Source organism: Labrenzia sp. THAF187b (assembly GCF_009363375.1).
Taxonomy (GTDB): Bacteria; Pseudomonadota; Alphaproteobacteria; order Rhizobiales; family Stappiaceae; genus Roseibium; species Roseibium algicola.
Map to the genome: position 1 here is coordinate 6,026,799 of NZ_CP045344.1, position 43,160 is coordinate 6,069,958.

The 43,160-nt window shown below is 59.2% G+C and carries 35 protein-coding genes (1 of these 35 only partly in view); 23 read left to right on the forward strand and 12 right to left on the reverse strand.

Features of this window, described 5'->3' with window-relative positions; translation table 11 throughout:
• On the reverse strand, nucleotides 1–1,128 hold the 5' portion of the coding sequence (locus FIV03_RS27640) for a malate synthase G (protein ID WP_152511733.1). 1,035 nt of this gene lie to the left of the window's left edge; only the first 1,128 of its 2,163 coding nucleotides appear in the window; it begins with the start codon at nucleotides 1,126–1,128; its stop codon lies off the left edge, out of view.
• A gap of 229 nt (nucleotides 1,129–1,357) precedes the next feature.
• Between FIV03_RS27640 and FIV03_RS27645 the strand changes: the two genes are divergently transcribed.
• The 3 genes from FIV03_RS27645 to FIV03_RS27655 all read left to right on the forward strand — a co-directional run bounded on the left by FIV03_RS27645 (nucleotide 1,358) and on the right by FIV03_RS27655 (nucleotide 7,007).
• Nucleotides 1,358–2,269: a DMT family transporter gene (locus FIV03_RS27645; RefSeq protein ID WP_173013965.1), complete on the forward strand. Its 912-nt coding sequence runs from the start codon at nucleotides 1,358–1,360 to the stop codon at nucleotides 2,267–2,269.
• Between the two features lie 139 nt (nucleotides 2,270–2,408).
• On the forward strand, nucleotides 2,409–3,917 hold the full coding sequence (locus FIV03_RS27650) for a hypothetical protein (RefSeq protein ID WP_152511734.1): 1,509 nt from the start codon (nucleotides 2,409–2,411) through the stop codon (nucleotides 3,915–3,917).
• 96 nt (nucleotides 3,918–4,013) lie between these two features.
• Nucleotides 4,014–7,007 (forward strand): cation:proton antiporter, encoded by a 2,994-nt coding sequence (locus FIV03_RS27655; protein ID WP_152511735.1) that lies wholly within the window; start codon nucleotides 4,014–4,016, stop codon nucleotides 7,005–7,007.
• A gap of 60 nt (nucleotides 7,008–7,067) precedes the next feature.
• On the opposite strand, the gene FIV03_RS27660 is transcribed toward FIV03_RS27655, so the two are convergent.
• From FIV03_RS27660 to FIV03_RS27670, 3 genes are all read right to left on the reverse strand, one after another.
• Complete coding sequence (locus FIV03_RS27660; RefSeq protein WP_152511736.1) at nucleotides 7,068–7,874, reverse strand: mechanosensitive ion channel domain-containing protein; 807 nt, start codon at nucleotides 7,872–7,874, stop codon at nucleotides 7,068–7,070.
• A 96-nt stretch (nucleotides 7,875–7,970) separates the two neighbouring features.
• Nucleotides 7,971–9,518, reverse strand: a complete 1,548-nt coding sequence (locus FIV03_RS27665) for an ankyrin repeat domain-containing protein (protein WP_152511737.1) — start codon at nucleotides 9,516–9,518, stop codon at nucleotides 7,971–7,973.
• A 170-nt stretch (nucleotides 9,519–9,688) separates the two neighbouring features.
• The gene (locus FIV03_RS27670; RefSeq protein ID WP_152511738.1) at nucleotides 9,689–10,099 is read right to left on the reverse strand and encodes a helix-turn-helix domain-containing protein; all 411 of its coding nucleotides are present in this window, start codon (nucleotides 10,097–10,099) and stop codon (nucleotides 9,689–9,691) included.
• 135 nt (nucleotides 10,100–10,234) lie between these two features.
• On the opposite strand from FIV03_RS27670, the gene FIV03_RS27675 reads away from it, so the two are divergent.
• Nucleotides 10,235–10,801, forward strand: a complete 567-nt coding sequence (locus FIV03_RS27675; RefSeq protein ID WP_075283303.1) for an NADPH-dependent FMN reductase — start codon at nucleotides 10,235–10,237, stop codon at nucleotides 10,799–10,801.
• 67 nt (nucleotides 10,802–10,868) lie between these two features.
• Here the strand turns inward: FIV03_RS27675 and FIV03_RS27680 are convergent, their stop codons facing one another.
• From FIV03_RS27680 to FIV03_RS27690, 3 genes are all read right to left on the reverse strand, one after another.
• Complete coding sequence (locus FIV03_RS27680) at nucleotides 10,869–11,732, reverse strand: NAD(P)-dependent oxidoreductase (RefSeq protein WP_062490086.1); 864 nt, start codon at nucleotides 11,730–11,732, stop codon at nucleotides 10,869–10,871.
• 73 nt (nucleotides 11,733–11,805) lie between these two features.
• On the reverse strand, nucleotides 11,806–12,549 hold the full coding sequence (locus FIV03_RS27685) for a crotonase/enoyl-CoA hydratase family protein (protein ID WP_173013966.1): 744 nt from the start codon (nucleotides 12,547–12,549) through the stop codon (nucleotides 11,806–11,808).
• Nucleotides 12,550–12,570: 21 nt separating this feature from the next.
• Complete coding sequence (locus tag FIV03_RS27690) at nucleotides 12,571–14,352, reverse strand: acyl-CoA dehydrogenase (RefSeq protein WP_152511740.1); 1,782 nt, start codon at nucleotides 14,350–14,352, stop codon at nucleotides 12,571–12,573.
• A gap of 314 nt (nucleotides 14,353–14,666) precedes the next feature.
• Here FIV03_RS27690 and FIV03_RS27695 point away from each other — a divergent pair, with 314 nt between their 5' ends.
• The 15 genes from FIV03_RS27695 (at nucleotide 14,667) to FIV03_RS27760 (ending at nucleotide 30,467) form a co-directional block, all read left to right on the forward strand.
• Nucleotides 14,667–15,662: an L-threonylcarbamoyladenylate synthase gene (locus FIV03_RS27695; RefSeq protein WP_152511741.1), complete on the forward strand. Its 996-nt coding sequence runs from the start codon at nucleotides 14,667–14,669 to the stop codon at nucleotides 15,660–15,662.
• 773 nt (nucleotides 15,663–16,435) lie between these two features.
• Nucleotides 16,436–17,365, forward strand: a complete 930-nt coding sequence (locus tag FIV03_RS27700) for a histone deacetylase family protein (RefSeq protein WP_173013967.1) — start codon at nucleotides 16,436–16,438, stop codon at nucleotides 17,363–17,365.
• A gap of 139 nt (nucleotides 17,366–17,504) precedes the next feature.
• Nucleotides 17,505–17,753 carry an exodeoxyribonuclease VII small subunit gene (locus FIV03_RS27705; RefSeq protein WP_006933521.1) on the forward strand — a complete coding sequence of 83 codons (249 nt, stop codon included), beginning with the start codon at nucleotides 17,505–17,507 and terminating at the stop codon, nucleotides 17,751–17,753.
• A 494-nt stretch (nucleotides 17,754–18,247) separates the two neighbouring features.
• Nucleotides 18,248–19,375 (forward strand): hypothetical protein, encoded by a 1,128-nt coding sequence (locus FIV03_RS27710; RefSeq protein WP_152511742.1) that lies wholly within the window; start codon nucleotides 18,248–18,250, stop codon nucleotides 19,373–19,375.
• Nucleotides 19,376–19,721: 346 nt separating this feature from the next.
• Nucleotides 19,722–21,683 carry a 1-deoxy-D-xylulose-5-phosphate synthase gene (gene dxs, locus FIV03_RS27715; RefSeq protein WP_152511743.1) on the forward strand — a complete coding sequence of 654 codons (1,962 nt, stop codon included), beginning with the start codon at nucleotides 19,722–19,724 and terminating at the stop codon, nucleotides 21,681–21,683.
• A 225-nt stretch (nucleotides 21,684–21,908) separates the two neighbouring features.
• Nucleotides 21,909–23,312, forward strand: coding sequence for an MFS transporter (locus FIV03_RS27720; RefSeq protein WP_209009809.1), 1,404 nt, complete (start codon nucleotides 21,909–21,911; stop codon nucleotides 23,310–23,312).
• 146 nt (nucleotides 23,313–23,458) lie between these two features.
• Nucleotides 23,459–23,797: a hypothetical protein gene (locus FIV03_RS27725; RefSeq protein ID WP_152511745.1), complete on the forward strand. Its 339-nt coding sequence runs from the start codon at nucleotides 23,459–23,461 to the stop codon at nucleotides 23,795–23,797.
• A 38-nt stretch (nucleotides 23,798–23,835) separates the two neighbouring features.
• Nucleotides 23,836–24,354: a copper chaperone PCu(A)C gene (locus FIV03_RS27730; protein WP_152511746.1), complete on the forward strand. Its 519-nt coding sequence runs from the start codon at nucleotides 23,836–23,838 to the stop codon at nucleotides 24,352–24,354.
• Nucleotides 24,355–24,477: 123 nt separating this feature from the next.
• Nucleotides 24,478–25,104, forward strand: coding sequence for an SCO family protein (locus FIV03_RS27735; RefSeq protein WP_075283310.1), 627 nt, complete (start codon nucleotides 24,478–24,480; stop codon nucleotides 25,102–25,104).
• Between the two features lie 27 nt (nucleotides 25,105–25,131).
• Nucleotides 25,132–25,266 carry a hypothetical protein gene (locus FIV03_RS31955; protein WP_006933515.1) on the forward strand — a complete coding sequence of 45 codons (135 nt, stop codon included), beginning with the start codon at nucleotides 25,132–25,134 and terminating at the stop codon, nucleotides 25,264–25,266.
• A 7-nt stretch (nucleotides 25,267–25,273) separates the two neighbouring features.
• Nucleotides 25,274–26,014, forward strand: a complete 741-nt coding sequence (locus FIV03_RS27740; protein WP_152511747.1) for a TlyA family RNA methyltransferase — start codon at nucleotides 25,274–25,276, stop codon at nucleotides 26,012–26,014.
• A gap of 127 nt (nucleotides 26,015–26,141) precedes the next feature.
• Nucleotides 26,142–27,374 (forward strand): TRAM domain-containing protein, encoded by a 1,233-nt coding sequence (locus tag FIV03_RS27745; protein WP_152511748.1) that lies wholly within the window; start codon nucleotides 26,142–26,144, stop codon nucleotides 27,372–27,374.
• A 14-nt stretch (nucleotides 27,375–27,388) separates the two neighbouring features.
• Nucleotides 27,389–28,498, forward strand: coding sequence for a class I SAM-dependent methyltransferase (locus FIV03_RS27750; RefSeq protein ID WP_152511749.1), 1,110 nt, complete (start codon nucleotides 27,389–27,391; stop codon nucleotides 28,496–28,498).
• A 71-nt stretch (nucleotides 28,499–28,569) separates the two neighbouring features.
• Nucleotides 28,570–29,889, forward strand: coding sequence for a 3,4-dihydroxy-2-butanone-4-phosphate synthase (ribB, locus tag FIV03_RS27755; protein WP_031269683.1), 1,320 nt, complete (start codon nucleotides 28,570–28,572; stop codon nucleotides 29,887–29,889).
• A gap of 23 nt (nucleotides 29,890–29,912) precedes the next feature.
• Nucleotides 29,913–30,467, forward strand: coding sequence for a hypothetical protein (locus FIV03_RS27760; RefSeq protein ID WP_023001869.1), 555 nt, complete (start codon nucleotides 29,913–29,915; stop codon nucleotides 30,465–30,467).
• A gap of 133 nt (nucleotides 30,468–30,600) precedes the next feature.
• On the opposite strand, the gene yghX is transcribed toward FIV03_RS27760, so the two are convergent.
• Entirely contained in the window at nucleotides 30,601–31,488 is an 888-nt protein-coding gene (gene yghX / locus FIV03_RS27765) for a YghX family hydrolase (RefSeq protein WP_152512103.1), read from the reverse strand.
• Between the two features lie 140 nt (nucleotides 31,489–31,628).
• On the reverse strand, nucleotides 31,629–32,714 hold the full coding sequence (gene aroC, locus FIV03_RS27770) for a chorismate synthase (protein ID WP_152511750.1): 1,086 nt from the start codon (nucleotides 32,712–32,714) through the stop codon (nucleotides 31,629–31,631).
• Nucleotides 32,715–33,025: 311 nt separating this feature from the next.
• On the opposite strand from aroC, the gene FIV03_RS27775 reads away from it, so the two are divergent.
• Nucleotides 33,026–35,299 carry a bifunctional diguanylate cyclase/phosphodiesterase gene (locus FIV03_RS27775; protein WP_152511751.1) on the forward strand — a complete coding sequence of 758 codons (2,274 nt, stop codon included), beginning with the start codon at nucleotides 33,026–33,028 and terminating at the stop codon, nucleotides 35,297–35,299.
• On the opposite strand, the gene FIV03_RS27780 is transcribed toward FIV03_RS27775, so the two are convergent.
• Complete coding sequence (locus FIV03_RS27780; RefSeq protein WP_209009810.1) at nucleotides 35,290–36,474, reverse strand: DUF3095 domain-containing protein; 1,185 nt, start codon at nucleotides 36,472–36,474, stop codon at nucleotides 35,290–35,292. The genes FIV03_RS27775 and FIV03_RS27780 overlap by 10 nt on opposite strands.
• 213 nt (nucleotides 36,475–36,687) lie before the next feature.
• On the opposite strand from FIV03_RS27780, the gene FIV03_RS27785 reads away from it, so the two are divergent.
• Nucleotides 36,688–37,341: a hypothetical protein gene (locus FIV03_RS27785; protein WP_152511752.1), complete on the forward strand. Its 654-nt coding sequence runs from the start codon at nucleotides 36,688–36,690 to the stop codon at nucleotides 37,339–37,341.
• Nucleotides 37,342–37,493: 152 nt separating this feature from the next.
• Here the strand turns inward: FIV03_RS27785 and FIV03_RS27790 are convergent, their stop codons facing one another.
• Both FIV03_RS27790 and fabI read right to left on the reverse strand, forming a co-directional pair.
• Entirely contained in the window at nucleotides 37,494–38,138 is a 645-nt protein-coding gene (locus tag FIV03_RS27790) for a histidine phosphatase family protein (RefSeq protein ID WP_152511753.1), read from the reverse strand.
• Nucleotides 38,139–38,224: 86 nt separating this feature from the next.
• Nucleotides 38,225–39,043 carry an enoyl-ACP reductase FabI gene (gene fabI, locus FIV03_RS27795; protein ID WP_023001876.1) on the reverse strand — a complete coding sequence of 273 codons (819 nt, stop codon included), beginning with the start codon at nucleotides 39,041–39,043 and terminating at the stop codon, nucleotides 38,225–38,227.
• Between the two features lie 169 nt (nucleotides 39,044–39,212).
• Between fabI and FIV03_RS27800 the strand changes: the two genes are divergently transcribed.
• Both FIV03_RS27800 and FIV03_RS27805 read left to right on the forward strand, forming a co-directional pair.
• Complete coding sequence (locus tag FIV03_RS27800) at nucleotides 39,213–40,625, forward strand: FAD-binding oxidoreductase (protein WP_152511754.1); 1,413 nt, start codon at nucleotides 39,213–39,215, stop codon at nucleotides 40,623–40,625.
• A 307-nt stretch (nucleotides 40,626–40,932) separates the two neighbouring features.
• Nucleotides 40,933–42,213, forward strand: a complete 1,281-nt coding sequence (locus FIV03_RS27805; protein WP_152511755.1) for a hypothetical protein — start codon at nucleotides 40,933–40,935, stop codon at nucleotides 42,211–42,213.
• The last annotated feature ends 947 nt before the right edge of the window (nucleotides 42,214–43,160 follow it).

Here is a 43,160-nt window from a genome sequence, read left to right on the forward strand (position 1 = left end):
CCCGTTCGGGCCAATGTCGTGCAGCGCGATCAGGGAAGTGATCATGCCGTCGAGGAGGCCTTCCGGCACTTCGTTGCCGTCCTTGTCGAGTACGGCATCATTGGTCATCAGATGGCCGACGTTGCGCACCAGCAGAAGCGAGCGTCCGTGCAGCGACAGTGCGGAGCCGTCGGGAGCGGTGTAATTGCGATCGCCATTCATGCGGCGGGTAACAGTTTCGCCGCCTTTCACGAAGGTTTCTTCCAGGTCGCCCTTCATCAGGCCAAGCCAGTTGGTGTAGACGACGACCTTGTCTTCCGCGTCAACCGCGGCAACGGAATCCTCGCAGTCCATGATCGTGGACATGGCCGATTCCAGGATCACGTCGGCGATGTGGGCGGCATCGGCCTTGCCGATCGGATGCTGCGCATCAATGTCGATTTCAAGGTGCAGACCGTTTCTGACCAGCAGGACCTTGTAGGGAGCCGCGTTGTCCCCGGAATAGCCGGCAAACTGCGAACTGTCGGCAAGGCTCGTGGAGCCCGTTTTGGTGGAAAGAACCAGAGCTTCGCCTTCAATGGCAAAACCGGTCACGTCGGACCAGCTTCCATCAGCCAGCGGAGCAGCTTCATCCAGGACCTTGCGTGCATAGGCGATCACCTCGGCACCGCGTGCCGGATCAAATCCCTTGCCTGCCGGCAGAGAGCCCATCGCATCGGTGCCGTAAAGCGCATCGTAAAGAGAGCCCCAGCGGGCGTTGGCGGCATTCAACGCATAGCGCGCGTTCATCACCGGAACGACAAGCTGCGGGCCCGCGACAGAGCCGATTTCCGGATCGATATTGGCGGTACCAACGGCAAAGTCCGCACCTTCCGGCACCAGGTAACCGATTTCCGTCAGGAAGGTCTTGTAGCCGTCCATGTCCGGAGTACCGGGGTTGGCCTTGTGCCAGATATCGATCTTTTCCTGCAGGCTGTCGCGCTTTGCCAGCAGTGCCCGGTTCTTCGGTGCAAGATCGTGGATCAGGCTGGACAGGCTTTTCCAGAAATGGTCCTGATCGACGCCGGTATCCGGAAGGGCCTTTTCATTGACGAAGTCATAAAGAACCCTGGCAACTTGCAATCCATGGGCATCGACGCGGCCTGTCATCTGTCAGCTCCCCTAAACGAACTTGAATGTCTGATATTAGCCCGTGTTTTGGGGTCTTAACACGCAATCGTCAATTGCCGGGTCGATTGGATGACTTTTTCCATTTTGGAAAAGATCCAGATCATTATCTCCAACAGTATAAGTCGGTATACAAAAAGATAGCCCTTTGCCTGCGCCCGCCAATCCGTTACCGATGGGTTTCCACTCCATCTTCCACGCAACGGTTTTCATGTTTTCGCTGGTTAAACGTGTAGGCGACCTGACCTACGGCAACGCCCTGTTGATGCTGGCCCTGACCACGCTGTTCTGGGGCGGCAACACCGTCGCCGGCCGCCTTGCGGTGGGGGAAGTGTCTCCGATGGTGGTGGTGTTCCTGCGTTGGGTGATCGTTGCAGGCATCCTGGTCCCGCTGCAATGGCGGCACATACGTGCGGAGTGGCCGCTGATGCGGCCCTATTCGTTCCGCATGGTGCTGATGGCCGTCTTCGGGTTCATCGGGTTCAACACCCTGTTCTACATCGCTGCGACGGAAACCACGGCCGTCAACCTTGGCATTATCCAGGGATCCGTTCCGATTCTTGTTCTGATCGGTTCCATGATTGCCTTCGGCAGCAGGATCCGAGCCCTGCAGGTGATCGGCATTCTGCTGACGCTTGCCGGGGTGACGCTGATTGCCGCCCAGGGCAGCCTGGACGTGCTGCTGGCGCTTGCCGTCAATCCGGGCGATGGCGTCATGCTGATCGCCTGTGTGCTCTATTCCGGCTATACGCTTGCCCTGCGTGACCGGCCGCAGGTCTCACCACTGGCTTTCTTTGCGGTTCTGTCCGGCATTGCGGCCATCACATCACTGCCCGGACTTGCATACGACATCGCTGCCGGCACCGTTCAGTGGCCGTCCCTCCAGGGCTGGCTCGTGGTCCTTTATATCGCGCTGTTTCCCTCCTGCCTCGCGCAGATCTTCTTCATGCGAGGTGTCGAACTGATCGGACCGGCGCGCGCAGGGGTCTTTATCAACCTCGTGCCGATCTTTGCCGCCATACTGGCGGTCTCCATCCTCGGAGAACCGTTCAAATGGTACCACGGCACCGCTCTGGCGCTGGTAATCGGCGGCATCTGGCTATCGGAGCGCAAGGTAGGTTAAGCGGATCGGCACAGTGCCGACCCAGTTGCAACCGGGTCGCAGCCCATTATCCTTGCTGCCGTTTTGAGTTTTTTGGATACACCTTTTCTATCTGACCGGGATTTCAGGCGTGTTGCGCAGTTTCAAAGGTTCTCTCCGCGTGTTTGCCCTCGTGGCAGCCACCTTGTGTGTTGTCTCGAGCGCCGACGCCGGACTGTTGTCGCGGCTTGCGCGGGAAGCAGGCGATGCGGCGGGGTCCGCAGGCAAGCATATCGACACGCCCAAGCATCTTCTCGATGAAGGCGCCTCCCTTGCAAAGCGGTTGCCCAAGGTCACAGGTGCTGCATCCCTTGCCCTGATGCCGGCACCCGGCAACGCCTGGCAGCTTGTCACGCCTGACGGGAAAAGCCTTCAGCTCTCCTCCCTGCACGACTTGCCGAATGCCCTGGATGATGCCGCCAGACAAGCCCACCGGCCACTTGCGGGCGATCTCCCGGGCAAGGCTCCTGTGCCCGACACCCTGCAACTTGCGCTTCGGGAAACCGATTTTTTCAAGCTTCGGGACCAGCTGGATAGCCTGCCCCCCAAAGCCCGGCCGGTGATGGTGAGGCCAAATGGCAAGACCTACACCCTGAAACCGATCCGCGCTTCAAATGGCACACGGCTTGCGGTTGCGCTTTCTCCAGACGTCCTGATCAATCCGGCAACCGCAAGGGCGCTCGACGGAAACATCAGGTTCCTGTCCCGGCCGGTTAAACGCGCGGATCTCAAGATGGCGCGGTTCAACAGCTCCGGGGCAGCCAATGCGTCAGGTCCCGGAGACATGATTGCCGACCTGAATGCCGACATTCTGGCCTCCAGCCTGGCGACATACAAAAACAGGACGCTGGTTGTCACCGGCCGCATCACCCCGCACCCGCAAACCGGTCGGCCTCAGCTCAGCGTGCGTGACGGCAAGTCCTTGCGGGAAATCGACCTCGACGCATTTCAGAAGGCGGCTGAAAGCCAGCGGGTCAACCTGATGCTTGTGGAAAGCAAGTCTCTGGTTCAGCCCGGCAAAAGCTGGTTTTCAAGAACAGCGCTCGAAAAGCGCTTCGAGGCCGCGCAGTCGGCAATGACCCAGGCGGATCTGCTCAAGGCACTTTCGCCTCCGAACAGCACGACACTGATCCACGCTGCCGATGAACGAAACTTCCGCCTTGTTACCGCCGCCCGTTTCAGCCCGGCAGCGAACCCCGTAACGACGTCCCCTCAGGTGTCTGCGTCTGCCGGAGACGATTATACGCTCGCAGGCTGGTTGCTGGACGCAAGCTTGCGCACAAGTGTCAGGACCATTCACCGCAATGGCGAGGACCCCGAGCACACGGAAGAAGTCGAAAGCCGCTGGATACCCTGGATATCAAATTTCGACCTGATCCTGCTCGCGGTCCTTTCCGTCGTGACGCTGTTCATGAGCTGGTATCTCTGGCGCTGGTGGAACAGGTTCTGGCGTTTCGTGCTGGGCAAGCGTGCTGCCGCCGATGCTCCCTCTTTGCCGCTCAAGCTCGTGAAGATCGTCTTCTTCCTGCCGTTTGCACTGATCATGCTGGTTCCGGCGATGATCTGGCTCTTTGTCGGCGACTGGGTGAGATTTCTTACATGGCCATTCCGAAAAGCATTCGGACGTTAACGCATTTGCGCGTAATCCTGTGCCCTATTGCCCGTGGCGGCAATAATTTTGGAAGGCCAATTTGAAATTGCCGCAATCGCGGTGCACCATAACGACATGGAAACTCCATTAATTACAGGCGCTTTCGCGCTGCTCCTGATTACGATTTCCCTGCTGCAGCCCCTTGCCAGACGGCTTGGGCTGGCGCCCAGCGTTTTGCTGGCAACGGTCGGCACCATGATCGGCATTCTGGCGATCTATCTGCGCTACACTGCCGAAACGAATGCCTTCAACGCTATTGCGGACGTCTTCATCAATCCCCCTCTGGATTCGGAGATGATCCTCTACATTTTTCTGCCAATCCTTCTGTTTCAAACCGCACTCACTCTGGAAGTTCGACGGATCGTCGAGGACATTGCCCCGATCCTGCTGATGGCGGTTGTCGCCGTCTTCGTCGCAACAGCCTTTATCGGCTTTGCCCTCTATCCGCTGGCAACGCTGTTTTCGCTCACCGACATCACGCTGATCGCCTGCCTGCTGCTGGGCTCGATTGTCGCCACGACGGACCCGGTTGCCGTTGTCGCCATCTTCCGGGACATTGGCGCGCCTGCGCGGCTCGGCCGCATCGTGGAAGGCGAGAGCCTGCTGAACGATGCTGCCGCCATCGTGATCTTCGTCATCCTGCTGCACATGCTGGCCGGTCACGAGACCATGACCGTAGGCGAAGCCGCCATTGCCTTCTGCCGATCTTTCGCCGGCGGCATCATCGTGGGGGCGCTGCTTGGCCGGATTGCGGTTTCCCTTCTGCCCATCATGCGCGACATTCCGCTGGCACAGGTGACCCTGAGCCTGGCACTGCCCTATGGCACCTATGTGCTCAGCGACCAGTTCGTTGACGTGTCCGCCGTTGTTGCCGTCGTCTGTGCGGGCACGGTGTTCAACCTTTACGGCCCGGCCCGCATTCAGCCGGCCAGTTGGCAGTTTCTCCATGCGGTCTGGGAGCAGATCTCCTTCTGGGCTGCTTCGCTCATCTTCCTCCTGTCAGCCATCCTGATCCCGCGTTTCGTGGAAGGCTTCACGCCAGTCGACATCCTGTTGCTGTTCGTCGTCATCGTCGCCGCATTGGCCGCCCGTGCGGTCGTCATCTTCGGACTGCTGCCGGTGCTCAGCGTGTTCCGGATGGGACAGGCGGTCAACGACCGCTACAAGACGGTGATCCTGTGGGGCGGCATGCGCGGCGCCGTCACGCTGACGCTGGCGCTCAGCGTGTCCGAGCATGCGATGCTCTCGGACGAAGTGTCGGTCTTCGTCACCAAACTGGCGACGGGCTTCGTCCTGTTCACGCTGCTGGTTTACGGCACCAGTCTGAAGCCACTGATCCGGCTGCTCGGCCTCGACAAGCTGAATGCCCGCGACGAGGCCTTGCGAACACAGTTCCTGGCCCTGGCTTTGTCAGACGTCCGGCACGAGCTGGAAACCGCCGCCCGCAACTATCACATTGCACCGCGCGTCACGGACGATGTGCTGAAAGACTACGAGAGCCGTGCGGAAGCCGCAGCTGCGGAAACCAACAAGCTGGAAGAACTGAAGGACTGGGACCGCGTGCGCATTGGCCTGATTGCGCTGGCCGACCGGGAACAGCAGCTCGTGCTGGAGCATTTCCATGAAAAGACCATCTCCGGACGGTCTGTTTCGCGGTTCCTGGCCCTGACCGGACGTACCGGCGACCTGACACGAAGCGACGGCCGGTCCGGCTACAATCAGGCTGCCCGTCAGCCGTTGAAATTCGGCCTCGGCTTCCGCCTCGCCCAGACGCTGCAGCGGCGGCTCAGGATTGCCCGGCCGCTGGCCATCCGGCTTGCCGACCGGTTCGAATTCCTGCTGGTTTACCGGATCCTTGCCGACGAGCTGGTCGATTTCAACAACAAGCGGATACGCCCCCTGCTCGGTGACCGTGTTGCCGACATTCTGCAGGACACCCTGGCGATCCGGCAGGACGAGACCCTTGCAGCCATCGATGCCCTGCGCCTGCAGTATCCGGATTACGCCGACGCCCTGGAAGGACAGTTCCTGCGCAAGGCCGGCGTCCGGCTGGAAGAAACCGCCTATGACGAAGCCAAGGAGCAGATGCTGATCGGCACCGAGCTGCATCGCGACCTTCTGCGGGATGTCGAACGGACCCGAAAAGCCTGTCACACGCGGCCTAAACTCGATCTTGGCCTGAAGACCCGCGAACTCGTCAGCGCGCATCCGCTGTTTGCGGACCTCACCCGCAAGCAGCAAAAGGCCATTCGCCGGATGATGCGGCCGCAGTTCGCCACACCGGGCGAGAAACTGATCCGCAAGGGCGACCGCGGTGATGCTGCCTATTTCATTGCGTCCGGCGCTGTGGAAGTGCGTGCACCCAGCCACAACATCCGTCTTGGCCGTGGTGACGTGTTTGGTGAAATCGCGCTGATGACCGGCGGCCGCCGCAGCGCGGATGTCGTCGCACTCGGTTATTGCCAGTTGCTCAGCCTCCGGGCGCAGGACTTCAAGGCGCTGCTGGCCGAAAACGAGGACTTGCGCAACCACGTCGCCATGCTGACCAAACGGCGTCAGCTTATGAACCTGGACGATGGTGAAACGGAAATGGAAGATCCTGTCTTTCCCATTTTCACCGAGATCAGAACCAGCAACCAGACCGGTGAGGAGCTGTCCCCGGAGACCGTTCTTGCGGAGCCTGATGCAGGAGAAACAGAAACCGAAATTCTCACCTTCGATGAGGCGGACGCGCAGAATGACCCGTCGCTGATGGAGAAGTTGAGCGCGGCGGATACCGTCACTGCAACGCCTGAAGAGCCGTCTCTGTCGGAGAAGGACAACGGCAGCCACGACGAAGAAGGCAAAGAATTACAGGAAGCCGCCAAGAGCGACGCCGGCTCTGCCGATGCGGAACCGGAAAAGGGTGGCGCTGAAGACGCGCAGCCACGCTCGAAAGGCCTTGAAGCTTCTGCTGCGGACGCATCAGCACCGGACCAGGGCAAGACGGAACCAACTGAAAAGGCCGCCGCCACGAGCGAGCCTGAGGAAATTCGAAAGCCTAAGACCAAGACCCGCGAGACGGCATAGGCCCCTGATTGGAATACAATCGCCGCAGCGGACGTTCCCCTGCGGCGATGGTACGCCGTATTATCCGGCTTTCTGAATTTCGACCGAATGCGGATAGGGAATGGAGATGCCACCGGCATCAAACGCTTCCTTGACCGACTTCAGCATGTGGAACTTCAGTTCCCAGTAGTTTGCGGCATCACACCACAGCCTGACGCCAAGATCGACCGAACTGTCTCCCAGATTGGTCAACCGGACCCAGGGCTCCGGATCATTGTGAACGCGCTCGTCCGCGTTGGCGACATCGAGAATGATCTGCACCGCCTTGTCGATATCGTCGCCATAGTCGATGCCGAAGGTCAGATCGAGACGCCGGGTGGAATGCGCCGAGAAATTGGTGATGACCGTGCCCCAGGCCTTGCCGTTCGGCATGATGATCTGAACGTTGTCCGGTGTCACAAGCTCGGTGACGAAGATGTTGAGATCCTTCACCGTTCCGGACGTTCCGCCGATATCGACATATTGGCCCATTTTGTAGGGCCGGAAGATGATCAGCATCACGCCTGCGGCGATGTCGCTCAATGTTCCCTGCAACGCCAGGCCGATGGCCAGTGTACCGGCGCCCAGCACGGCAACGAGACTGGTGGCCTGAATGCCGAAGAGCTGCAGAACCGCGATAACCGTGATGAGCAGGATCAGCCAGCGAACGATGGATGCGGCAAAGCTGCCGATCGTGTCGTCGATGCGCGGGTGAGCCACGATCCTGCTCTTGACGATGCTCGACAGGAAGCCGGCCAGAAACCAGCCGATCACCAGAACGATGATGGCTTTCACTGCGTTGATGATCAGTGGCGTATAGACGCTCACCTGGTCGATTGCGCTTTCCATGAAGTCCCTCCGTTCCCATGCAATCACTTGAATACGTGGAAGTACTATCAGCAGATTTAGGCACTGGCCAGCAATGCACCCTGAGATTGCTGTAACTTACCGGAATATTGCCGGGGAGCTGGCTTCATCGGCTGAACCGGCAAGCCAATCCTCGAGAAACTGTGCCATTTCCTCGTTGCCGCATCCACTGATGCAGCGCGGATCAAGCAAGCTGCCGGCCTCAAGCAGCAGGCGTGCACAGGCGATGTGATCGGCTTCACGGCGTTTCGGGGCAAATTCCGAACCGTGGACGACAGTGTCGAGAGCATCGCCACCAAAGCGGTTCTTGCGGGTAAGATCCGGTCCAAGCGAGAGGAAATAGGCCATTTCATCCGCAAGGCCGTTCCAGCCCGCCACCTGCAAAGGCGGCAGTCCCATGTCGTCGGGCTCATTCGGGTCCAGTCCGGCCGCAATCAGCGCCTTCATGTGTTCCAGCTTGCCTGGCATGAAGGCGAGCCGGGTCAGCAGGCTTTTGTCTTCCTTGCTCAGACGCGCAGTATCGAAACTACCAGGATTTGCCTTTCCCTCGGCGCAGGCGGCCAGAACCTGTTCGTTCCGGTCCAGCGTGTGCGCATGACCTTTCTCCGCCAGGTATTTGGCGACCGGCAGATTGCCGTAAATCAACGCCATGGCGTATCCGGTATGGCCGTCCCAAACCGCGTCCGGATCGGCGCCATGGGCAAGCAACAGCTCGACAACCTTCACCGAGCCACCGCGCCGGGCTGCCTGATGTAGGGAGGGAATCGTGTTCATGGGCTGGCCGCTCGGATGATCCGGCACGGTGATGTTCGGATCGGCTCCGGCTTCCAGGAGCAGACGGACCTTTGTTTCATCATCGAAATCGAGTGCACGCGGCAAGGCATTGGTCCCATCCGGCTGCGCACCATGCTTCAGAAGCAGTTCGAGTGCACGCGGATGCTCAAGCTCGGTGGCATGGTAGAGGCTTTCGTTATCGTTGGGACTGGCTCCCTGTTCCAGCAACCAACGGCCAAGGTCGAAATTATCCGCGTGACACAAAGCGCCGTAGAGCGCGGACAGCATGTGTTTGTCGCCCGGCCTTTCCGGGTAACCGTCATTCACATCCGCGCCGTTGGCGACCAGCAGTTCGGCAATGGCAATCATGTCTGCCGCCCGTTCCGGACGCCGATGTATTTCCTTGGAAAAAGCCAGATGCAGGATCGGCGAGCGTACACCCACCAGGCGCGTGGCGGCTGCAGGGTCCGCTGCCACCACCCCGCGAACGGCGTCGAGGTCGCAAAGGGCAACCTGAAGGCCGAAATTGTCGTCCTTCAGCGTCGGGTCATCGGCAAGCAGTTTTTCCGTAACCCAATGCTGGCCGAAATAGAGCGCCTGTTTCAAACGCTCTGCCCGCTCATCCCTGCTCAGGGATGCTGCTTCGAGGGTGAATTTCAGCTTCGGCCAGCTGTCATGACCGGCTTCACGGGCAATGACATGAAGAAAATCCGCGTGGCAGAGGGGCTTTGAGGGGTCTACGTGGGCAGAAACGCGTTCAGTGGCTTCCGCCTCGCCTTTCAGAAAGGCTTTTCTGAGACGGCGTGCGAATTTCTTGAAGTCGTCGAGGGAAGTTGCAAGTCCTGCGGACATGGCTTTTCTCCTGTGTCAAAAGCCCGGGCGATCCGCTGGTGTCGGGCGCAGGTGAAAAACCGGCATATGGCGTCAGAAGTCAGGGTGCTTTCGCTTTCCGCGGATCCGGCAGCCGCCCTCGTCGGCGACGCCAAATTGCATGAGGACACAACGGATTGCAACCCCGGAGGTCAGTCCGAACCGTTCTCCCTCTCGAACCGTTCTCGAGCCGAGGAGACAGCGGCTTCGTTCTCGATCGCCCAGTTGGTGAGCGCTTTCAGTGGCACCAGAAGCGTCCGGCCGAGCGGCGTCAGCGAATAGTCGACACGCGGGGGAATGCTGGGGGTCACGACGCGGTTGACCGGGCCGTCCTTTTCAAGTTCCCGCAAGGTCGCTGTCAGGGATTTCTGGGTCACGCCGCCAATCGACCGCTTGAGATCGGAAAACCGGCGCGGTTCATATTCAAGATGGGCAACCACCAGGCTGCACCATCTGCTGCCGACAGTTTGCAGCAGTCGTCGGACCGGCACGCAGCGCGGATCCTCGTGGTGCGGCAACTGTTCACGCGGCAGCTCTTCGACGGGTTTTGCCAGTGGTTTCATCAAGGATACCTCGGTTTCCAAAAAGTGCCGTCTTGCGGCCGGCTCAGTCTTACATCATTTCATACCGGTATCCAACGTATACCGAGGTATCGTCTGGATACTCCTCCCAAGCTTTTGTTTCTCAAGGAATTCATCATGTCGCTGAAACTGAAGATCATCTCCGGGTCGACCCGGCCTGGCCGCGTCGGGCCGACGATCGCGAAATGGGCAGCCAGTGCCGCCGAAGCGCATGGCGGCTTCGAGGTGGAAAGCATCGATCTCGCCGACATCAACCTGCCGCTTCTGGACGAGCCGGCGCATCCGGCTGCCCAGCAATACACCCACGACCATACCAAGCGCTGGAGCAGCATTGTCGCCGACGCAGACGCGTTCCTGTTCCTGACCCCGGAATACGACTATTTCGCGCCGGCATCGCTGGTGAATGCCGTGCAGGTGCTTTACCGCGAATGGAACTACAAGCCGGCCGGCATCATCAGCTACGGCGGCATTTCCGGTGGCCTGCGCGCGTCGCAGACGCTGCGCGAACTGCTTGGCAACGTCAACGTAATGGCTCTGCCGCAGGTGGTTCCGGTTCCCTTCTTCCCGGAATTCATCAACGACGAAAGCGTCTTCACGCCGAACGACAAGATGAGCGAAGGCACCACCCAGCTTCTGGGCGAGCTGACCAAGTGGGCAACCGCCCTGAAAACCATGCGCGGTTAAAAGACAAGGCCGCCGGATGTCTATCCGGCGGCCCCTAGATCTTCTGAACAGTCTGGAAGACCAGGTTCTACTTCTTGACCGGCCCCAGGTCGCATGGCGCCTTGCTCTCGTCAGGTACGAAGAAATCGGGTGCCAGTGCCAGGCTCGGGTCCACCCGATACTTGTCGAAATCGGTGACACCGCGACTGGCCAGGAACGTGTCGTCAATGACGAACTGTCCGGTAAATTCCTTCGACGGTGTGGTGAAGATCTCGTAGGCCGCATCGGCCAGAATGTCCGGCGTCCGGCTCTGCTGCATCATCTTGTCACCGCCGATGATGTTCTTGATCGCCGCAGTCGCGATGGTCGTGCGTGGCCATAGCGCGTTGACCGCAATTCCCTTGGAGCGCAGCTCGCCTGCCAGCCCCAGCACCACCAGGCTCATTCCGTATTTGGCGATCGAATAGGGCGTGAAGGGCGCGAACCATTTCTCCTGCATGTCCAGAGGGGGCGACAGCATCAGGATATGCGGGTTGTCGGACTGTTTAAGATGTTCGATGGCATGCTTGGAACAGGCAAGCGTTCCACGGGTGTTGATCTGGTGCATCAGATCGAACCGCTTCATGTCGGTCTGCTGCAGCGGGGTCAGTTGAATGGCACTGGCGTTGTTGACCAGAATGTCGAGCCCACCGAAATGCGCCGCGGTCTTGTCCATCGCTTCCTTGACCGCTTCGTCGTCACGCACGTCGAGCAGCACAGGCAATGCCTTGCCTCCTGCCGCCTCGATTTCCTCGGCCGCGGAATAGATCGTGCCTTCCAGTTTGGGATGTGGCTCGGCTGTTTTGGCGGCGACGGCAACGTTGGCTCCGTCACGCGCGGCCCGCAGCGCAATTGCCTTGCCGATCCCGCGCGACGCGCCAGTGATGAAAAGTGTCTTGCCCTTCAGGGACATGGTGGTTCCTCCGTAAGCCGCTCTCCGGCGACAACCTTGCGGTCTGAAATTTTCTCATCCGAGCAAACGTGGCTCAGGCCTTCTTTTTCGTCATGAAAGCCTGGAAGGCAGCTATCGTTTCCGGCGCACTCAGCCGGCTGGCGAAGATCCTGATTTCTTCCTCTACGCGCTCGGACAGCCGAGCTGTGTCGCCGCGCAGAAGCTTTCTGGAAAGCGCCATTGCTTCGGGTGGCTTAGCGGCGATTTCCTTCGCGCAGGCAAGTGCCGCCGCGTCGACGTCACCTTCGACAACCTCGTTTACCAGTCCGGCCTGTGCCGCCTTTTCGGCCGAAAAGGCGTTGCCGAGGCAGAGCAGCTCAAAGGCCCGGGCCGGCCCCATGATCTGAGGTCCGAGCAGGCTGGACCCTGCCTCCGGAACAAGCCCAAGATCGACGAAGGGGGAACGGATGAGGGCGCGCGGGCTGGCAAACACCATGTCGCAATGCATCAGCAAGGTTGTACCGACACCGATGGCAATACCGTCTATCGAGGCAACCAACGGCTTTTCGTTGCGAACCAGAGCCCTCAGGAACCGGACGACCGGTGTTTCACCAAGCCCGGTCTTGCCAGCGTATTGCAGGAAGTCGCCAATATCGTTGCCGGCGGTAAAAACTTCCGGCAGGCCGCAAATCAGATGGCAGCGAATATCCGCATCCGTGTTGCCTGTTTCCAGAGCTTCGGCGAGATCACTGTACATCTGCCCGGTCAGGGCATTCTTCTTTTCCGGCCGGTCCAGACGCAGGGTCTGGACACCGTCTTCAAGGGACTTGCGGATCATCATCTACTCCGATCAGGCGGTTCAGGACGCCAGGGCTTCGGCGTCGAACGCCTGAATTGCTTCGGCGGACAGAAGAATATCCGACTTCAAACCGGCGGTTTCCCCCATTGTGGTTTCACAGAAACTGCGGGCAAGCAGCGTACGTTCTGACAGCCGCTGTGCCGGTTCACCTGTCGAGGCAAGCGCCCCCTTGGCAAGCAAGGCGCCGCCCAGGGTCAGTCCGGCCAGCCGCAGATAGGGCGTCGCCCCGGCCAGGGCATCGCCGATCCTGCCGTCCGCCTGCGCGCTCAGCATGAAGCTCGTTGCTTCCTCAAGATCCCGGATACTGGCCGAGAGCCGATCCGCGGTGGCACCGAATTCAGGGCGGTTGGAGGCAGCAACCTCGTCGGCCACGGTCTGCAGCTCCGCGATGAAGCCCTTGATGTGTTCACCGCCGGACAGCGGCAGCTTGCGCATGACCAGGTCGATGGACTGGATACCATTGGTGCCTTCATAAATCGGGGCGATGCGCGCGTCGCGCAGATGTTGTGCGGCGCCGGTTTCCTCGATGAAGCCCATGCCGCCGTGTATCTGAATACCCAGCGAAGCGACCTCGACGCCGAAGTCGGTCGGCAGCGCCTTGGCGATCGGCGTCAGCAGACTTGCACGCTCGTTCCAGAAGGTCTTGCCGGCTTCGTCTTCGGCAATCTTCGACATGTCGATGGCGTGGGCGCAGGCGTAACAGATGGCGCGGGCAACCTGCGTGCGCGCCTTCATGCCAAGCAGCATGCGTTTGATATCCGGGTGGCGGGCAATCGGGCTCATGCCTTCGCCGGTCTCGCCGGGAGCCCTGCCCTGCTTGCGCTCCAGCGCGTAGGCAAGCGCATGCTGATAGGCACGCTCGGCCACACCAAGCCCCTGAATACCGACTGCAAGGCGAGCGTTGTTCATCATCGTGAACATGCAGGCCAGACCGCGATTTTCCTCACCGACCAGCCAGCCGATGGCACCGCCCTCGTCGCCATAGACCATGGTGCAGGTGGGCGAACCGTGAATGCCCATCTTGTGTTCGACACCGGCCACCTTCACGTCGTTGCGCTCACCCAAGGAACCGTCGTCGTTGACCAGGAACTTCGGTACAAGGAACAGCGAAATGCCCTTGGTGCCTGCTGGCGCATCCGGCAGGCGCGCCAGCACCATGTGGACGATGTTGTCGGTAAGATCGTGGTCGCCGTAGGTAATGAAAATCTTCTGGCCGAAGATGCGGTAGGTGCCGTCGTCCCGACGCTCGGCCTTTGCCTTGAGCGCGTTCAGATCCGAACCGGCCTGCGGCTCGGTCAGGTTCATGGTGCCCATCCACTCGCCGGATACCAGCTTCTCCAGGTACTTGGCCTTGAGCTCTTCCGAAGCGTGTTTTTCCATCGCCTCGATAGCACCGATGGTCAGCGTGGGCCCAATGGCGAACGCCATTGAACCGGAGTTCCACATTTCCAGCGCCGCCGCCGACATCATCACCGGCAGGCCCTGGCCGCCGGACTCCGGATCGGCAGTCAGGCTGTTCCAGCCGCCCTCGATCCATGCATGATATGCCTCGCGCCACCCTGGAGGAGTAGACACCTTGCCATCGGCAAGCGGTGTGCCGTGCTTGTCGGCAACAGCATTGAGAGGGGCGATTTCCTCGGCGGCGAACCGGCCCGCCTCTGTCAGGATGGCATCGACAAGATCGTCGCCGAGTTCGGCATGACGGGCACTCTTTTGCAGGTCGGACAGACCGCAGACATGTTTCAGAGTGAAGGCAATCTCATCGACGGGTGCGCGATACATTCAGGTCCTCCCAAAACCAATTGGCTTTCGATTCTTGCCGCCGGATGGCGGTTTTCGCTGTTCCGAGCTTGACGGCGGCAAGGCTACTCCGCAAAAGGCGCTATCGACAGCGGTTTGAAAGGACAATAGACCCGTTGACGTTAACGTCAACCCGTATCGCAGCGGCAGGTCATCGTCTTTTTGGTCAATTGCGGAAATGACATGTCCGGTCGGCTCGAGCCCTTCCGGAACTCATTGTACCGCCATTGTCGAAACCGAAATCTTCGCACATCCGGGCAGCTCTCGACTGCCGGATACGCAAGCGAGTGAGGCACATGCGGACTTGGACGCTCGACATCGCGGCACCTGGCTGGAAGGCAGCGCCTGAAGCAGATGCTGTGTGCGCTGCCCTGATGGCGGGTGACCTTGTGGCGGTGCCGACCGAAACCGTTTACGGCCTTGCCGCCGACGCCACCAACGGCACGGCCTGTGCAAAGATTTTTGCCGCCAAGGGCAGGCCCCAGTTCAATCCGCTCATCTCCCACGTCCAGACGCTGGATGCTGCTCTGGAGCATGGTGTTTTCGACGAACGTGCACTTGCACTGGCTGAAGCCTTCTGGCCCGGCCCCTTGACGCTGGTCGTGCCCAAACGCCCGGATTCCCCGATTTCCGATCTGGCCACTGCCGGACTTCAGACTGTTGCACTTCGGGCTCCGGTCGGTCCGGTGATGCGATTTCTGGCGGAAAAGACCGGCAGGCCCCTCGCCGCGCCAAGCGCAAACCGTTCGGGCAAGATCAGTCCGACACGGGCAGAAGACGTCGTTGCCGATCTCGGCCCTTCGCTCAGCTTCGTCATTGACGCGGGCGCTTGTGCCGTCGGCATAGAATCCACCATCGTCGGCCTTGTTGACGAAACTCCGCGCCTGTTGCGGCCAGGCGGCCTTGCCCGCGAGGACATCGAACGCGTACTTGGCCAATCGCTGCAAGGCGCGAGCCCCGACATGCGGCCGGACGCTCCGGCGGCCCCCGGCATGTTAACATCTCACTATGCCCCCGACGCTGCGATGATACTGAACGCCAGCGAGGTGAACGCCGCAGACGGACTGCTCTCATTCGGGGCTGATCGTTTGCCAGGGGCTGAAAGTGCACAGGCTGAATTCAACCTGAGCCCGGCAGGTGACCTTGCCGAAGCTGCCGCAAATCTGTTTCGCGCCATGCGATTTCTGGACGCTAGGGGTGTCCGCGTCATCAAGGTGCAGTTTATCCCCAGCTTTGGATTGGGCGAAGCGATCAACGATCGGCTACGCCGCGCGGCGGCACCACGCGACTGACCCCGACCAACGCTTGCGATGGAATGAGCCGGCTAAATTTATCCGGCAATGATTTGGCGCATTCTTTGGCACCAAAACAAAAGGCCTTAAAAAACAGCAACTCGGAAGCAGGCGCTAAAATTCAAGCTGAATCCGGACCGCCTTAAGTTAACCGAAGAGAGACGCAAGTTTCCGCTTTAACGGACAAGCAACCGTCGCCCTCGCAACTCGATTTTGGTTAAGCAAACCATACAATATCTATCGAGATACGACCCTCTACTGCAAACTTATCAACACCATGCCCCAAATGGATTACGGTAAAAAGCTCGCATTCCCTTACTGGAATCACGTAGTTTAAGAATCAGATTTGAGATGCAGCGGACCTCCCCTCGGGCATTGCGGTGCTCGCACCTCGGTAAGGGCCGGCAAAGAGCCGGCCCCTTTTTTTGACCTTCCCTTTCCATGACCCAAGTCCGACCAGCCGAAGCGGAAGCCGGTACACCAGGACGCGTGCGACACTGGCCCAGTCTGCTGCCTCATGTAGGTCACCTGCCTCAAACGCGCTCGATGCGCCTCCCTCGATGCGGGACAAGCCGAGGTGGAACCGGTATCGGGGTCCGAGTTGGGTCTGATCTGACTTGCTCAATGCCCCGCCCGAACTCCCGGCTTTCCTTTCCGCGGCTCACCAATTTTGCCGCAGTCGTTATTCCAATGCGGGAATTGACAGCCTGTCCGGCAACCGTTCTGATGCAGAGCCGACAAAAGATAACAATCGACCTTCCGGAAACGCCCCCTTGTCTACCTTGCTTCTGCATCATTCGTCCTATCTCGACCACCTGACACCCGTGGGGCATCCGGAGCGACCGGACCGGATCCGGGCGATCGACAGGATCCTGGAGCACGAAAAATTCCAGTCCGTGGAACGCGACCTCGCTCCCATGGGAACCGTTGAGGACATCGCCCGCGCCCACCCGATGAGCTACGTCGACCAGATCCACCGGCTGGCGCCGGCGGAAGGAACAGCCCGGGTTGATGCGGACACCACCATGTCGCCCGGCACCTGGGAAGCAGCGCTTCGCGGCGTTGGCGGTGCATGCCGTGCGGTCGACGAGGTCTTGACGAAAAAGGTCAACAACGCCTTTTCCGCTTCTCGCCCACCGGGCCACCACGCTGAAAAAGACCGCGCCATGGGCTTCTGCTTTTTCAACAACGCAGCGGTTGCCGCGCGTTATGCGCAGGCAAAGTTCGGACTGGAGCGGGTGGCCATCGTCGATTTCGACGTTCACCACGGCAACGGCACGCAGGACATTTTCTGGGACGACCCCACGGTAATATATTGCTCCACCCACCAGATGCCGCTCTATCCGGGTTCGGGAGCCGCCTCGGAGACCGGAGAAGCCAACACGATCGTGAATGCACCTCTGGCCCCGGGAGAGGATGGAACCGGCTTCAAGGAAGCGTTCGAAGTCCTGCTGCTGCCTCGCCTCAATCACTTCGCGCCGGAGCTGGTCATCATTTCCGCAGGTTTCGATGCGCACATGCGCGACCCGCTTGGGGGCCTTAATCTGGTCGAGGCCGACTTTGCCTGGGCAACACGCGCGCTGATGGACGTTGCCGACGCCCACAGCAACGGTCACCTGATCTCCGTCCTTGAAGGCGGATACGATCTCGAGGGCCTGGCGCGATCGGTCGCAGCCCATGTCATGACGCTGATGACGGGTTAAGCGATCCCGCTTCGGCGCAGCAAGACCGAAAAGCACGGGGATGACCGTCTGAAGGCCCAAATGAAACCTTGACCTTCAGCCCTCAGACCGCAAGTTTCCCTCAAGACCAGATGCCATCCAGACAAACGGGATCCGACCGATGACCGATGCTGCCAACGATATTGCCGGCCTTTCCTTTGAAGAAGCGCTGAAGCAGTTGGAAACCATTGTGCGGGAACTCGAGCAGGGTAACGTACCGCTGGAGCGAAGCATCGACATGTACGAGCGTGGTGATGCGCTGCGCAAACATTGCGACACGCTCCTGAAATCGGCGGAAGCCAAGGTCGAGAAGATCCAACTGGGTCAAAATGGCGAAGCCAGCGGCACCGAAGCACTCGACCCGCAGTAATCCGACAAGATCATTTTCCAGTCCGACCAGACGCCATTCCGTCAGATCGCGGACAGCCCCCCCCTTATACGTGGCCTGATCGGTCGACAGGGGCTTTTAGCTTACTTCAAACTTCATCGTCTTGACCGGCTTGCAGCTGGTCAACTGCCATCCGCATTGTCGCCGGCATTGCGAGCGCGTCACCCCGTTGATGTGTCGACCACCCTTATCGAGACGACGGCGTCAACCGCGGCCAAGCTGCCAGCACCAGCCAGCATTCACCTTCATTCATTTTGAAGTAAGTTCGAGTTCCATCCCGCTCCCGACACAACAATTCCCTCACTATTCAACGACTACGCAATCATCCGTACCCTAGGTTACTATCTCCGGTTTTATTGCTATTTACTCGATAAGTTGATAAAATCATTGTCAAAATAGAATCCTGACAATGTAATCACTAATAGACGCAGCAGAGCATGCCGGCACTCAGCCATCGCGACCACGTAGAACTACTTATGCGGATGCTCAAGCGTCCGTTGCAATCTGAAGGTTGGCACCCGGTACTGAACTTCATCGACGACAAACTGAACTGCAGAACCTTTCTTGCCGAATACGATGGAGACGGCACACCGTTAAGGTCCCTGGGCGGCGAAAACCAGGCCAGAGAGCTCGCGACCCTTTTCAGCCGTATTGAAACGGTGAACGGCAACTCCGCATTTCAGTTCCTGCTCACCGAAGCCTCCCAGCTCTACCCCTATTCGAAGACATCCCTGGCGAACCATCGTCAGACGGCATCCGACCCCGCTACCGGATCGCAGGAAACTTCGCACCCAGATGCGAATATGGCAGGCAACTGGCTGGAAAATGCTCCCGGGCTGGTTACGCCAGTCAGGCGCACTGCACACTCTTCCGTCCTGTTTGGCTGCCTTTTCAGAGGATACAGCACCGAAAGGATTGACGCGGACCGGGCCAGCGCGACCTTTCACACCCTTGTCAGTGCGCTGCTGCCCGCACTCGATCTGCATTTCCAACTGGAAAAACAACGGCTCGAAAACCAGTTCCAGGAATTGATGCTTTTGGAACAGGAGGGCGCTGCGGTTCTTGTCGACGCTAACCGGGTGATACTTGCCGAAACGTCAGAGGGGCTGGAAAGGTTGAACGAACTGGATATCGCCGTCCGTCGGCAGCGGCACCTGGCGATCAACAGCAGACGCCTTGAGATTGCCCTTCAAGAACAACTGGCGACTTTCGAAGACGGTGGCATCGCAGACCCGACAAGCGTCCTTTTTTGTCCCGCACCGGAGAGCGGACTTGTCTGCCGGGTGTCGCTGGAGACCGTTTCGTGCCCGGGCCTGCCGCCGGACGCCTGCGCACAACCTTTGTTTTTGATCCGCACGACAACATCAAAAGACCCTCCGGAAGAGGTCGAAATTTGCCTTCAGGACCACTACGAGCTTTCACATTCCGAAGCACGCCTGGCCTGGCATCTGACCATGACAGGCGCACTGAGCACTACGATCCAGGATCTCGGCATCACGCAGAACACTGCAAAAACACACCTGCGACGGATCTACGAAAAGACCGGAGCGCACACACAACTTCAACTCGCACGGCTCGTCCACCGGATCGCCCGCCTGTTTTGAAAGTATTCAGGAACGCAGAATTTTGTGTTGAAGCCACTTGCTATCATTATTGTTTCAGCAACCGAAATGCGGCCAACGCACAAAAAAATGGAGCCGTGGACTACGACTCCCAGTTGATCACTGTGCACGTGGCCCCATCGACCACCCTCAATCCCTAGGCCAGTTCCAAATGCTTTGCATCACCCAAAGGGGTGATTGCGCGTATTTTCACTAAAAATTGCACGGTTTCTGCCAAACACCGTCTTAAGTCTTTTGAGGCAAAGGCGGGGTAAATTTTCGACCGAAATCATGAGGCCAATTTGGCGCATACCCCCTGCCCGATTTGCGCCCTATATCCGGTTGGTGTATGCCTGCCCGCCATGTTTCAAATCGTGGAGCTATCTCCAGAGTGACTTCCAAGCCCGATACCCCGCTTCTTGACAAGGTTAAGTCCCCGGCCGATCTGCGCCTGCTCGATGAAAGCGAACTCAAGCAGCTCGCCGAAGAGTTGCGTGCGGAAACGATTGACGCCGTGTCGATTACTGGCGGACACCTGGGCGCCGGGCTCGGTGTCGTGGAACTTACGGTCGCGCTGCACTACGTGTTCAACACGCCGGAAGACAAGCTCATCTGGGACGTCGGCCACCAGTGCTATCCGCACAAGATCCTGACGGAACGCCGCGACCGCATTCGCACGCTTCGCCAGGGTGATGGCCTGTCCGGCTTCACGAAACGCGCCGAAAGCGACTTTGACCCGTTTGGTGCAGCCCATTCCTCCACGTCGATCTCGGCAGGCCTCGGCATGGCCGCCGGACGGGATCTGAAGGGCGGAAACAATAACGTCATAGCGGTGATCGGTGACGGCGCCATGTCCGCCGGCATGGCCTACGAAGCGATGAACAACGCCGGCCATCTCGGCTCGCGCCTTATCGTCATCCTGAACGACAACGACATGTCCATTGCGCCGCCGGTCGGCGCCATGTCCGCCTATCTGGCCAGGCTCGTTTCAGGGCCGACTTACCAGACCTTGCGCGATGCGGCCAAGAACCTGGTGAAGAACCTGCCCAAACCCGTGTTCGAAAAGGCGGCCCGGGCTGAAGAATATGCCCGCGGGTTCTGGACAGGCGGCACGCTGTTCGAGGAACTCGGCTTCTATTATGTCGGCCCGGTGGACGGTCATAACCTGGAACACCTGCTGCCTGTTCTGAAGAACGTCCGCGACACCCACCATGGCCCGATCCTGATCCATGCGGTCACGCAGAAGGGCAAGGGTTATGCTCCTGCCGAAGGGGCCAAGGACAAGTATCACGGCGTCGCCAAGTTTGATGTCGTCACAGGCAAGCAGTCCAAGCCGAAGGCCAATGCGCCCAGCTACACCAACGTCTTTGCGACATCCTTGATCAAGGAAGCGGAAACGGACGACAAGGTGGTCGCGATTACAGCCGCCATGCCGGACGGCACAGGCCTTGATCTGTTCGGCGAAGCCTATCCGAAACGCACCTTCGACGTCGGTATCGCCGAACAACATGCGGTTACCTTTGCCGCGGGTCTTGCGACCGAAGGCTTCAAGCCCTTCTGTGCGATTTACTCCACGTTCCTGCAGCGAGCCTATGATCAGGTTGTGCACGATGTGGCGATCCAGGGTCTGCCGGTACGTTTCCCGATAGACCGTGCGGGCCTCGTTGGTGCGGATGGCCCGACCCATGCAGGCGCTTTCGACACCGCTTTCCTGACCTGCCTTCCCGGTTTTGTGGTCATGGCGGCTTCGGACGAAGTGGAGCTGCGCCACATGGTGGCAACTGCCGTTGCCTATGACGAAGGCCCGATCTCCTTCCGATATCCGCGCGGCGAAGGTGTCGGTCTGGAGATGCCGGAACGCGGCAGCGTGCTTGACATCGGCAAGGGTGTCATCCGCAGGGAGGGCACCAAGGTTGCCCTTCTCAACTTCGGTGGCCGCATGAGCGAATGCCTCAAGGCGGCGGACGAACTGGATGCGGCCGGTCTTTCGACCACAGTCGCAGATGCCCGCTTCGCAAAGCCGCTCGACATGGACATGATCCGCCGTCTTGCCCGCGAGCATGAAGTTCTCGTGATGATCGAAGAAGGCTCCGCCGGTGGTTTCGGCAGCCATGTGCTGACCCGACTTGCCGAGGAAGGCTTGCTGGACAACGGACTGAAAGTGCGTGCCCTTGCCTTGCCGGATGCCTATCTCGACCACGACAAGCCGGACCTGATGTATGCCCGGGCAGGCCTCACCTGCGACGGCATACTGAAGACCGTCTTCACAGCGCTCGGAACGGCCTCCGTCAGCGCGCCGCAACGCGCCTGACCGGTCTTCAGGTCACCGGCTCCAGCACGCGGCATACTGTAATGGACAAAGTCGATTGGGGAGCGGGTTTCAAACCTGATTGACACAGGCCGCCATACCTGAAAAGGCTGGTCGAAAGAAACAGACGCGTCGGATCAATCCGGCGCTTTTGTTTTATTTCTGGAGCACGATACCGGCCGCGACGCTTCTGTTGGAGCTGCGGCGATCCATCGTCAGGATGCAGCCATGGCTCAGACCCTTCTTTCCGTGTCCGCTCTCTTGTTGTCCGTTGCCCTGCTCATATTCGGGCACGGTCTGCAGACGACACTGCTGCCGCTGGCCGCCGAACGGTTTTACTTCACCGACTTCGAAATCGGTCTGGTCTCTTCGGCCTATTTCTTCGGCATGGTGCTTGGCTGTCTCGGCGCACCTCTGGTGATCATGCGGGCCGGGCACATTCGCGCCTTTGCCGCACTTGTTTCGCTAATGTCGGCCGCCGCCATCCTGCATCCCGTGCTTATCGACCCCTATGCCTGGATGATCATCCGCATGATCTCCGGCTTCAGTCTTGCCGGCTTCTACATGATCGTCGAAAGCTGGCTCAACGAAAGCGCGTCCAACGAGAACCGCGGCACGGTGATGTCGTTTTACATCGTCATCCTGTTCGGTGCCCTGATGCTGGGCCAGATCTCGATCGCGTCGATGAATATTGCCGATTTCATCCCGTTCGCGATTGCCTCGGTGATGGTGTCCCTTGCGGTGATGCCCGTTTCGCTGACCACCTCGACCCAGCCTGCACCGATCACGCTGGTGCGGTTCCAGCCCGTCAAGCTCTACAAGAACTCCCCTGCCGCCTTCATCGGCGTGCTGTTTATCGGCAGTTCGCAAGGAGCCCTGCTGACGCTGTCTTCGCTCTACGGATCCCAGATCGGCCTCTCGACCAAGGAAGCCGCCTTTTATGCGGCGGCCATCGTCGGCGGCGGGCTTATCGCACAGTGGCCCGTTGGGCGTTTGTCCGACCGCATTGACCGGCGTCTTGTGATCGCAGGGCTGGGGATCGCAACCGCTGCCGTTTCGGCTGCTATCGTGTTCTTCTCACCGAAGGACTTCACGATTGCCATACTGAGCGCCGTGGCCGTGGGCATGGTCGTCCAACCGCTTTATGCAATCGCGGTTGCGCACGCCTTCGACCACGCGGCAGCTGAAGATTTTGTCGCCACGTCGTCCGGCATGCTGCTGTCGTTCGGTATCGGATCGATCATCGGGCCACTGGCCGCCTCCATGATCATGAGCAACACCGGCCCATCCGGGCTCTACATCATGATCATTGGGGCGAATATCCTGATGGTGATCTTCATCCTTGCCCGCGTCCTGACCCGTCAGGCACCGACAGCAGAAGAAAAGACCGACTTCGAATACGCTTCCACGGCACAGGTCGGTTCGGTTATCTCCGCTGAACCGCTGGATGCAGCAGCAGAAGAATACGTCATCGCGCCTGAAGATTTCCCCGCCTACGAAGACGACATCTACAATTTCGAATCGTCATCCGATGCAGAGGCAGAGGCAGAGGAAAACAACGCGTCCGCTGAAGGCGCCGCAACGGATGAAGCGCCGGATGCGACTGCAGACAAGACAACTCCAAAGAGCTGACACCGTCACGCGGCGGGTGACAGGCATCAGCCCATGCACCTGCGCGGTTTCGCCCCTCGACACGGCATTCCAACCGGCTTATAGCCGCTAGCATGAATGCGCGCGTCACAAAGCTGCAACAGCTAAGGCAGGAGCGTCACCCTTTGGTGGCGCTGGCAACCCTTGCCTTTGCAATGCGGCTTGTTCTGCTGGTTCTCGCCAGCGCGCTGACGCCGGACGCAGCTGTTGCCGCGGGCCTTACCAGTCTCTGCCAGCCCTCCGGGCAGGAACAAAACCTGCCTGGACCGCATAACCCGCTGACCTGCCAATGCGGCCCGGTCTGCGCTCATGGCTGTGCTATCGCGCCCTGCCTTGCAGGTGCTTTCGCCCCTTTGAACCTGTCGCCCGAAATTTCCGCCACTGAACGCGTTCCGGCAGGGCAACAGGCTGTGCTGGCCGTTCCTTATAGAGCTACTGCCATCAGGGCTCCTCCTTCCTTGATCTGAAAGAAAATCCAACTTCTCAGACCTCAAGGAATAGCATTATGAAACTCTGGAAATCCGTTGCGGCAGCAGCCGCCCTTTCGCTTGTCTCCCTGTCCGCCCTTGCCAGTGACTACAAGGTTGGTGAACTGACCCTGACCCAACCCTGGACCCGCGCGACCCCGCCCAAAGCAAAGGCCGGTGGCGGTTTCGTCGAGATCGTCAACAACGGTACCGACGCAGACCGCCTTGTCGCGGTCAGTTCCGATGTTGCCGCGAAGGTGGAAATCCACGAGATGGCAGTCACCGACGGCGTGATGAAAATGCGAAAGATGGAAAATGGCATCGACATCCCGGCTGGCGAAACGGTTGCGCTTCAACCGGGCGGCTTCCACATCATGTTCATGGGCCTGAACCAATCCTTCGAAGAAGGCACCAGCATTCCGGTTGTCCTGACCTTTGAAAAGGCCGGGGACGTTGCCATTGAACTTCCTGTTGCCAAGATGGGCGCCAAGGCACCTGATGGCGAAGCTGCGCATGGTGCGATGGACCACCGCAAGATGGATCACGGCAAGAACTAAGCCCCGTCAGCGGGCGTTGCCTCGGCGAAGACGCAACGCCAGCAATTTCTTTTCCAAGCGCCAGAGCCGCCAGCCCGTCTCGAAGCCGGCACTGAAGGCTCTGGCCAAAGCAGGACGAAACCGATGTCTGGTTTGAAACTTTTCCGGTACGTGGCCTGGGCTGCTGTTGCCGTGCTCGCTGTCGTGTCCGGTGTTCTGGTCTATCAGCAGACTGCCGGCAACAAGGGCACCGGTGCCTTGATCGAGCCGCTTGCGGCCATTGGCGGCCCGTTCGAACTTGTCAGCGGCACCGGCGAAACGGTGACCGACGAGACCTTCTCCACCAAGCCGACAGTGATGTTCTTCGGCTTCACCTTCTGTCCGGACGTCTGCCCGACCACGCTTTCCGAACTTCAGGGCTGGATGGCCGAACTCGGACCGGATGCGGACAAGCTCAACTATGCTTTCGTCACTGTGGATCCGGAACGCGATACGCCCGAAGTCATGCGTGACTATGTCTGGGCATTCGACAAGCGTATCGTTCCGCTGACCGGTTCGCGGGAACAGATCGATGCGATGCTGAAGGCCTATCGGGTCTATTCCAAGAAGGTGCCACTTGACGATGGCGACTATACGATGGACCATTCCGCTGCCGTCTACCTGATGAGTGCCGACAATAAGTTCGTCGGTACCATTGCCTATGGCGAGGCCGAGGAAAATGCCCTGAAGAAGCTGCGCAGGCTGATCGACAACGCACCTGCCTCTTCCTGAGGCGATAGCTGGAGCAAGCCGAACATAATGCGCATGCCGCTGTTCATGGGACTGACCGCCGGCGCGACGGGCCTCGTCGCGCTTTCGGCGTTTCTGTGGCTGTATGCCGGTGAACGGGTTTATGCCGACCGCCTGATCTCGGCAATCGCCGGCTGCTTCTGAAGACCGCATGTCCAAACAACGCCTCGACCAGCATCTCGTCGATACGGGTGTCTTTCCAAGCCGCGCACGGGCGCGTGACGCAATCCTGCGCGGAACGGTGAGCGTCGATGGTCATCTATGCACCAAACCGGCGCAGAAGACTTCGGCGGACGCCAGCATCACGGTTGAAGATCCCGCTTCCGGTTATGTCAGCCGGGCCGCGCTGAAGCTGATCGAAGGCCTCGACCGGTTCACGGTCGACCCCACAGGCCGGATCTGCCTCGATATTGGCGCGTCCACAGGCGGATTTACCCAGGTTCTGCTGGAACGTGGGGCCACCAAGGTTCACGCCATCGATGTCGGGCATGGTCAGTTGCACGACAGTCTGAAGTCAGACCCGAAGGTGGCCGCGCGCGACGGCCTCAACGCCCGGGATCTGACCTCACAGAACCTTGGAGGAGACGCCCCGGCTCTGCTTGTCTCGGATGTCAGCTTCATCTCGCTAAAGCTTGCCCTTCCTCCCGCTCTTGCGCTGGCGGCACCGGGTGCTGAAGGTGTCTTTCTGGTGAAGCCGCAATTCGAGGCGGGCAAGGACAATATCGGCAAAGGCGGTCTGGTCGATCCGGAAATTGCCGAAGAGACCGCAAAATCCCTGCAGATGTGGTTGAACACCATTCCCGCCTGGCAGGCAGGCGACCTCGTCCCCTCGCCGGTCAAGGGTGGTGACGGCAATGCGGAATGGCTGCTCTACGGAAAGAAAGCCGGTTGAGGGCTGTCGCCTCTCATCTCCTTCGACGTCTGGTGAAAGCGCAAAAGCCTGTTTCCATCAAGGGAGCGGGAAGCACGTCCCATGATCAAGACTTGCCCAAACCCCTAGTTGGCGTTATCGCTCGCCCATGAGCGAGAGAGAGATTGAAATCACCACGCTCGGTCACCGCGGCGACGGCGTTGCCGAAACGGAGACCGGGCCGATCTACGTGGCCGGGGCGCTGCCCGGGGAAATCGTCCGGGCGAACGTCGTGGACGGACGCGCCCAAAAGCCCGTGATCGAAAAGCCGTCGCCGGACCGGATCGAACCCGTGTGCCGTCATTACTCCGCCTGCGGCGGCTGTTCCGTACAGCACCTTGCGGAAGAGCCATACCTTGTCTGGAAAAGCGGGCTGGTCGAAAAGGCCTTGCGCGACCGTGGCATCGAGACCGAAGTTTCCGGGACGATAGCTGCGACCATGGGAGGGCGACGCCGGGCTGTACTGACGGCCACCCGTGCCGGACGCCACACCTTGCTCGGTTACCATGAAAAGGCCAGCCACAGGCTGGTCGATATCGCCGAATGCCCGGTGCTCGACCCGGTCATCGTTGAAGCGCTGCCCGGCCTCAAGTCCCTTGCCTCGGAAGTGCTTCCGAAAAAGGGTGAACTGCGGATGACCGTTCTGGTAACGACCACCGGTCTGGATGTGGCTCTCGACAAGGCCGACAAGGGATACGAGCGCAAGATCCCGGCCCTGTCGCAAAAGGTCGTCGATCAGAACCTTGCCCGGCTTTCGGTCAACGGCGAAGTCATTCTGGAGCTCCGCCCGCCGCTGCTCGACATGGGCGGCATCGGCATTGTTGCCGCGCCCGGCAGTTTTGCCCAGGCGACACTGGCGGCGGAACATGCGCTTTCCAAGCTGGTAATTGACGGTGTCGGCAAGGCCAGGACAATTGCAGATCTCTTTTCCGGTGTCGGCACATTCGCGCTCAGGCTCGGCCGACAGGCAAATGTGCATGCGGTTGAAGGCGATGCTGCGGCACTGGCCGCCTTTGACAAGGCCCTGCGCAAACCCCAAGGCCTGAAGAAGGTGACCTTTGAACGGCGAGACCTGTCACGCAGGCCGCTGGTGAAGGAAGAGCTGGAGCCTTACGACGCCGTGGTTTTCGACCCGCCGCGCGCAGGCGCTCAAGCCCAGGCAGAGCAACTGGCGCTATCCAGGGTCAAGACGATTGTTGCCGTCTCCTGCAATCCGGCGACGCTTGCCCGGGATCTGCGGATCCTGCTCGACGGCGGTTATGTGCTGCAAAGCGTCACACCGGTGGACCAGTTCCACTATTCGCCCCATATTGAAGCAGTGGCGGTGTTGACCAGACCTTGATCAGGGAGTGAGCCATGAGCGCGGCGGATGAGGAATTCGGACCTGTCAAAGGAACCCGCAGCCTGCCGCCGTTCCTGAGCCTTGCCCGGCGAACGCGCTATGCGCTTTACCAGGGCAGCCGGGTCGCGCTCTACACCCTTCATTCCGAAGCCATGCGGCGGATGAACCGGGATCTCCAGAAACAGCTTCCGGAAACGCCGAAGGTTGTGCCGACCGGCCCGGTGCCGAGCCAGCGGCGCATGCTGTCGGACATCGTCAAGCTGTTTGCGGATGATCTGAAGTCCGTCGAGGACGGGATTTATCCGCTGCCTTCCGATGGCACCATGACGCCGGGCGAGCTGATCTCGACCAGTCGCGCCTTCTTCAAGGACGTGCCGGAGGTGGCACGCCGTCGTGCAAGCGGTGCGCATCAGGAGGTCAATTCCACCGAGGGATTTGCCGCTGCACTGCCGCGCTATTACCGGCAGAACTTTCATTTTCAGACCGACGGCTGGCTGTCGGAGGAAAGTGCCAGGCTCTATGACTTCCAGGTGGATGTGCTTTTTTCAGGTGCGACTGCCGCCATGCGTCGACGGGCCCTGGTACCCTTCGCCAGGATCTTGCGCCGCAAGGACCAACGCCACGTTTCGTATCTGGATATCGCCTGCGGCACCGGCGGTCTCTTGCGGCCCGCCCTGGCCGCATTTCCGCGCCTAAAGGGCACGGGGCTCGATCTGTCGGAACCCTATCTGAACGTTGCCCGTGAGCGCCTGCCGTCACGCCGTGCCAGTTATATCTGCGGCCTGGCCGAAACCCTGCCGTTTGCGGACAATTCTCTCGACGTCGTTTCCTGCGTTTTCCTGTTCCATGAACTGCCGCCGAAAATCCGGCGTCAGGTCGTCTCGGAGGTCGCACGTGTTCTGAAACCCGGCGGCTCCTTCCTTTTCGTCGACAGCCTGCAAACCGGAGACGTGCCGGAATATGACGGTCTTCTGTCGGTCTTTCCGCAGCTTTTCCACGAGCCCTATTTTACCTCTTACCTCAACGAAGACCTGACGGGTATCGCCAAGACGGCAGGGCTCGAAGAGAGCTGGATGGCGCCTGCCTTTGTCTCGCGCGTCGCGGAGTTTATCAAAAGCGACTGATCTTTCAGTATTACTGAAAAATCTCATTCCTTCTCTTGAGACTGAAAACAATCAGGCGTATATCGATCGCCATGAGATTGGATCTATGGCTCTTGCAGACAGGGGAAAGCCGCAGCGCCTTTGCGCGCCGCGCCAACCTGTCGCCTGCCTCCGTAACCGCCCTATGCAACGACCCCAATGTCTGGGTCTCGCGGGATATGGCCCGCAAGATCGCCATTGCCACCAATGGCGCCGTAACCCCCAACGACTTTCTCGGACTGTCTACAACCAAGGAGCATCCCGTGTCCCAGGCCCGTGTCGCAGAAGCAATCCGCGCATTCGAACGTGGAGAAATGGTGGTCGTGACTGACGATGACGACCGCGAGAACGAAGGCGATCTGATTGTTGCCGCCGCCAAGGTCACGCCTGAACAGATGGCCTTCATGGTGCGTCACACCTCCGGCATCATCTGTGCACCGATGACGGTTGCCCATGCGCGGCGCCTGCGCCTTGACCCAATGGTTGCCGAAAATGATGCTCCGCTTGCGACCGCCTTCACCATTTCCGTGGACTACCGCCAGGGACTGACCACCGGCATATCGGCCGAAGAGCGCTGCTCCACCGTACGTGCACTTGCAAACCCCAATGTCGGCGCTGACGACTTCGTCCGCCCCGGGCACATCTTCCCGCTGGTGGCCAAGGAAGGCGGCGTCATGATCCGCTCCGGCCACACGGAAGCTGCCGTCGACCTGTGCCGTCTCGCCGGACTGGAGCAGGTTGGCGTCATCAGTGAGCTGGTGAACGACGACGGCACCGTGAAACGCGGCCAGCAGGTTGCCGAGTTTGCAGCCGAACACGACCTGAAGATGGTTTCCGTATCCGACCTGATCGCCTGGCGCCAGCGTACCGAGAAACTGGTGGAACGCGTCAACGAACAGCCCGTCGACACGGTTTTCGGTCCGGCCTATGCCACCACCTATTCGACCCCGTATGACCCGATGCACCATCTGGCCATCGTCTACGGCGACATTCTGGACGGCCGCAGCGTGCCGGTGCGCCTGCAACTGGAATCCGTGCTTGATGATGTCTTCGGAGACGTCCAGCCACTCGACCAGATCATGAAACACTTTGCGGATCGCGGCCGGGGTGTCATCGTCTATCTCCGCGAAGGGTCGGTGGGCGTTGCCCGTCAGTCCAAGCGGCCGAGATCCGACTTTGAAGCCGCTGATTCCGAGGAACACAGCTCCGCACAAGCTAGACAGGAACAATGGCGTGAGGTCGGGCTTGGTGCACAGATCCTGAAGGACCTGGGCGTCAGTTCAATTCGCCTGCTGGCTTCCCGTGAGCGTCATTACGTTGGGCTGGAAGGCTTCGACATCAAGATTGACGAAACAGAGATCCTCGACACCTGAGGATCCTTCGGAAGGGGCCTTTCATGGCGGCGAAGAAAGAGGCAGTCAAACAAGAGGAAAACGTGAAGCCGACACCGGTGCCCTTCACCGTCGGCTTTAACCGCAGTCAGAGCGAAAGCATTGTCTACGGCAGCCTCATCCTCGGCATTCTGTTCGCCGTGATCGGGATTGTCGGCAATCTTCCCTTGCTGGCCCTCGCCGCCCTCGCCCCGCTCGCAATTGCCTTCTGGCACTATCCGATGATCGAAAAAGGCAAGCCACAGCTCGGCGCCAACGAAGACGGGCTTTATGTGGAACGCATCGGTTTCATCGACTGGGCCGCAATCCGGATGACGGACGTCAAACGGACGTCCGTCCGCAACATCGAGCTGGTCCGGCTGGACGTCCTCCTGACCCGTTCACTGGATGACGCCGTCACCAAGGCACAGACCTTTCCGGTCTGGAAGAAGTTCATGATGCGCAACTGGAAGCGCACGCCGCGCGAGCATGGCCGGGAGCTGATTGCGATCAACCTGCACACGCTAGCAGCCGACCCGGAAGAAATCCTGAGCCGCATCCGCGCCTTCAAGTTTGTCTGAGATTTCGCGGCCCCGGCAAGAAGCCGGGCCGGAATTTATTGGAAGACGACCAAACCAAGCCTGCTCATCGTGATCATCCCGGCCGGGCAAAGCCGGAACCGGGATGAGGTGCGACGAGCAGAACCAGGCAACCCTACATCAGGTTTTCCTTGAAGAAGTCGACGGTTCTCTGCTCTGCGAGCTTTGCAGCCTCTTCGTCGTAGCGCGGTGTCGTGTCGTTATGGAAGCCGTGGTTCACGCCCGGATACATATGCGCCACGTAGGTCTTGCCGTTGGCCTTCAGAGCTTCCTCATAGGCCGGCCAGCCCGCATTGATGCGTTCGTCCAGCTCGGCATATTGCAGCATCAGGGGCGCTTCGATCTTGGAGACATCCGCAGGATCCGGCTGACGTCCATAGAAAGGCACGCCCGCGGCAAGCTCCGGATAGGCGACCGCAATTGCATTGACCACACCGCCGCCGTAGCAGAAACCAACCGCCCCAACCTTGCCGGTGCTGTCGTCACTGATGAGGAGATACTCGAAGCCGGCGAAGAAATCGTTCATCAGCTTGGTGCCATCGACCGTACGCTGCAATTCGCGGCCCTGATCGTCACTGCCCGGATAACCGCCGACCGATGTCAGTCCGTCCGGCGCCAGCGCCATGAATCCGGCCTTGCCGAGGCGGCGCGCGACATCCTCGATATAAGGATTGAGACCGCGGTTCTCATGCACGACCAGCACCGCCGGCAGCTTGCCGGTCGCACCTGCGGGCTTCACCAGATAACCGTTGACCTCGCCATGGCCGTTTGGTGACGGGTAAGTGATGCGTTCGGTGACGATCCCCGCATCATCGGGAGCAACCTGTTGTGCCAGCGCATAATTGGGCGACAGCTGATCCAGCAGCATGGCCGCCGTCAGTCCACCAACCGCGAATTTTGCTGCCCCGTTCATGAACTCGCGCTTGGTAATCTTTCCATGCGCGTAGAAATCATAAAGATCCAGAAGCTCCTGAGGAAAATCCTTTGCCGTCATACGGCGCACAGGCGTCATTTCATTCATGTCATTACTCCCTGAAATGCATGAGACGTCATGCTGGAGATAAAACTAGAGAGATGACGGGCAAGGTCCATGGCCCTTGCCTTCCGGAATTGTAACGAGTTGTAACGCTGCGAAGTTGCCCGTCAGCCGATCTGGCCGCGATGACGCAGGAAATGGTCCGCCAGAACGCAAGCCATCATCGCTTCGCCGACCGGCACCGCGCGGATGCCGACGCAAGGGTCATGCCGGCCCTTCGTCATGACGTTGACCTCTTCACCCTTGCTGGTGATGGACTTGCGCTCGGTGAGGATCGATGACGTCGGCTTGACCGCGAACCGGACAACCAGGGGATCGCCGTTGGAGATCCCGCCCAGAACACCGCCGGAATTGTTGCTCAGGAAGACGGGCCGGCCGACGTCATCAAGGCGGATCTCGTCTGCATTGTCTTCACCGGTCAGGCTTGCGGCATCGAACCCGTTGCCGACCTCAACCCCCTTGACCGCATTGATCGACATCATCGCAGCAGCAAGATCCGTGTCCAGCTTGCCGTAGATCGGCGCGCCCCAACCGGCGGGGACACCTTCTGCAACGACTTCGATGACGGCACCGACAGAAGACCCGGCCTTGCGGATGCCGTCCAGATAGTCCACCCAGAATGCGGCGGCCTTTGCGTCCGGAGAAAAGAAGGCGTTGTTGTCGACTTCCGCCCAGTCCCAGTTGGCCCGGTCGATCTTGTGCGGTCCAACCTGCACCAAAGCGCCGCGAACGGTTACGCCCTGCAACACCTTGCGTGCGACGGCCCCGGCGGCAACGCGCATGGCGGTTTCGCGCGCCGAGGAACGTCCACCGCCGCGATAGTCGCGGATGCCGTATTTGGCGTCATAGGTGAAATCGGCATGGCCGGGACGGAACCGGTCCTTGATCTCCGAATAGTCCTTGGAGCGCTGGTCGGTGTTTTCGACAAACAGCGAAATCGGCGTCCCGGTCGTTTTCTGGATACCGTCCTCGTCAACCATGACGCCGGACAGGATCTTCACCTCATCCGGCTCGCGCCGCTGCGTGGTGAAGCGGGACTGGCCCGGCTTGCGCTTGTTCATGAAGCCCTGAATATCGGTCTCCGTCAGGGGAATGAGCGGCGGGCAGCCGTCCACCACGCAACCAATAGCGGGACCGTGGCTTTCGCCCCAGGTGGTGACCCGGAAAAGATGACCAAAACTGTTATGCGACATGAACGGTGACCGAGGCTTGCAATTGAACTGTCAGGCGCCGAGCGATACGCCATCGCGCCCGCAAGCTCAAGCCCGCAGCCGGGTATACAGGTATTTTTGGCAAGTCCATTCGTCCACCACCCTTGTCAAAATTAAAGACAAGTAGATTTCGAATGGAAGCTGGCGTCCTTGGCACGAGTTTCACGATGTCTTGAATTAACGACCTAGGAAATCGCGCGAACCGTTCGCAAAATTCGACCCTTGATTTGCTAATCCTTAAACCTCTACCGTTATTACACGTTGGGATCTAATAAACACCAAGAGGCAAAACGTTGCGGATCAGGGGCTGGCTGACTGGACTGATCGTATTTCTGCTGGCACCCAGCCTGCTCTTTGCCTCACTCTGGTTTCATAATAAATTCGAGAAAGTCAACTCGATCGACCACAGCCTGGCCGGGCTGCACCTGATCGAGGCACTCGGGCCGCTGATGCAGGAGAAAGCGCTCACCGGCAAGATCAGGGAGACGCCGGCCCAACTGCGCGAACGCCTGGAAACTCTCGGGGGAAATGAGCTTTCCGCCGACCTCGTTCAGCCGCTCGACACCTTCCTGAACGAAGGCAACATTCCGCTCGCGCTTCGGCAGGCCCGTATCCTCGCCTCGATGATCTCCCAGGTCACCAGGCTGAGTTCGACTTCATCCTTCGAGACCGCAAAACTTCCGCATCTGATCACCGACACCATGCCGACCGTCGTGATCGAATCCGCGATCATGGCAAGCAATGCGAAAAGCATTTCCAGCCGGGGCGAGATCAATGTCTGGGACAAGATGCTGATCCCCGTGCAGGGAGGCCAGTACAAGATTGCCGCCGACGGGGCATCGCGGGACACGGTTGATTACTTTAACGACCTGACCGGTGAGAAAGCAGATCTGCTGCGAAAACAGGCAAGAGCCTTCCGGACAACGAACGTCGCCTTCCAGACCGCAGGTTCGAAACTGCTCTCTTCTACGATCACCGCCTCAAAGGGTGCGGATGTCATTGCCCTGCCCGTGGTGGAGATGCAGCCGGCCCTGGTCGGCGCCGCATTCGACCTTTGGCAGTCCACCGTCGATTATCTCCTGATGGACCTGCAGAGACAGCGATCCGAGACACTGTTTGCCGTTACACTTGCCGGACTTGTCGGCGGACTGGTCATTGTTGCAGCTTTTGCAATCGCCATTGCTCTGTCGCGCGCACTTGCCGACAGGACGCAGCAGGAATTCGAAAATCTCGGATTTCACGATCCCCTGACCGGACTGCCGAACCGCCGCGCCCTTCTGAATACGATACGCAACCTGCCACCGGCAGAGCCGGGAACGCGCACGGGTGCAATCCTGATCGACCTGCGCCAGTTCAAGAAGGTGAACGACCGGTTCGGGGACCACAACGGCGATTCACTTCTGCGCCAGGTGGCCGAACAGCTGACCCAGCACGCGGAACCGGAAGACTTCCTGTGCCGGACAGGCGGAACGGAGTTCCTGTTTCTACGTCCGCGCCTCAAGAAGGCGGCGCAGTTCGAGCAACTGGCGTTCACACTTCTCCAGGAAATTGCGACCGACCGGATCATCGGCAACAACAGGTCGGCCATCGAGGCGAATGCGGGCATCTTCATCAGCAGTCCGGGCGAGCAGGTCTTCGATCATCTGCTGACCGATGCGGCTCTGGCCCTGAGAGCGGCCAAGCAAAAGGGGCCGCGCAAGTTCGATCGCTTCACCCCGGCAATGCGCGCTGCCTTCGAGGAAAACGACGAGATTGCCAAAGAGCTGCAGAATGCGCTCAAGAACGGCAATATCGTTGCCTGGTTCCAACCGCAGGTGAATATTCACACGGGCGAAGTTGTCGGCGCGGAAGCCCTCGCCCGGTGGATTGATGACGACGAGATCCGGTATCCAGGCGCTTTCCTGCCTGCCGCAATGGAAGTCGGTTATCTCGAGGAGATCGAAGAGGCCGTGCGCAGCCGGGCGCTGAAGTTTGCCGCCAGCCTGAGCGGCAAGACAAGGCCAGCCATACATCTGGGCCTGAACGTCACCGCCAGTCTCCTGACAAGCGCCAAGGCGGTGGATGCGCTCCACAGGCAGGTGCTTGACCTGGGACTTCAGCCTGCAGACGTCAGCCTGGAAATCCTGGAAGCGGTGATGATCGACGAAATCACGGCCGCCCCCATCAAGCAGAATATCGCCCGCCTGTCGGAACTTGGGTTCTTCATCGAACTGGACGACTTTGGAACCGGCCATTCAAGCATTTCGAGCTTGCGCGATCTGAAGGTTGACCGGGTCAAGATCGACAGGAGCTTCATTTCCGGCGTCGATGCCGACCCCGCCCTGCAGAAATTCACCAGTGCGCTGATCAATCTTGCCAAGAGCCTCGACATCAGCGTCCTTGCCGAAGGTGTGGAAACCGAAGGCGAGCGTGACTGGCTGAAACGCCACGGGTGCGACGTCATCCAGGGGTTCCTCATATCAAAGGCCGTTCCCGACAGCGACCTTGCGATGATGATCCTGAAACAGAATTTTGCACACCCGATGCCCGCCCTGGAACGGCACAGCCCGCTGCGCAGTCAGGCCTGACCGACCGCCTTCGGCACAATGTTCGCCTGCCGTTTCTTGAATTCGGCAGCTGCCAGAGAAAACCCGCCGTCAGCCCCGTCGACGAAATGGATATGCCGGCTTTTGCCGATATCCTCGACAAAGCAGGTCATCAGAGCGGACGTGGACACATGCAGCCCGAACACCAGATCCCCGGCGGCGTAACCAGCCTTCAGATAGTCTTCGACACCTGCAAACTGCTCCGGTGTCAGATCCAGCACGAGCTGCAGGCTGTCGCCGACCTTGCGATGGTCAGTGTTGAGGCCAAGTTCGGGAAAGTATCGTTTCGGATCAAAAGGGCCGATGCGCCAGCCCGTGTGATAGCTGATGACGAAGACCATCGCCTCCAGCAACGCCTTTGCCCATCCGCGGAAGTCTTTTCCCGGTGAGCCCAGGCGCACCTCATGACGCGTACCGGTTGGTGGAAAGCGAAAACGAAGACGCGTCTTGTCCGCCAGTCTCATCCGGCTGTCATCCCTCGAGGGATCATAGCCGAGTTTATCGGCCAGCCCCCGCAGGACATCCTGCATTGGAATACGTCCGGTCGGCTTGACGATCAGAGACACGATGTGTCCGTTTCGTGAAGGAAGCGGTTCCCATCTGCAGGAAAGCCCGTCGAGCGGCGGTAACGCGGCATCGGGGAGAGAAATCTCAAACGGCCGCGCTTTTTCCGGATCTTTCAGAATATTGTCCGCAACGGCCAGGCCATCCCCAAGGATCATGGCCAGATGATTGCCCGGGCTGAGCTGGTACTTGCGCACGCGGACGTCGCCCCCAAGATCCCGCAGATGAGCGACCGGAATCGCAGCGGCGCGCAGCTCCAGCTCCATGACCTGGCGCGCCAGACCGACAACACCGGCCAGCGCGTCGCTGGCTGCCTCGACATCGTGTTCGGACACGACCAGCATCGCGCCGTCTCCCCCGAAGACAAACGGTACACGGTCGCTGCCGATCCGGTTCAACACCGCGGCGATCACCGCGGCGCCAACCATGTTGACTTCCTTGTACCGGCCCTGTGCGACCGCATCGCTGGAGCGGACTATGTCGGCAGCAAGAACGTACCAGTCGTCCGGCACCGGCCGGTAATCGGCCAGATCCCCGACCGTGCTGAAATCTGAAAAGCTTGGCAGTTCGCTATAAAATTCATTGGCGGACACGGCACCTGACCCGGATTGTCTCCAGGTTCCCTCGCAATCGCTGTAAACATCTACGCCGCAGCTGCTTCGCCCGATCACCGTCACTGGACAAACCCGAGGCACGGATGGTCGGGGGTTCCTTTGCAGTGCCCAAGGTCACACGTAAAGCGGCCTTCACATGCGTACATTTCGAACAGCAAGCGCTCATGGCCCGTTGTACCAGAGGAAACCGAAATGACGTATTCAAGAACCGCTTTCGATCAGGATCTACTGACACTTTCCTACAATCACTATGAGCTGAACGAACTGAGGCAGAACCCCTGGGACACCAACCGGACCCAATTTGAATCACCTGGAGATGCAAACAGCAAGATCAGCCTGTCACACATATCAAGACACACCGCGTGGGCCGTCTACGACAAGGTCGCCCGTTCCGGCGGCGAGATGTATGTCGGGAGACTGGCGCAGACCCAACAGCTTTACCGGCGCTTCAACCTGGAAGACCCGACACATTTCAACCTGACCCCCGGTCTTCCGATCAATGTCCAGAAGCTTGCCCGCTGGTCGGTGTGCATCAATGACTGCTGGATCCTGGGGGCGATTCACACCCACAAGAAATTCTGCCTCGTTACCAAGATCCGCAACCCGGGTGAAATTTACGATTACGGACGCGGCTTCTTCATCGTGACAGGGCGTGAGCTTTATGGCCTGAGCAAATTCGGCTACGAGCCGGAACGGGAATGGGGAAGCGTGATGACCTTTGTCTGCACCAACAAGCAGAAGGCCGACCGTGCGACGCTCAGAAATTACGCCTCCCTCATGGGACAAGCTGCCAATAGCGTTGTCGCAAAAGCGAAGATTTCTCTGTATGCCCAGGGTATCTACTGAGCCAATGGAGAAATGCCGCAGATCTCTGATATGGCGGATTGGTTTCGGCTTGCTTCATGGCTTGATTGGTGATTTCCGCAGACGGAACTCTCCCTCACGCAGACCTGCAACAGGCTGTCGCAAGCTACGACCGAACGCCGACGAGGGGGCTGTCAAACGATCTCGAAAGCGCCCTTACGCCAGACAAAGACCTTGTCCTGCGGCACATCCAGCTTGGGAACGGAAACCGTGTCCAGCCCTTCCAGCAAGCCGCGCAGAACGCGGAAGACACCGCCATGCGACACGACGACCGAAGGCCGATCGACGGTCACCAGCCAGCGCCCGATGCGCTCGGCCAACATCTTGTAGCTTTCGCCCTTGGGGGGAACGAAGCCCCACTTGTCGGCGCGGCGCTGCAGGATCATGTCCTGCTCTTCCTCTGCCAGTTCTTCCAGCGTGAAGCCTTCCCAGTCACCGAAGGTAATCTCCTTGAGCTGGTCCTCAAGGCGGTAGGCCTCCACCGGAAGGTCCATGGACTGGCGCAGCAACTCCATTGTCGAGCGCGTGCGGTGGAGCGGTGAGGATACGAAATCCAGACCGGCAGGATCGATCCTCTCCTGCTCCAGAAACGCTTTGAGACGCTTGCCATTGCCACTGGCCTGGCCGCGCCCCGTGTCGTTCAGCGGAATGTCCCTTTGCCCCTGCATGCGCCCTTCGAAGTTCCAGTCCGTCTGGCCATGGCGGACAAAGATCAGGAACTCCGGATCGTGCAGCTTGGGCAGCAGGTCGGATTTCGGGGCACTCAGCACAGATGTCATCTCAGTTTCCGGAAAGCGGGATGCCCCTGGCGGACGGGGCCGGACAAAATGAAAATGGCCGGTGCGAAACCGGCCATTCGAAACGGTCAATCCTTGACGACGGAAATGTCCGGGGCGTCCACCGCCTTCATGCCGACAATGTTGTAGCCGCAGTCGACGTGCTGGATCTCGCCGGTAACACCACGGCCGAGGTCTGACACCAGGAACAGCGCACTGTCGCCGACTTCCTCGATCGTCACCGTGCGACGCAGAGGAGAGTTGTATTCGTTCCACTTCAGAATGTAGCGGAAGTCGCCGATACCGGAGGCAGCCAGCGTCTTGATCGGTCCGGCGGAAATCGCGTTGACGCGAATGTTCTGCGGGCCGAGGTCCATCGCCAGATACTTTACGCTGGTTTCCAGCGCGGCCTTGGCAACGCCCATGACATTATAATGCGGCATAACCTTCTCGGCGCCGTAATAGGTCAGCGTCAGAATGGAACCACCATCGGGCATCAGCTTCTCGGCGCGCTGGGTAACAGCCGTCAGCGAGTAGCAGGAAATGTCCATGGTGCGGGCGAAGTTATCGGAAGACGTATCGACGAAACGGCCGGTCAATTCGGATTTATCGGAGAAGGCAACGGCATGGACGAGAAAATCGATCTTGCCCCATTTGTCTTCCAGCGTCTTGAAGACCGCATCGATGGAGGCGCCATCGGTCACGTCGCAATGGCCGACAACAATGGCGTTCAACTGGTCTGCCAGTGGCTCCACGCGCTTCTTCAACGCATCACCCTGGTAGGTCAGAGCCAGTTCAGCTCCCGCGTCGGCCAGTGCTTTGGCAATGCCCCAGGCAATTGACTTGTTGTTCGCCACACCCATGATCAGGCCGCGTTTGCCATTCATCAGTCCGCGCGTTTCCGCCATCGTCGTCTCCGAAAGAATTCCAATACCACCCCAGCGGGCTGGCTTCCTATGGCACAAGGGGTTTGTTCCTTCAAGAGACACGGTGACGGAATGAACCGTCGACGCCAGCGCTTTCAGACACTATGTTGGCGCCCGAATTTTACTGTCAAACTTCACGAGGACCCCGCTCATGGAGCGTACTGCCCATGCCGACCGCTTCGCCGAGATGATCGGCGCAGCCAACGTTCTGACAAGTCCGGACGACCAGGCTCCCTACCTCACCGAATGGCGCGACCTGTATCAGGGCGTCACTCCCATGGTGCTGCGCCCGGGCAGCACCGAAGAGGTGAGCGCCGTCATGACCTATGCGTATCAGAACGATCTCAAGGTCGTGCCGCAAGGCGGCAACACCGGCCTTGTCGGTGGCCAGATTCCGCAGGAAACCGGGGATGAAATCGTCCTTTCGCTGTCACGCCTCAACAAGGTTCGTGCGGTAGACCCGGCCGGCTTCACCATTACGGCCGAGGCCGGTGTGGTGCTGGAGACGCTTCAGAATGAAGCTGAAAACGTCGACAGGTTGTTCCCGCTTGCGCTCGGGGCTCAGGGCTCCTGCCAGATCGGCGGCAACATTTCCACGAACGCGGGCGGCACTGCCGTTCTGGCCTATGGCAACACGCGCGATCTGGTTCTGGGCCTCGAGGTGGTGCTGCCAACAGGGGAGATCTGGAACGGCCTCCGAACCCTGCGCAAGGACAATACCGGTTATGATTTGAAACAATTATTTATCGGTGGTGAAGGCACTCTGGGCATCATTACAGCTGCGGCGCTGAAACTTTTCCCCAGGCCCAAGAAGCTGGAGGCCGCTTTTGTCGGCCTGCCGGATCCGCACGCCGCCCTGAAGCTGTTCACCCTTGCCAAGGCACAGGCCGGACCGGTTCTGACCGGCTTTGAAATCATGCCGCGCGTTGGCGTTGAATTCTGCCTGCGCCACTTGGAAGGCGCACGAGATCCGCTCGAGGGCGAACATGCCTGGTACGTGCTGATGGAGCTGTCCAGTGGTTCTGAAGCCTTTCCGGTGCGGGACCTTATGGAGAGCATTCTCGGCGAAGCATTTGAAGAAGGTCTGGTGGAAGACGCCGCCTTTGCCCAGAACCTGACCCAGGTTCAGGATTTCTGGCACATCCGCCACGGCATGTCGGAAGTGCAGAAGCCCGAGGGTGGCTCGATCAAGCATGACGTTTCCGTGCCGGTTGCCTCGATCCCGGACTTCCTGGACAAGGCCATGGCCGCGGTAGAGGACTTCGTGCCCGGATGCCGGCCTGTTCCGTTCGGTCATATCGGCGACGGCAACATCCACTTCAATGTCAGCCAGCCGGTGGGCGCCGACAAGGAAGACTACCTGGCGAAATGGGATGAGATGAACACCATTGTTCACGGCATCGTCGGCGAGTTCGGCGGCAGCATCTCCGCGGAGCACGGCATCGGCCGCCTCAAGCGCGATCTCCTGAAGGACGTCAAGCAGGGTATCGAGCTGGATCTCATGAAGCGGATCAAGGACGCATTCGACCCCAAGGGACTGTTGAACCCGGGCCGCGTCCTCTAGGGCGCTTCGCCTTCTCTTGAAGGCAGACATCACGTCCGCACGTTTGAAAGCCGGTCATCGGCAGATTTCGACAAACAAGAAGTGCCGGTGCCAAAAGCGCCGGCATTTTTTTGAGCTGTCCGTACTTCTCTCATGTCAGAGCGGCTTTGCCAGCGTGGCCTGCATTCCAAACCCGCTTCAATGAGGGATGTATTCTTAAAGCTTTATTCAGCACTCTTTGGTTGCATTATTGTGCAATTGCACGAAAAAGTATCTCATTTCTGAGCGCAAGACTTCCGCAAAAACCCTTTATTTCAGGCGACCCACCATGACGACAACCAAATGGACATGTTCCGTCGACAGCAATGGAACCGCAAATCTTTACTGCGAACTCACCGAAGACGGACAGCAGCCCACGACCGAGAAGGTCAAATTGAAGGGAGTCTGCTATTCCCCGGCCCCGATCAACGGTTCCAACTCCTATGCCCCCGCCCTAGGTGACTGGTATTGGGACGATTTCGAAGCAGGCTCCACTTTCATTTCCAGCTGGTCTCCCCTGCTGTCCCGCGACTTCCCCAATTTCAGGAACCTCCACAACAATTCGCTGCGGGTCTACTGCATGCTGTCGCGGCAGCTGGAAGGCAACGGAACCTTCCCTTCGCCTTGGAACAACGGTCACTATTTCACGCATAAGAATTTTCTGGATCTGGCCTGGGACAAGTCTGCGCCGCCAGAAGCAAAGATGCGCCGGTCCGTCCTGGTCGGCATCCCCCTGCCTGCCACGATGTTCTGGAAGACCCAATACGACCAGGCCTCAAAAGTAGAGATCGATTACTGGACGAATGTCCTGCGGGAGACCGTCAGATCCGTAGCAGATCATCCAGCGGTAATGGGGTTCACCATTCAGAACGAACAGGACGGCGCCGACGTTTGTTACAACAATCCGGACTGGGCCGCTTTCTGGTGGGGCCAGGTGGAGAAAATGGCCGCCATCGTCAAGGAAGAAGCTCCTGGCAAGCTGGCCGGCATGGCCACCCACGACGACCCGAACATTCCCCTGAAGGCGTCCTCCTACATGGAGAACTGCCCGAGCATCGACTTCTGGGGCGTCAACACCTACCAGACCGAGACCTTTGAAAGCATCTTCAAGGACTACGGCAGCCTGCCGCCAAAGGCGTTGAAACCCGTTCTCTTCACCGAGTGGGGCATGCCGGCAACCAGTCACAAGGACCCGAACAACCCCGGCACCATCTATGCCGACGATCAGACCTGCAGCAAGGCGGCGCAAGTTGCGCAGAAAATGCTGCCTCAGGCCTTTGCTCATCCGCTGTGTATCGGGCTTTACTACTTCGAATATTGCGATGAACTGTGGAACCAGCCTGAAGCTCCCAATATCTACACCTGGTGGGGCGGCCCGCCTGCGCCCGGTTTCCCCAACGGATACTGGGACAACGACGGCTTTGGCCTCGTTTCGGTGCAACGGGGTCCCGGTCTGCCCAACGACGCGCCCATCTGGGCGAACACCGGCCCCAGTTTTCCGATAGATGTGCACACGAATAGAAACAATCTGTTCTCGACTGTTGCGAATGTTTTCAAGACGACAACTTGACCTGACAAGCTGCGGAGCCGGCGCACCCAATGCCGGTTTCGCCACGTTGGCGTAGCTGAACTTCGTGATTTACTGATCTCTACTTGGAAAGCGCCAGGTCTCAGCTATGTAAAAGCACCTAGTGCCGGGGAGGCCTGCCCCGCCTGCAACAGCCGAAAGGGATCAATTGTCAAAACTGGCAGGTTGCCGAAGTTTCCTCGGTGCTGGGGATAAGGTTCCTTCGATCTGCCAAATACGATTGCCCCATCAACGTATGCATTGACACGACTAGGATCCTGATCTGTCAGCAGTTTACGGGAACGGCAACCAGGCCCGGGTTTTGGTTTTGCCGGTCATGAAGCCCGTTTTCAGGCGTCCCATTTTCCCCAGCTTCCACCACCATACGGACCTGCCAGACCGGTTGGATAGAACGGTAGCCGATTCAGTCACCACATAACGGGTGAACCGGCGCGTACCCACCCCTGTCATAAACAACATGATCTTTCGATTTAAGCCGGCTTTTTCCTTGGCTAAACTTCTTAATTTGACAGCGTCCTTTTGAAAACTCGCAGAAAAAATCCTGAAAAGTTAAATTTTTCCTAAAATCGTCTTCAAGCTCACAGGCAGAGCGGAAACAGCAACAGGAGAACAACTGAGTCGGGACTTGCGGCATGTCCTGACGATGACGAAATGCAAGATTCGCTATGTAAAATTTACATGCGCAGCGCCCGTCATCTACAAAAATTACAATATGAAACGTCTATGACCTCATAAAAATAAGCTATTTGTAAACATGGTAAGCAAAAGGTTAATGGTGTTTCATAGGCGCTAATAAGCCATCCGGTCTGGAGACCCAAAATGGGCAAAAGACCTAACGAAAGAAACGGGCAGCGAGGCGGAACGTCGTTGCTCATAGACAGTGCACAGGGGGGGAGCGGTTCCAAACGGTCCCTCCAATGGAGGCCACA

Bases quoted from the DNA above. Each gene is read 5' to 3' on its own strand.
- FIV03_RS27745 (WP_152511748.1), top strand. From the start codon at position 26,142: ATGAGCGAGAGAGAGATTGAAATCACCACGCTCGGTCACCGCGGCGAC.
- FIV03_RS31955 (WP_006933515.1), top strand. From the start codon at position 25,132: ATGCGCATGCCGCTGTTCATGGGACTGACCGCCGGCGCGACGGGCCTC.
- FIV03_RS27690 (WP_152511740.1), bottom strand. From the start codon at position 14,352: ATGTATCGCGCACCCGTCGATGAGATTGCCTTCACTCTGAAACATGTC.
- FIV03_RS27800 (WP_152511754.1), top strand. From the start codon at position 39,213: ATGGAGCGTACTGCCCATGCCGACCGCTTCGCCGAGATGATCGGCGCA.
- fabI (WP_023001876.1), bottom strand. From the start codon at position 39,043: ATGGCGGAAACGCGCGGACTGATGAATGGCAAACGCGGCCTGATCATG.
- ribB (WP_031269683.1), top strand. From the start codon at position 28,570: ATGAGATTGGATCTATGGCTCTTGCAGACAGGGGAAAGCCGCAGCGCC.
- FIV03_RS27735 (WP_075283310.1), top strand. From the start codon at position 24,478: ATGTCTGGTTTGAAACTTTTCCGGTACGTGGCCTGGGCTGCTGTTGCC.
- FIV03_RS27695 (WP_152511741.1), top strand. From the start codon at position 14,667: ATGCGGACTTGGACGCTCGACATCGCGGCACCTGGCTGGAAGGCAGCG.
- FIV03_RS27790 (WP_152511753.1), bottom strand. From the start codon at position 38,138: ATGACATCTGTGCTGAGTGCCCCGAAATCCGACCTGCTGCCCAAGCTG.
- FIV03_RS27710 (WP_152511742.1), top strand. From the start codon at position 18,248: ATGCGGATGCTCAAGCGTCCGTTGCAATCTGAAGGTTGGCACCCGGTA.
- FIV03_RS27675 (WP_075283303.1), top strand. From the start codon at position 10,235: ATGTCGCTGAAACTGAAGATCATCTCCGGGTCGACCCGGCCTGGCCGC.
- FIV03_RS27680 (WP_062490086.1), bottom strand. From the start codon at position 11,732: ATGTCCCTGAAGGGCAAGACACTTTTCATCACTGGCGCGTCGCGCGGG.
- FIV03_RS27655 (WP_152511735.1), top strand. From the start codon at position 4,014: ATGGAAACTCCATTAATTACAGGCGCTTTCGCGCTGCTCCTGATTACG.
- FIV03_RS27665 (WP_152511737.1), bottom strand. From the start codon at position 9,518: ATGTCCGCAGGACTTGCAACTTCCCTCGACGACTTCAAGAAATTCGCA.
- FIV03_RS27785 (WP_152511752.1), top strand. From the start codon at position 36,688: ATGACGTATTCAAGAACCGCTTTCGATCAGGATCTACTGACACTTTCC.
- dxs (WP_152511743.1), top strand. From the start codon at position 19,722: ATGCCTGCCCGCCATGTTTCAAATCGTGGAGCTATCTCCAGAGTGACT.
- FIV03_RS27670 (WP_152511738.1), bottom strand. From the start codon at position 10,099: ATGAAACCACTGGCAAAACCCGTCGAAGAGCTGCCGCGTGAACAGTTG.
- FIV03_RS27750 (WP_152511749.1), top strand. From the start codon at position 27,389: ATGAGCGCGGCGGATGAGGAATTCGGACCTGTCAAAGGAACCCGCAGC.
- FIV03_RS27720 (WP_209009809.1), top strand. From the start codon at position 21,909: ATGGCTCAGACCCTTCTTTCCGTGTCCGCTCTCTTGTTGTCCGTTGCC.
- FIV03_RS27760 (WP_023001869.1), top strand. From the start codon at position 29,913: ATGGCGGCGAAGAAAGAGGCAGTCAAACAAGAGGAAAACGTGAAGCCG.
- FIV03_RS27645 (WP_173013965.1), top strand. From the start codon at position 1,358: ATGTTTTCGCTGGTTAAACGTGTAGGCGACCTGACCTACGGCAACGCC.
- FIV03_RS27660 (WP_152511736.1), bottom strand. From the start codon at position 7,874: ATGGAAAGCGCAATCGACCAGGTGAGCGTCTATACGCCACTGATCATC.
- FIV03_RS27740 (WP_152511747.1), top strand. From the start codon at position 25,274: ATGTCCAAACAACGCCTCGACCAGCATCTCGTCGATACGGGTGTCTTT.
- FIV03_RS27805 (WP_152511755.1), top strand. From the start codon at position 40,933: ATGACGACAACCAAATGGACATGTTCCGTCGACAGCAATGGAACCGCA.
- FIV03_RS27685 (WP_173013966.1), bottom strand. From the start codon at position 12,549: ATGATCCGCAAGTCCCTTGAAGACGGTGTCCAGACCCTGCGTCTGGAC.
- FIV03_RS27705 (WP_006933521.1), top strand. From the start codon at position 17,505: ATGACCGATGCTGCCAACGATATTGCCGGCCTTTCCTTTGAAGAAGCG.
- aroC (WP_152511750.1), bottom strand. From the start codon at position 32,714: ATGTCGCATAACAGTTTTGGTCATCTTTTCCGGGTCACCACCTGGGGC.
- FIV03_RS27730 (WP_152511746.1), top strand. From the start codon at position 23,836: ATGAAACTCTGGAAATCCGTTGCGGCAGCAGCCGCCCTTTCGCTTGTC.